Source organism: Phocaeicola abscessus CCUG 55929 (genome assembly GCF_000312445.1).
GTDB classification, from domain to species: Bacteria; Bacteroidota; Bacteroidia; order Bacteroidales; family Bacteroidaceae; genus Phocaeicola; species Phocaeicola abscessus.
In genome coordinates this window covers 77,371-135,041 of the sequence record NZ_HE997186.1, presented here as the reverse complement: position 1 = coordinate 135,041, position 57,671 = coordinate 77,371, and the positions used below count along the sequence as shown (strand labels likewise).

At 46.8% G+C, this 57,671-nt stretch carries 40 protein-coding genes (2 of these 40 only partly in view); 13 read left to right on the top strand and 27 right to left on the bottom strand.

Annotated features, from left to right (window positions below; genetic code table 11):
- Together BN102_RS09750 and BN102_RS09745 are read right to left on the bottom strand one after the other, a co-directional pair.
- Positions 1-225, bottom strand: partial view of a sugar phosphate nucleotidyltransferase gene (locus BN102_RS09750; protein WP_019208960.1) — the beginning only. 513 nt of this gene lie to the left of the window's left edge; 225 of the gene's 738 nt are visible here — the first part of the coding sequence; the start codon lies at positions 223-225; its stop codon lies beyond the left edge, outside the window.
- Between the two features lie 26 nt (positions 226-251).
- Positions 252-1,427: a galactokinase gene (locus tag BN102_RS09745; protein WP_021311167.1), complete on the bottom strand. Its 1,176-nt coding sequence runs from the start codon at positions 1,425-1,427 to the stop codon at positions 252-254.
- Between the two features lie 743 nt (positions 1,428-2,170).
- On the opposite strand from BN102_RS09745, the gene hisS reads away from it, so the two are divergent.
- From hisS to BN102_RS09715, 6 genes are all read left to right on the top strand, one after another.
- Positions 2,171-3,535 carry a histidine--tRNA ligase gene (gene hisS / locus BN102_RS09740; RefSeq protein ID WP_036787959.1) on the top strand — a complete coding sequence of 455 codons (1,365 nt, stop codon included), beginning with the start codon at positions 2,171-2,173 and terminating at the stop codon, positions 3,533-3,535.
- 120 nt (positions 3,536-3,655) lie between these two features.
- Positions 3,656-3,928 (top strand): co-chaperone GroES, encoded by a 273-nt coding sequence (locus BN102_RS09735; RefSeq protein WP_021311156.1) that lies wholly within the window; start codon positions 3,656-3,658, stop codon positions 3,926-3,928.
- A 31-nt stretch (positions 3,929-3,959) separates the two neighbouring features.
- Entirely contained in the window at positions 3,960-5,591 is a 1,632-nt protein-coding gene (groL, locus tag BN102_RS09730) for a chaperonin GroEL (protein ID WP_019208955.1), read from the top strand.
- Between the two features lie 188 nt (positions 5,592-5,779).
- The gene (locus BN102_RS09725; protein ID WP_019208954.1) at positions 5,780-7,720 is read left to right on the top strand and encodes an ABC-F family ATP-binding cassette domain-containing protein; all 1,941 of its coding nucleotides are present in this window, start codon (positions 5,780-5,782) and stop codon (positions 7,718-7,720) included.
- Between the two features lie 11 nt (positions 7,721-7,731).
- Positions 7,732-9,774, top strand: a complete 2,043-nt coding sequence (locus tag BN102_RS09720) for a M13 family metallopeptidase (protein WP_021311116.1) — start codon at positions 7,732-7,734, stop codon at positions 9,772-9,774.
- A 317-nt stretch (positions 9,775-10,091) separates the two neighbouring features.
- Entirely contained in the window at positions 10,092-14,279 is a 4,188-nt protein-coding gene (locus BN102_RS09715) for an acyl-CoA dehydratase activase-related protein (RefSeq protein WP_036787997.1), read from the top strand.
- Here BN102_RS09715 and BN102_RS09710 read toward each other — a convergent pair whose 3' ends face one another.
- The 7 genes from BN102_RS09710 to BN102_RS09680 all read right to left on the bottom strand — a co-directional run bounded on the left by BN102_RS09710 (position 14,280) and on the right by BN102_RS09680 (position 23,044).
- A complete protein-coding gene (locus tag BN102_RS09710) occupies positions 14,280-15,044 on the bottom strand; it encodes a lysophospholipid acyltransferase family protein (RefSeq protein WP_036787995.1) in 765 nt (254 codons plus the stop codon). It abuts the gene before it with no gap.
- A gap of 130 nt (positions 15,045-15,174) precedes the next feature.
- Entirely contained in the window at positions 15,175-16,338 is a 1,164-nt protein-coding gene (locus tag BN102_RS09705; RefSeq protein WP_021311095.1) for a metallophosphoesterase, read from the bottom strand.
- Between the two features lie 11 nt (positions 16,339-16,349).
- Entirely contained in the window at positions 16,350-17,234 is an 885-nt protein-coding gene (locus tag BN102_RS09700) for a vitamin B12 dependent-methionine synthase activation domain-containing protein (protein WP_019208949.1), read from the bottom strand.
- On the bottom strand, positions 17,231-18,571 hold the full coding sequence (locus tag BN102_RS09695) for a dihydroorotase (RefSeq protein ID WP_019208948.1): 1,341 nt from the start codon (positions 18,569-18,571) through the stop codon (positions 17,231-17,233). Before BN102_RS09695 ends, BN102_RS09700 begins: the two co-directional genes overlap by 4 nt.
- The gene (locus BN102_RS09690; protein ID WP_019208947.1) at positions 18,568-19,317 is read right to left on the bottom strand and encodes a polyprenol monophosphomannose synthase; all 750 of its coding nucleotides are present in this window, start codon (positions 19,315-19,317) and stop codon (positions 18,568-18,570) included. Before BN102_RS09690 ends, BN102_RS09695 begins: the two co-directional genes overlap by 4 nt.
- Positions 19,318-19,396: 79 nt before the next feature.
- On the bottom strand, positions 19,397-20,788 hold the full coding sequence (locus BN102_RS09685) for a S41 family peptidase (protein ID WP_019208946.1): 1,392 nt from the start codon (positions 20,786-20,788) through the stop codon (positions 19,397-19,399).
- A 42-nt stretch (positions 20,789-20,830) separates the two neighbouring features.
- Positions 20,831-23,044 (bottom strand): tetratricopeptide repeat protein, encoded by a 2,214-nt coding sequence (locus BN102_RS09680; protein ID WP_019208945.1) that lies wholly within the window; start codon positions 23,042-23,044, stop codon positions 20,831-20,833.
- 131 nt (positions 23,045-23,175) lie between these two features.
- Between BN102_RS09680 and mfd the strand changes: the two genes are divergently transcribed.
- From mfd to BN102_RS09640, 7 genes are all read left to right on the top strand, one after another.
- On the top strand, positions 23,176-26,550 hold the full coding sequence (mfd, locus tag BN102_RS09675; RefSeq protein WP_019208944.1) for a transcription-repair coupling factor: 3,375 nt from the start codon (positions 23,176-23,178) through the stop codon (positions 26,548-26,550).
- A 606-nt stretch (positions 26,551-27,156) separates the two neighbouring features.
- The gene (locus BN102_RS09665; protein WP_019208942.1) at positions 27,157-27,681 is read left to right on the top strand and encodes an RNA polymerase sigma-70 factor; all 525 of its coding nucleotides are present in this window, start codon (positions 27,157-27,159) and stop codon (positions 27,679-27,681) included.
- 33 nt (positions 27,682-27,714) lie between these two features.
- The gene (locus tag BN102_RS09660) at positions 27,715-28,890 is read left to right on the top strand and encodes a FecR family protein (RefSeq protein ID WP_198006559.1); all 1,176 of its coding nucleotides are present in this window, start codon (positions 27,715-27,717) and stop codon (positions 28,888-28,890) included.
- Between the two features lie 487 nt (positions 28,891-29,377).
- Positions 29,378-32,260, top strand: a complete 2,883-nt coding sequence (locus BN102_RS09655) for a SusC/RagA family TonB-linked outer membrane protein (protein ID WP_051007728.1) — start codon at positions 29,378-29,380, stop codon at positions 32,258-32,260.
- A gap of 32 nt (positions 32,261-32,292) precedes the next feature.
- Positions 32,293-33,900 carry a RagB/SusD family nutrient uptake outer membrane protein gene (locus BN102_RS09650; RefSeq protein WP_019208939.1) on the top strand — a complete coding sequence of 536 codons (1,608 nt, stop codon included), beginning with the start codon at positions 32,293-32,295 and terminating at the stop codon, positions 33,898-33,900.
- 148 nt (positions 33,901-34,048) lie between these two features.
- Positions 34,049-36,718, top strand: a complete 2,670-nt coding sequence (locus BN102_RS09645) for a hypothetical protein (protein ID WP_019208938.1) — start codon at positions 34,049-34,051, stop codon at positions 36,716-36,718.
- Positions 36,719-36,736: 18 nt separating this feature from the next.
- Entirely contained in the window at positions 36,737-38,551 is a 1,815-nt protein-coding gene (locus tag BN102_RS09640; protein ID WP_021311920.1) for a hypothetical protein, read from the top strand.
- 115 nt (positions 38,552-38,666) lie between these two features.
- Here the strand turns inward: BN102_RS09640 and BN102_RS09635 are convergent, their stop codons facing one another.
- From BN102_RS09635 to BN102_RS09550, 18 genes are all read right to left on the bottom strand, one after another.
- The gene (locus tag BN102_RS09635) at positions 38,667-40,328 is read right to left on the bottom strand and encodes a putative transporter (RefSeq protein WP_019208936.1); all 1,662 of its coding nucleotides are present in this window, start codon (positions 40,326-40,328) and stop codon (positions 38,667-38,669) included.
- A gap of 15 nt (positions 40,329-40,343) precedes the next feature.
- Complete coding sequence (nudC, locus tag BN102_RS09630) at positions 40,344-41,129, bottom strand: NAD(+) diphosphatase (protein ID WP_036787955.1); 786 nt, start codon at positions 41,127-41,129, stop codon at positions 40,344-40,346.
- 35 nt (positions 41,130-41,164) lie between these two features.
- The gene (locus BN102_RS09625; protein WP_019208934.1) at positions 41,165-41,431 is read right to left on the bottom strand and encodes a hypothetical protein; all 267 of its coding nucleotides are present in this window, start codon (positions 41,429-41,431) and stop codon (positions 41,165-41,167) included.
- Positions 41,432-41,435: 4 nt separating this feature from the next.
- Positions 41,436-42,380: a DnaJ C-terminal domain-containing protein gene (locus tag BN102_RS09620; RefSeq protein WP_019208933.1), complete on the bottom strand. Its 945-nt coding sequence runs from the start codon at positions 42,378-42,380 to the stop codon at positions 41,436-41,438.
- Positions 42,381-42,487: 107 nt separating this feature from the next.
- A complete protein-coding gene (locus tag BN102_RS09615) occupies positions 42,488-43,579 on the bottom strand; it encodes a GDP-L-fucose synthase family protein (protein ID WP_036787991.1) in 1,092 nt (363 codons plus the stop codon).
- 8 nt (positions 43,580-43,587) lie between these two features.
- Positions 43,588-44,679 (bottom strand): GDP-mannose 4,6-dehydratase, encoded by a 1,092-nt coding sequence (gmd, locus tag BN102_RS09610; RefSeq protein WP_019208931.1) that lies wholly within the window; start codon positions 44,677-44,679, stop codon positions 43,588-43,590.
- Positions 44,680-44,757: 78 nt separating this feature from the next.
- A complete protein-coding gene (locus BN102_RS09605) occupies positions 44,758-45,837 on the bottom strand; it encodes a nucleotidyltransferase domain-containing protein (RefSeq protein WP_019208930.1) in 1,080 nt (359 codons plus the stop codon).
- A gap of 56 nt (positions 45,838-45,893) precedes the next feature.
- A complete protein-coding gene (locus tag BN102_RS09600) occupies positions 45,894-46,694 on the bottom strand; it encodes a YjbH domain-containing protein (protein ID WP_390939801.1) in 801 nt (266 codons plus the stop codon).
- Positions 46,695-46,762: 68 nt separating this feature from the next.
- Positions 46,763-47,458, bottom strand: coding sequence for a sugar transferase (locus BN102_RS09595; protein WP_019208928.1), 696 nt, complete (start codon positions 47,456-47,458; stop codon positions 46,763-46,765).
- Between the two features lie 110 nt (positions 47,459-47,568).
- Positions 47,569-48,777: a polysaccharide biosynthesis protein gene (locus BN102_RS09590; RefSeq protein ID WP_021311923.1), complete on the bottom strand. Its 1,209-nt coding sequence runs from the start codon at positions 48,775-48,777 to the stop codon at positions 47,569-47,571.
- 4 nt (positions 48,778-48,781) lie between these two features.
- Complete coding sequence (locus BN102_RS09585; RefSeq protein ID WP_019208926.1) at positions 48,782-49,975, bottom strand: LegC family aminotransferase; 1,194 nt, start codon at positions 49,973-49,975, stop codon at positions 48,782-48,784.
- Between the two features lie 151 nt (positions 49,976-50,126).
- Positions 50,127-50,951, bottom strand: coding sequence for a glycosyltransferase (locus BN102_RS09580; protein ID WP_036787990.1), 825 nt, complete (start codon positions 50,949-50,951; stop codon positions 50,127-50,129).
- A gap of 25 nt (positions 50,952-50,976) precedes the next feature.
- Positions 50,977-52,089, bottom strand: a complete 1,113-nt coding sequence (locus BN102_RS09575) for a glycosyltransferase family 4 protein (RefSeq protein WP_019208924.1) — start codon at positions 52,087-52,089, stop codon at positions 50,977-50,979.
- A 38-nt stretch (positions 52,090-52,127) separates the two neighbouring features.
- On the bottom strand, positions 52,128-53,072 hold the full coding sequence (locus BN102_RS09570; RefSeq protein WP_019208923.1) for a glycosyltransferase family 2 protein: 945 nt from the start codon (positions 53,070-53,072) through the stop codon (positions 52,128-52,130).
- A gap of 2 nt (positions 53,073-53,074) precedes the next feature.
- Positions 53,075-54,259, bottom strand: a complete 1,185-nt coding sequence (locus BN102_RS09565; protein ID WP_156810972.1) for a glycosyltransferase family protein — start codon at positions 54,257-54,259, stop codon at positions 53,075-53,077.
- A gap of 11 nt (positions 54,260-54,270) precedes the next feature.
- Positions 54,271-55,497: an O-antigen ligase family protein gene (locus BN102_RS09560; RefSeq protein ID WP_156810971.1), complete on the bottom strand. Its 1,227-nt coding sequence runs from the start codon at positions 55,495-55,497 to the stop codon at positions 54,271-54,273.
- Between the two features lie 153 nt (positions 55,498-55,650).
- On the bottom strand, positions 55,651-56,802 hold the full coding sequence (gene wecB, locus BN102_RS09555; RefSeq protein WP_019208920.1) for a non-hydrolyzing UDP-N-acetylglucosamine 2-epimerase: 1,152 nt from the start codon (positions 56,800-56,802) through the stop codon (positions 55,651-55,653).
- 12 nt (positions 56,803-56,814) lie between these two features.
- On the bottom strand, positions 56,815-57,671 hold the 3' portion of the coding sequence (locus BN102_RS09550) for a nucleotide sugar dehydrogenase (protein WP_019208919.1). The gene runs 364 nt beyond the window's last position; the window shows 857 of its 1,221 coding nt (coding positions 365-1,221); its start codon lies beyond the right edge, outside the window — the gene reads right to left on this strand; its stop codon occupies positions 56,815-56,817.

Here is a 57,671-nt window from a genome sequence, read left to right as displayed (position 1 = left end):
GATTACCATCTTCTGCGGTTTCGTAGCAGCCCATTTCTCGAAAAAACGAGCGAATTTATGATTGGAGATAAGAACGTATTCGTCGATCACACCGGCCGTATCGATATCGTCGACGAGCCAGTCGAGAATGGTCTTTTCTCTTATCTTGAGCAAGGGTTTCGGGAAGTTTTCTGTAAGCGGATAAAGGCGTGTGGCGTATCCGGCTGCGAGTAGGAGGCATTTCATAGGTCTGGTAAATTAAGTTTAAAGAATTAAATAATCATACCATCTGCGCTTTCACATATATGTATGGAATATTTCCCTTTTAAGGCGGGGAATACGTTGAGATATTCGTGTGTGACCCGCTCTTTGATTTTTTCTTCGAAGGCGGGATCGATGAGCGCCATGCAACAACCTTTGAATCCGGCACCGGAAAAGCGACCGCCGTAGATGCCGTCTGTCGTGGTCATGATTTCGTAAAGCGTCTTTAGTTCCGGCGATCCTGTTTCCCAATTGTAGATGGATGATTTTCCGCTTTCGAAAGAAAGTTGTCCGTACTTGTCCAGATCGCCTTTCCGCCATGCCTCGGCACCCTGTTCCACTCGGTCGAATTCTGTATACCAGTGTGCTGCGCGTTTGGCCCAATTCGTCGGAAGGCGATTCCCGTATTGTTCGTAAACGTTGCGGGGAACCTCTCGGAGATTCGTTTCTCCGAACTTACCGTATTCCATTCCCGCATAGGCTTTAAGGGCATAGGCTGCCGACCGGCATTCGTCGATGCGCATATTGAATTTGCTGCCTGCTAAACTTCGTTCTATTCCCGAGAAAAAGATGGCGATTTTATAAGGTTTCATTGCGGGATGCGTGGGAATCAGTTCGTAGGAATCGTCCTGAGTATCGAGGTAGAGCAGCTGATTCTTTTGGGAATACAGTTCGCACGAGGGATCGAGTTTGCCGCAGCTCACCCCTACGTAGTTATTCTCAGCCGCCAACACGATTAGGATGATTTCGGCAGGTGTAAGGTGAATGTCGTTGACATTGCATAATGCCGATACGTAAGAGATAATCACCGCTGCAGAGGAAGAGAGCCCTCCGATAGGCAGGCCACCTTCGATGATGGCGCTCAGTCCTATATGCAACGAGTGATTCTTGGCCAAGGCAAGGGTGGCGCCCCGCAAATAGTCGGCCCAATCGTTTTGTTTTGTAGGAGGCGTTTCGGCGATATGCCACTGCGCCCGTTTTTCGAATTGGAGCGAGGTCAACTCTATGACACCGTTGTGTTTCGGCTTATATGCTACATGGATACCCTTGTCGATCGCTATTCCCGTAATTTTGCCTAAGTTGTGATCGGAGTGTGCGCCGATTGGGCAAATTCGGTAGGGGCAGAAAGATATTCCTGTGGCATCTTGTTTATACATTTCATGAAATTTCTCTTCGCAAAGCATCATATCCTGCTGAATTTAATTAAACGGAAGAAGGTTATGCATTGACAAAAATACAGCATTATTTTGAATATTCAAGTATATGGCAGAAAAGTAAATTTCAAACATTCCTATAGACCTTCGTTAGTGGACCAAGCGATAATCGACAAAAGATACAGGGAAAATTAACCTCCCCCAAAAACAACAACAAGAGTTTTACGAATAGAGATCCCGGTATTGTACTGATCGATTAATTCTTTATTCGGTATCACACTTCTACTTTATAGAAGCGAAAAATCGGCATTTTTATCTTTATTCTTCTTGTCTTTTAATATTTGTTATAAAGAATGTCCCTCAACGTATCCGGACATGTTCGGAATCCCGTATCGGGTTTATCTCTATTATGTTGCCATGTCAACTTATCCTTTTCGTGCGCTTGATATGTCAACAAAAAGACTTTTATCTTCATCGTTGAATTATCTTCCGGTCAGCCTTGCGGAGGGAACGGTCGGGTATTCTACCTCTTATACGTTCAGGGTAGGAGTGCAATTTCTGGGGCTGTTTTATGGAGTTGCCCTCTCTCTTTAAAAGTTGATGTCAGACATTAGGAAGGCTACTCATGTCAAGTCGGGAGCAAACACTCCAAGACCATGGATCACGAACAGTGGATTCTTCGAGCAAAGGAAGCAAATTTTCCAAACTAAAAACTAAAAAGTAGGTATATTTCGATTTTTTGTTATCTTTGCAGCACAATCATTATGGATTACAGTATGGGGACAAAACCGAGCATTCCGAAGGGGACGAGAGATTTCTCGCCGACGGAGATGGCGAAACGCAATTATATATTCAATACCATTCGCGACGTATTTTATCTGTTCGGATTTCAGCAAATCGAGACTCCGGCGATGGAGAACCTGTCTTCGTTGACGGGGAAATACGGGGAAGAAGGGGACAAACTGCTCTTCAAAGTTTTGGATTCGGGTAATTTCTTGAGCGACGTCACGGATGAGGAACTGCTGAAACGGGATCCGATCAAGCTCGGCAGACATATTTGCGAGAAAGGATTGCGCTATGATTTAACCGTTCCTTTCGCTCGGTACGTCGTCGTGCATCGGGAGGAAATCGATTTCCCGTTCAAACGATTTCAGATTCAGCCCGTTTGGCGTGCCGACCGGCCTCAAAAAGGGCGTTATCGAGAATTCTATCAATGTGATGCGGACATCGTGGGTAGCGATTCGCTGATGAATGAAATCGATCTGATTCAGATGATCGATACCGTATTTCGCAAATTCAAGGTCCGGGTCTGCATTAAAATCAATCATCGTAAGATCCTTTCGGGGATAGCGGAGATTATCGGCGAACCGGATAAGATGGTTGATATTACGGTAGCCATCGATAAGTTGGATAAGGTCGGTTTGGAGAACGTGAATGCCGAATTGGCGTCGAAAGGTATTTCCCCGAAGGCCATCGAACAGTTGCAGCCGATTATTCTTTTACGAGGGACAAACGGGGAGAAGTTCGAGAAGTTGAAAGAAGTGTTCGCCGAAAGCGAAACTGGAAGAAAAGGCCTTGGAGACTGTGAATTCCTTCTGAACGCAGTGGACGGATTGGATATTCAAAACCAAGTAGAGTTGGATTTGACGTTGGCTCGCGGATTGAACTATTATACGGGCACTATTTTCGAAGTAAAGGCGTTGGATGTAGAAATCGGTAGCGTCAGCGGCGGCGGACGCTATGACAATTTGACGGGCGTCTTTGGCATGCCCGGCATATCGGGCGTAGGTATCTCTTTCGGTGCAGACCGCATTTATGATGTATTGAATCAGCTGGATGCATATCCGAAGGAAACGGTCGATGGTACGCAAATCCTTTTTGTCAATTTCGGGGAGAAAGAAGCCGCTTATTGTTTGTCGGTACTGACAACACTTCGTCGTCGCGGTATTCGCGCTGAGCTTTACCCGGATGCCGCAAAGATAAAGAAACAAATGAGTTATGCCGACAGCAAGAAGATACCGTATGTGGTTATTGTCGGTGAAAATGAAATGAACGCAGGCAAGCTCACGGTAAAGAATATGATATCCGGCGAACAACGTTTGTTGACCTTGGATGAATGGTTGGGATATATCATGCAGTAAAAACCGAACAGAATTAGAATAAAAAAATATTTTTGTAAGACAGGCGGTTTGGCATACTTTTCGCTGAGTACTTTATGTCTTTTCAAAAAAGATAACGATATAAATTTTAAATAAAAAGTGATGAAGATTAAACCATTAGCAGACAGAGTTCTGATTCTTCCCGCAAAGGCGGAAGAGAAAACAGTAGGCGGTATCATTATTCCCGATACAGCAAAAGAAAAACCCTTGGAAGGGGAGGTAGTAGCCGTTGGAAACGGAACAAAAGACGAAGAGATGATCCTGAAGGTAGGCGACCAAGTGTTGTATGGAAAGTACGCAGGTACTGAAATAGAGTACGAAGGCGCAAAATATCTGATCATGCGTCAGAGTGACGTGGTGGCTGTTTTAGGATAATTTTATGGTGTAACTTATAAAATAAAAGAATATGGCTAAAGAATTGTTATTTGACATAGATGCTCGTGATCAATTGAAAAAGGGCGTAGATGTATTGGCTAATGCCGTAAAGGTGACACTCGGACCGAAAGGCCGTAATGTAGTATTGGAGAAAAAATTCGGTGCGCCGCAGATTTCGAAGGACGGGGTGACCGTGGCGAAAGAAATCGAATTGGCCGATCCTTTTCAGAATACAGGCGCTCAGTTGGTGAAATCGGTGGCTTCGAAAACCGGTGACGATGCCGGCGACGGCACGACGACCGCTACCGTTCTGGCTCAGGCTATCGTCGGAGAAGGACTAAAGAATGTAACGGCCGGTGCGAATCCGATGGATTTGAAACGCGGAATCGATAAAGCGGTGGCTAATGTCGTAGAAACGATTGGAAAGATGAGCGAACAGGTAGGCAATAACTACGAGAAAATCGAACAGGTGGCTACCGTCTCGGCGAATAACGATCCGGAAATAGGCAAATTGATTGCCGATGCGATGCGGAAGGTGTCTAAAGACGGTGTAATCACCATCGAAGAGGCGAAGGGTACCGATACCACTATCGGGTTGGTAGAGGGTATGCAGTTTGATCGCGGTTATCTGTCGCCCTATTTTGTTACTGATGCCGAGAAGATGGAATGTGTAATGGAGAATCCGTACATTCTGATCTACGATAAGAAGATTTCCAATTTGAAAGACTTGCTTCCTATCTTGGAACCGGCCGTGCAAAGCGGACGTCCGTTGCTGATCGTAGCGGAAGATGTGGATAGCGAAGCGTTGACCACTTTGGTAGTCAATCGGCTGCGTGCTCAACTGAAGATTTGTGCGGTGAAAGCTCCGGGCTTCGGCGATCGTCGTAAAGCTATGCTGGAGGATATCGCTATTCTGACAGGCGGTACGGTAATCAGCGAGGAGAAAGGCTTGAAGTTGGAGCAAGCTACCTTGGACATGTTAGGCTCTTGCGAGAAAGCTACCATCAACAAAGATACCACGACGTTGGTGAACGGTGGCGGCGATTCGAAGGACATCCACGACCGCGTCGCACAAATTAAGGCGGAGATGCAGAATACCACTTCTTCTTACGATAAGGAAAAACTTCAGGAACGGTTGGCCAAGTTGGCCGGCGGAGTAGCCGTCCTCTACGTAGGCGCTGCTTCTGAAGTCGAAATGAAAGAGAAGAAAGACCGTGTGGACGATGCCTTGTGCGCTACGCGCGCCGCATTGGAAGAAGGACTGGTTCCCGGCGGCGGTGTGACATACATCCGCGCCGCAGAAAAATTGGATGGACTGAAAGGGGAAAATGAGGATGAAACGACTGGTATCGAAATAATCAAACGTGCTATCGAAGAACCTCTTCGCCAGATCGTAGCCAATGCCGGAAAGGAAGGCGCGGTGGTCGTTCAAAAGGTTCGTGAAGGCAAAGACGATTTCGGGTACAACGCCCGGTTGGATAAATACGAGAACTTGCATGCAGCCGGCGTGGTCGATCCTGCTAAAGTAACTCGAGTGGCGTTGGAGAACGCGGCTTCTATCGCCGGGATGTTCTTGACGACAGAATGTGTCGTTGTCGAGAAGAAAGAAGAAAAACCGGAAATGCCGAATCCGGGTATGGGCGGCATGGGCGGTATGATGTAATCTTAACCCACATATTGATGAAACTCCTTGCAGGGATATCCTGTGAGGAGTTTTTTATATTTAAATGAAAGTTTTCTGAACGAAAGAATCGGTAGGCGACACAAACTTGTCGAAACGAATAAAACTCCGATAAAATTTGACATTCCTCCTGTCTTACACTATCTTTGTATCCGATTAATAGAGAAAGGATGATTTCCATTGACCATTTAAGGGTTGAATTCGGTGCAACTCCATTATTTTATGACGTATCGTACGTTATAAACGATTGTGACCGTATAGCACTGGTCGGGAAGAACGGGGCGGGAAAGTCGACGATGTTGAAGATCATTTCCGGTTTGCAGTCGCCCACTTCGGGTACACTTTCCGTTCCTAAGAAAACGACGATCGGCTATTTGCCTCAAATAATGAGTATAGCGGATGAGTTTACCGTGTTGGATGAAGCGAGACGAGCTTTCGATCATATAACGGAATTTCGGGAACGCATAGAACGAATGAATCGAGAATTGGCCGTTCGCACGGATTATGATTCGGAGGCATATCGTCGACTTATCGAACGTTTTACTGCCGAGACCGAACGCTATCGAATGCTCGACGGTGACAATTACCAGGCTACCGTGGAACGGACATTAGTTGGCTTAGGGTTCGAGCGGACGGATTTTTATCGTCCGACATCTGAGTTCTCCGGTGGATGGAGAATGCGTATCGAGCTGGCCAAGATCCTCTTGCGTCGTCCGGACGTATTGCTGTTGGATGAACCAACGAACCATCTGGACATAGAGAGTATTCAATGGTTGGAAGGTTTCCTGAAAAATTATCCCGGCGCATTGATGTTGGTGAGTCACGACCGCGCTTTTATCAATCATGTTACGAACCGCACGATTGAAATCGCTTGCGGGAGGATTTACGACTATAAAGTAAAGTACGATGAGTTTCTCGCGCTTCGTAAAGAACGTCGGGAACAGCAGCTTCGCGCCTATGAGAATCAACGAAAGGAAATGGAGGATATGAGAGAGTTCATCGAACGTTTTCGCTATAAGCCTACGAAAGCCATGCAGGTGCAAAGCCGGATCAAGCAATTGGAGAAGATCGTCCCGATAGAAATTGACGAAGAAGATACGTCGACCCTTCGTTTGAAGTTTCCGCCGTCTGTCCGCTCGGGAAATTTCCCGTTGATGGGGGAAGACGTGAGGAAAGCGTATGGAGATCATGTAGTCTTTCATAACGTGAATCTGACTATCAAGCGCGGAGAAAAGGTCGCTTTTGTAGGAAAGAACGGCGAAGGCAAGTCGACGTTGGTGAAATGTATCATGAATCAGATTCCTTATGAGGGGAAACTGATTATCGGACATAAGGTGCGGATAGGCTACTTCGCCCAGAACCAGGCTCGGTTACTCGACGAGGATCGGACGGTTTTCGATATCGTCGACGAGGTGGCGAAGGGAGAGATCCGACCGAAGATTCGGGATATCCTCGGGGCCTTTATGTTCGGCGGAGAAGCCTCGGACAAGAAAGTGAAGGTGCTTTCGGGAGGCGAACGAAGCCGACTGGCCATGATAAAGCTATTGCTCGAACCGGTCAACTTCCTTATTCTCGACGAACCTACAAACCATTTGGACATGCGTTCGAAGGAGGTATTGAAAGAGGCGATCCGCGATTTCGACGGAACGGCTGTTATCGTTTCACACGATCGCGATTTCCTCGATGAATTGGTAACGAAAGTCTATGAGTTTGGGGGGGGATTCGTGAAAGAACACCTCGGAGGAATCTATGAGTTTCTGCAAAGGAAACAGTTGGAGAACTTGAACGAGTTGCAGCCTTCGGCGTCAAGTATCCTTGTTGCGACTTCTTCGGAGACAAACCCGATCAGCGAGAGCAGGATTTCTTATGAGGCGATGAAAGAGCAGAATAAGCGGATAAAACGATTGGAGAAGCAGATCGACGACTGTGAAAAACAGATAGAAACGATAGAAATACGGATAAACGAGTTGGAAACAAAGATAGCTACTCCCGAAGGTGCAGCGAATGCGTCGTTTTACCTGCAACATCAGCAGCTGAAAGAACAATTGGATAAGACGGAAGACACGTGGGAGCAATATTCGATGGAATTAGAACGATTAATTAATCATTAAATGATAGAAGAATGAAAATGAGAAATTATTTATCCTTGGCTATGTTTGCAGTAGCGACATTGACCGGATGTGAAGGAAAAAAAGAAGCGACCCTTACTGCGGGTATCGATTTGGCGAATTTGGATACGATGGCGATCAGGGGCGACGACTTTTACCGGTACGCTTGCGGAGGGTGGATGAAGAATCATCCTCTCACGGACGAATATGCGTGCTTTGGCTCTTTTGACATATTGGCGGAAAATAATCGCAAACAAATCAAAGGACTGATTATGGAGCTTGCCTCGAAAGAGCAGACGCAGGGATCTGTAGCCCAGAAAATAGCGGATATCTATAATTTGGCAATGGATAGCGTACGCTTGAATAAAGAAGGCTTCGAACCGGTAAAAGCTGATATGGCTGAGATTGCTACATTGAAGGATAAAGCGGAGATTATCCCGATGATGACTAAACTGTTTCATAAAGGAGTGAACGCCTATTTCGGATTCTATATTGACGCCGATATGATGGACAGCCGGAATAATCTGTTTCAGATCAGTCAGGGAGGGTTGAGCTTGGGGGAAAAGGAGTATTACCTGGACGAAGACTCTGTGACTGTCGATATCCGAAACAAATTCAAGGAACATATCGTCAAGATGTTCCGCCTGGCCGGAGTCGATGAGGTTGCTGCACAGCGGAATATGGAGGCGGTCATGGAGATTGAAACACGTATTGCGAAAGCTTCTTTCAGTAACGTTCAGTTGCGCGATCCGGCTTCCAACTATCATAAGATGACCTTGGACGAGTTACGAAAAACCATTCCGGGTATCAATTGGGATGCTTTCCTGGAAGGCGTAGGCGTGAAAGACAAGATTCGCGAAGTCAGTGTCGGACAGCTTGAACCGATTCGGGAAGTCGCTGAGATTATTCATGAGGTGCCTGTCGAAAAGCAGATTGCCTATCTCCAATGGAATTTGATTGACGGTTCGGCGAAGGTTTTGAGCGATGACTTCTCAAAAGAAAATTTCGATTTCTATAGCCGGACGATGCGTGGCACGAAAGAGATGCAACCTCGTTGGAAACGTGCAGTGAACACGGTCAGCAGCGTGCTTGGCGAAGCTGTGGGCGAGATGTACGTTCAGAAATATTTCCCTGCCGAAGCGAAGGCACGTATGGTGCAATTGGTGAAAAACCTGCAGACGGCTCTTGCCGAACGTATCCAAGCTCAGGCATGGATGAGCGACACGACGAAAGCCAAGGCCATCGAAAAACTGAACACGTTCTATGTAAAAGTAGGCTATCCAGACAAGTGGCGAGATTATACTTCGTTGACCGTCGATAAGCATGATTCTTATTATGAGAACATGAAGCGGGCGACCGAGTTCTACATTAATTACATGTTGGACAAGGCCGGCAAGCCGGTCGATCGGGATGAATGGGGAATGACTCCGCAGACGGTCAATGCGTACTATAATCCTACTACCAACGAGATCTGTTTCCCTGCCGGTATCCTGCAGTATCCATTCTTTGACATGAACGCCGACGATGCATTCAATTACGGGGCTATCGGGGTCGTTATCGGGCATGAGATGACTCATGGCTTCGATGATCAGGGACGCCAGTTCGATAAGGATGGTAACTTTAAAGACTGGTGGACCCCGCAAGATGCGGAACGTTTTAAGGAGCGCGCACAAGTGATGTCCGATTTTTTCAGTCGTATCGAGGTATTGCCGGGTTTAAAAGGCAATGGCGCTTTGACCTTAGGCGAAAACCTGGCCGATCACGGTGGCTTGAACGTGGCTTTCCAGGCATTCCGGAATGCTACGAAAGATGCTCCTTTGAGTACTGTCGACGGATTTACTCCCGAGCAGCGTTTTTTCCTCGCCTATGCCGGCGTATGGGCACAGAATATTCGGGAAGGCGAGATTCGTGTCCGTACCAAGTCCGATCCTCATGCTTTGGGGAAATGGCGGGTGAATGGAGCTCTTCCTCATATTCAGGCTTGGTATGAAGCTTTCGATATTGCGGAGAACGATTCGATGTACGTGGCGCCCGATAAACGCGTGAATATTTGGTAATGTCGTCGATTAGACTTTTACCGACTCCGATAGGCAACGGTTGCATCGAAACGTTCGTTTCGGTGCAGCCGCTTGCACATATTGCAGAGCTCTAAGACAAAATTTAGACTTTGACAGACATTGTGCCTATATTTTCCGATACAAAAATTATGCTGAAAAACCGAACCCTTAGTTGGGAAAATAAACGGTCGATGCCCCGAGACTGTGAAAGTGAACGGCGGTTTGCATCATCTTAACAAAGGGAACATTTATGACGATTTATGTGACATGGTTTGTCGGAAATAATTAGTACTTTTGTTATGAAAAAAGAGAACAGCATGTCGGACTTTTATCGAATAGGAATAGACGTGGGTTCCACTACTGCCAAGATCGTCGTTTTGGATAATGACGATCGGATTGTTTATTCACGTTACGAAAGGCATCAGGCACAGGTCGACCGCCTCGTGTCGAGCTATTTCTCTGAAATAATCGAACAATTGGGAGATGCGGAGGTATCGCTCACCATTACGGGATCAGTGGGAATGGCGACTGCCTCTTCCTTGCAGGCGGCTTTCGTTCAGGAAGTAGTCGCCGCCACTACCTACGCCCGTAAGGTTTACCCAGAGGCCGAGGCTTTGATCGATATCGGCGGCGAGGATGCCAAAGTTGTTTTCTTTCATGGGAAGCATACGGAATTGAGGATGAACGGCAATTGTGCGGGCGGTACCGGCTCGTTTATTGACCAGATGTCGGTCTTAATGGGTATCGATATCGACGTAATGAATGCAGCTGCCCTACAGGCCTCACACGTTTATCGGATTGCTGCCCGTTGCGGCGTATTTTCCAAAACGGATATTCAGAATCTGATGAGCCGCAATGTTTCGCAGGCGGATATCGCCGCTTCTATCTTCCATGCGATCGCCGTACAAACGGTTGTTACACTGAGTCACGGCTGCCGGTTCGTTGCGCCCGTTTTGCTCTGCGGCGGCCCGCTGACCTTCCTGCCGGCTCTTCGGAAAGCTTTTGCCGATTACTTGGGACTGTCCGAAAAAGATTTCATCTCGCCGGAGAACGGCAATTTGATCCCCGCCGAAGGGTGTGCTTTGCGTAGCGGAGGTACGACGGTTCGGTTATCCGAGCTCTTACGTCGATTCTCCCGTACGCCCGTCATGATAGCCCAGGGCGGTTTGCCACCCTTGTTCAAGGACGAGGAGGAATATCGGGACTGGTTGCGTAAGAAATTGACTGTATCCCTGACGATCCGCCCTTTGCAGCAGGGGAAAGAACGAATAGTCATAGGAGTCGATTCCGGTTCGACGACCACGAAAATCATGGCTGTCCGCCCCAATGGCGAACCAGTCTTTACCTACTATTCGCAGAATTACGGCAATCCTATACAGGCTGTTCGCAAAGGGCTGAACGAATTGAAAGAGCAGGCTGTGCAGACCGATACGGAATTGGAGGTGGTGGGTACCTGCTCGACCGGTTACGGGGAGGAATTGATCAAGACGGCTTTTAATTTTGACCGCGGCATGATTGAGACAATGGCGCATTACCGCGCCGCAGCCGCTTTGAATCCGAAGGTATCGTTCATTCTCGATATCGGCGGGCAAGATATGAAGGCCATTTTCGTGAAGCATGGCGTGGTGGTGCGCATGGAATTGAACGAAGCCTGTTCTTCGGGATGCGGAACGTTTATCCAGACTTTCGCCACAAATCTGAATTACGAGATCGGAGATTTCGCCCGAATAGCCTGTACGGCCGCCCATCCTTGCGACTTGGGGACGCGTTGCACGGTCTTCATGAATTCGAAAGTCAAACAGGTTTTGCGGGAGGGAGCGACTGTGCCAGATATTTCCGCCGGTCTGGCTTATTCGGTGGTAAAGAACTGTTTATACAAGGTGCTGAAGCTGAAGAACGCGGAGGAGATGGGCGAACAAATCGTGGTTCAAGGCGGTACCATGCGGAACGATGCGGTGGTGCGCGCTTTCGAAATACTTTCGGGAAAGGAAGTAGTGCGTAGCGATATGCCGGAGCTGATGGGGGCATACGGTTGTGCGTTGCATGCAATCTCGACCCTGCACGAACCGATCTCCGTCGACATGTTGCTCGACGGTGCAACATACGAAACGAAGCAAATGCCATGCAGCGGTTGCGAGAATCGTTGCTTTGTGACGAGCTATCGTTTTCCGAACGGAAATAAGTTTTTCAGCGGGAATAAGTGCGAACGGGTTTTTAGTAACAAAGGAGATCGCTCGTGGACGGGGGCCAACATTTATCCGGAGAAGTATAGGCTGCTTTTCGATCGTCCTGTCGACGAGACGGCTAAGCGTACCGTCGGCATTCCCCGCATCTTGAATATGTACGAAGAGTATCCCTTCTGGCATCGTTTGTTTACGGATTGCGGATTTCGGGTGGTTTTGTCTGATCCTTCCACGTATGTGCGTTACGAGAAAGCGCTCTGTACGGTAATGAGCGACAATATTTGTTTCCCCGCCAAGTTAGTGCACAGCCACATTGAAGATTTGCAGCATAAAGGGGTAGAGCGTATCCTGATGCCCTACGTCGTTTTCGAACGGATGGACGATTGGCGGACGGTTAACAGCTTTAATTGTCCCATCGTTTCCGGGTATTCGGATGTCATCAAAAGTGTGGTCGACAGAGGCATTCCCATCGATAGTCCTGTCATTACGTTCGCCGACGAGGATCTGTTGTCGGTCCAGCTTACCGTTTATCTGAAGGGGATCGGCATATCCCGTCCAGTTATTCGTAGGGCATTGAAGGCGGCGCTGGAAGCACAGCGCGACTATGATCTTGCCGTTACCGAACGAGCGCAAAAGATACTTCGAGAAAGCAGGGACAAGCATGAAACCGCTATCGTACTTGTCGGTCGGCCTTACCATACCGATCCCCTGATTCAGCACAAGTTGAGCGAGATGATCGCCTCGTTAGGCATTCACATCCTCAGCGACGATATGGTTCGCGGTGATTACGACGTGGGTTCGGGCGAGACTTACCTGATCAAGCAGTGGGCGTACACGAATCGAATTCTCAAGGCGGCGCAGTGGACGGCGGAGCAGGACGGCCGGGTGCAGTTGGTCCAGATGACCTCATTCGGTTGTGGCCCCGACGCTTTCATTTTGGACGAAATCCGCGACATCATGAACCGTCATGGGAAGCCCTTCACCCTGTTGAAAATCGACGATGTGAGCAATACCGGTTCTTTGAAACTCCGCGTGCGTTCGCTCGTCGAGAGCCTGTCGTATTGCACGAAATACGAAAGCGTACGGCCGTTCCGTCAGACGAAGATTTATCAGAAAGAGGATCGACATCGGAAGATCCTCGCTCCGTATTTCACCGATTATCTGACTCCCATCTTGCCTTCGCTCATGTCGTTGGCCGGTTATGAGCTCGAGATTCTGCCGCAGAGCGATTCTCAGAGCGTCGCTTACGGCTTGCAGTACGCCAACAATGAAGTGTGTTATCCGGCTACGTTGATTGTCGGCGATATCATCAAGGCATTGAAGTCGGGAAAATACGACCCGAGGGAGGTAGTCGTAGCCATGAGCCAGACCGGCGGGCAATGCCGGGCTACCAATTATGCGGCACTGATCAAACGGGCGATGGTTTCCGCAGGATTTGCCGACGTGCCACTGATTACCTTGGGCGTCAGTACGAAGGGGGTGGATAATGAACAGGAAGGGTTCGATATTCCCTGGATCAGATATGCCAAGATCATTGTCAATGCCCTGTTCTATGCGGATACGATATCGAAGATGTATCATGCCACCGTCGTCAGAGAACGGCAGGAGGGCTTGGCCGGCGCATTGCGCGATCGGTATATCGAGGCGGCCAAGACGTGCATTCTCCGGAATGATTCGGACTCGTTGGTCAAGTTGATCGGCGAGGCGGCGATAATATTCGACGAGGCGGCGACTGACAAGGAATGTCCGAAAGTAGGCATTGTGGGAGAAATCTTCCTGAAGTTCAATTCGTTTGCTCACCAGCGCATAACCGCTTTCACGATCGATCGCGGTATCGAAGTGATTCCCCCTGTCCTGACACCGTTTTTCTTACAGGAGTTCGTCAATGTGGAGGCAAAGCGGCAGTTGCATCTGACGAAGAGTTACCTCCCTTCCGCTATCCTTCGAGGAGTCTATAAACTGATTTCTCTCCAGATCCACCGGATCAATAAGGCGGCTTCCTCGTTCCGCTTTTTCTCTCCTTTCGGCAATATCTATCGGGAGGCGGAAGGAGCGAAAGAAGTGGTGTCCTTGGCGGCGCAGTTCGGCGAGGGTTGGTTGCTTCCCGCCGAGATCGTTTCAATGATGCGCGAGGGAGTGAAAAACGTGATCAGTCTGCAACCTTTCGGATGCATAGCCAATCACATCGTGGCGAAAGGTATTGAGAACGCTTTGCGTAAGATCGATCCCGAGCTGAACTTTCTCTCGTTGGATTTCGATTCGGGTGTGAGCAACGTCAATGTTTCGAACCGGTTGTTGTTGTTTATCGACTCGATGGCCTGATTATTGGTCAGGGTTTTCCACCTCGCCGTGATATTCCTCCGGGAGGGATTTTTCTATCTCTTTATAAGACGTTTTCATCAGATAGGACAAGTTTTCCGAGCCTTTTCCTCGAGGATAGACGGGGCGGTGGATGATCAGTTCCAACGGATGCCAGCGAACGAATTTTGCCGTTCGTGGGAAGACGTTGAACGAACCGTTGATGGTAATGGGTACGACGGACAGTTGCAGTTCGTCGGCCAGCTGAAACGCCCCTTTTCGGAAGAATCCCATATGGCCGGTAAAGGTTCGCGAGCCTTCGGGGAAAACTACCAGCGAGGTACCTCCCCGCAGCACTTTTCGTGCATGGGCAATCGTCTCTTTCACCTTGCTCGGTCCGGATTTATCTACGAAGATATGCCCGGCAGCCTGGCAGGCGGCGCCGATGAAGGGCATCTTCCGCAGGCTTTTCTTCATCATCCATTTGAAATTTCTTCCGAGGAAACCGTAAATCAGAAAGATATCGAATGCGCCTTGATGGTTGGCGACGAAAACGTAGGAGGTGTTCCTCTCGACTTCCACAGGGCAGGAGACCCGGACCGGCAGCAGAAAGAGGTAGCAGCACCATCTCGACCAGATCCTCCCCGGATAATATCCCCAAAAGTGGGCGTTCCCCACGGTAGATCCGACGATAGTGGCCACGGCAGTGAGTAAGGTGAGCGCTAGCAGAAGCGGCGCAGCTATGCACAGTTGGTAAATGAGGTAAAACGAGCGTAAAACGATGTTCATAGGCTTGTGTCTTTCTTCTTTTTCGTCTGAACAAAGGTAGAAATAAACCTTGTAAAAAGAATCGAAGAAAGAATATTTTTGCGTTGAAGGTTTTTTACGGATCAACGAGTTCCGAATCATTCGATTTCGCTCAATCTTTTCGAAGCGTAATAACCGTGATCTCCGGCCAGGCCCCGATGCGCAACGGAAACATGACATATCCTAAGCCGATGTTCACGAATAAAGCCTGATTCCCTTCCCGATAGAGCCCGTTATGTTCCGGATAGACAAACATGATGGGGCAGAAGCCGAAGAGGCTGAACTGCATTTCGTGAGTATGCCCAGAAAGGGTGAGCTGCACGTCCGTTTCGGGGAGGATGTTTCTCCGCCAATGGGTGGGGTCGTGGCTCAATAGGACGGTGAACACTCCCTTGCATTCGTCGCTCAGTGCTTGGGAAAGGTCTCCGCGATCGGGAAAAGGCGGATTGCCGCTGTTTTCGACGCCGGCGATCACGATGCTGTCCTGTCCGCGATGCAGCATGACGTGATCGTTGATGAGCAGGTGCCATCCCATGTGGTTCTGCTTGTTGATCAGGCTACTCAGGTTGGCGTTGCGGGCTTCTTCCGACTGCCAATGCACATAGGGTGAGTAGTCGTGATTCCCTAACACGGAGTATACGCCGTCTTTCGTCTTCAGTCGGCTCAATGCAGGTACGAACTCGTCTAATTCCGTTGCCATGTTGTTGATCATGTCTCCGGTGAAAACGGCCAAGTCGGCCTGTTGGGCATTGCAGATGTCGATTGCTTTCTGCAGAGCCTTTGTATTCCCCGTCCAGCTGCCCGAATGGATGTCCGACAACTGGAGGATGCGGTATCCGTCGAATGCCGGCGGAAGGTCTTCGTAGGCGATGGTTACTTCGCGTACTTTAAAGTGTTGCTTCCCTTCCGTCGCTCCGTAAATTAGGGCTCCCAACGCGTAGAGAGCGGCGGCGCAGGCGATGTATTCGCTTGTTCGGCACTTCCGTTTGATCAGACGGACAGGGCTCAGTATCAGTGAGAAAATGGTGAAGACAGCTTGCGGGAATGCGAAGAGCAGGAAGACGAGGATGTAAGAACTCAACCGTTGCATACTCGAAGGGTGAAAATCGTGCGAAAGTCCGACGATCAGCATCCCCACCAGCAGAAGGACGGTCGGGATCCAATAGACCGTTCGCATCCATCGAAGGGATAAGCGGCGTACGAAGCGGCGGTAGATATACCAATCGGGCAATAGTAATAAGAGGAGAAGAAAAAGTAGGGTTCTGATTAATACCATCGTCGTTTTTATTAGAGGTTGTTCGCTAAGAATTTCTCGATCTGTTCAAGGGGAAGGCTTCGGCGCCGGGCGTAATCGGCCAGTTGGTCGGTTCCTATTTTCCCTACGGCGAAGTAGTGAGCGGCCGGATGCGAAAGCATCAGGCCGCTCACCGAGGCATGCGGTTGCATCATACCGTTTTCCGTCAGTCGGATGCCGATTTGTTTCAAGTCTATTAGCCGATCGAGTATGAAGTTGACCGATATATCGGGAAGCGAGGGATAACCTACGGCCGGGCGGATACCTTGATAGTTTCCCTCGAGCAGTTCCTTTGTGCAAAGGTGCTCCTCGGGGGCATATCCCCAGATCGATCTTCTGACTTCCGCATGGAGTCGTTCGGCGGTCGCCTCCGCCAATCTGTCGGACAAGGTTTGCACCAATAGTCGTCGGTAGTCGTCCGTCTGATACATCTCTTCCATTTCCGCATCCACTGTCGTGGCGAATAGGCCGACCTGGTCTTTTATGCCGGAGGAGAGCGGACGGACGAAATCGCTTAGACAGCGATAGGCGTTCTCCTCGTCGTCGGATGTTTGTTGGCGGAGCAAGGGGAGGTGCGTCTCGTCGAGTATTAAATCGTCCCCGTCGGCGTTCGCATCTGCCAGGAGGAAGAGGGCGTGCGTGCGGAAGTCGGTGTCCAAGCGGCTCAGCATCCGTTTCGCTTCCCGGTGGAGTCGCATGGCTTCGGCCGCTTTCGATGCGTCTTCACGGGAGAACGTATGCAACCATGCCGTGCGGCATGCGTCGCAGTCGTGCGCTTCGACGATACTTGCGAATTTCGGCTGGAATCCCCATGCATGGAAGAAGTAGATCCAATTGATGTAGTCGCCAACGTCGCGTATATGATAATGTTTAATCATCGTTCGAACCTTAATGCTTCTCCTCGGAAGTTTTCGTCTACCGTATTTCCGTCGTATACCGGGTATCCGTTGACGAAGGTCTTCAGGATCTTGGTGTGGAAAGTTTGTCCTTCCAGGGGGCTCCATCGGCATTTGCTCAGGATGTCTCGGCTTTCCACCGTCCAACTCCTGTTCGGATCGACCAGGACCAAATCGGCTTTGTAACCTTTGCGGACGAACCCCCTTCCTTTTATTTGATAGAGGAGGGCGGGGGCGTGGCACATCTTCCGAACGACTTGTTCCACAGACAATACTCCTTGTTTGGCTAACTCCAACAGGGCGACCAGCGAGAACTGGATGGTCGGCATTCCCGAGACCGCTTTCAAGGCTCCTCCTCGTTTCTCTTCCAACAGGTGAGGGGCATGGTCGGTGCCTATCGTATCGATCCGATTCGTGCGGAGCGCTTTCCGTAAGGCTTCTCTGTCCGCTTCCGTCTTAATGGCCGGGTTGCATTTGATGCGCGTCCCCAAGCTGGCATAATCTTTATCGCAGAAATAAAGGTGGGCCACGGTCGTCTCAGCTGTGATACGTTTTTCATTCACGGGTTTATCTTCGAAGAGGTTCAACTCTCTCGCTGTGCTAACGTGCAGGATGTGCAACCTGCTCCCGTATTCTTCAGCCAATTTCACCGCTAAGGCGGAAGAGCGATAGCAGGCTTCTTCGCTGCGAATGAGCGGATGGTATCCGATGGCGGGATCGTCTCCGTAATTTGAGCGGAAACGTTCCGTATTCGCCTCGACGATAGCTTGTTCTTCGCAATGAGCGGCAATAAGTATCGGTGAGAGGTCGAATACCTTCCGCAGCGTCTCCGTCCGGTTGACGAGCATATCGCCCGTGCTGGCTCCCATGAATAATTTTACGCCGCAAACCCGTCGTTCGTTTAATTGTGGGAGTAAGTCGGCATTCGTGTTGGTGGCACCGAAATAGAACGAGTAATTGACGATGCTCTTTCGGGCGGCGTCGGCGAATTTATGCTCCAAGGCTTCGACAGTCGTCGTCTGCGGATTCGTGTTGGGCATATCCATAAACGAGGTGACGCCTCCGGCGGCGGCGGCGGCGCTCTCCGTATGCATATCCGCTTTGTGCGTGAGTCCGGGATCCCGGAAGTGTACGTGTTCGTCGATGACGCCGGGCAGCAGATACCCTCCTTTGGCATCTATCTCCTCGTCGATGGGGGATGCAGGTTTTTCCTTTTCCGAAAGAATTTCGGCAATGAGATCGTTTTCGATCACGACGCCGCCTTTCTCTATGCGATCTTCGTTGACAATCTGCGCATGTCGAATCCATGTCCGTTTCATGCTGTTTTCTTTTGGGGATACGAGTGGAATAAACTGTGGATTTTCAATTGGATGACGCCGAAGAACGCTTCGCCGAAGATGCTACTGTTCATTTTAGAGGTGCCTAATCGACGATTGACGAAGACGACAGGGACTTCTGCAATCTTGAATCCGCATTGGTATGCGGTGAATTTCATTTCGATCTGAAATGCATATCCTTTGAAGCGGATTTTGTCTAAACGGATCGTTTCCAGTACTTCGCGCCGATAACAGATGAAGCCGGCCGTCGTATCGTGAATAGGCAGGCCGGTAATCAGTCGCACATACTTCGAGGCGAAATAAGACATCAACACCCGCCCCATCGGCCAGTTGACCACATTGACTCCACTGACATAACGCGAACCGACGGCTGCATCGTAACCCTCCTCGGCACATTTTTCGTAAAGTCGGGGCAAGTCGTCCGGATTGTGGCTGAAGTCGGCATCCATTTCGAAGATAAAATTGTATCGGTGTGCGATAGCCCATTCGAATCCTGCGATATAAGCCGTTCCCAAGCCTAATTTCCCTTTTCGTTCGATCAGGAAGAGTTGTTTGGGAAATTCGTTTTGCAGGCGGCGTACGATCTCTGCAGTTCCGTCCGGCGAATGATCTTCTATCACTAAGATATGGAAAGACTTTTTTAATCCAAAGACGGTTCGGATGATGTGTTCTATATTTTCTCTTTCGTTATAGGTCGGAATAATCACTATACTGTCAGATGTTTCCATAAATCAATCCGTTTGTTCATGACAAAAGTAGCGAAATAAATCGGATTGCCCTATTATTTCCTTCTAATTTTGTTAGTCTTTATCGGAGAATGAGGGCGGGTTTTTTCCGTCTGTTCAGCGAGGTCTGTAAAACTTTCGAACGGCTGTCGGCATGCGTCGTTTCTGTGTCGCTTATCTGGCCGGTCGTAATAAGCGAGAGGGCGTTCTTTAATAAGTATTCGCGCGTATCGCCGAGCGGATAAAGAGGAGTGACTATTTTCCGTTCGTTCAATTCGTAATTCGGACCGATGCCGTTCGTGTAATCTGCCTTTCCTTCCGAGTTTAAAATATAGGCGGTGACAGGCCAGACAATAAAATGATGCTTGTCGTCTTCATAGGCTTGCATGCCTACGGGTTTCCCGAACGTCGTTTCGCCTAATACCACGATATGGTCTTCGCCGAAATAAGGTTTCAGGCAATTGATCACCGCTTCCGAAGCCGAGGCGGTGTACGTGGAGGTCAACAGGTACAGTTTGCTTAGATTCAGATTGGCAGAGGCGTATTGGGGATCGAACGAAATGGTTTCGTCTTTCATATTTCCCGTCTCGTTATATTTTAATGTACAGAATGTTTTCCCCAGAGCGGAAGAGGGGACTAACAGGCTGCCCAGTTGCTGAGCGCAACTCAGGAATCCTCCGGAATTATAGCGGAGGTCGAGGATGAAAGCGTCCGGTGTTGCGGCCTTGAAGCGGGTAAACAGCTGCAACATCTGTTTTTCGTATTCCGTATCGCCGGCTAAGTCGCGAGGCCCTGTGCTGAACTCGTTATAGACCATGTAGGCTATCTTCCGATTATCGAGAGTATAGACGGAATCCAAGTAGAACGGATTGAGTTCGACGAAGCGGGATGGCCCGATGGCAAGGGTATCGCGAGGCGACCAGACCTGAACGTTCTCTTCTGCATATTTCATCACTACTCGTACAAAAGTAGTGGCGTCGCCGTTGATTAAGTCTGAGTAATTGTTCACGGTCAGCGTTTTCCCTCCTACTGCCGTGATCCAGTCGCCGCGTTCTACGCCGGCTTCCGAAGCGGGGGAATGCGGCATTACATACAGTACTCTTGCCATTATATGGGAGGTCGTTCCTAAGGGGTCGGTCAATACTTCGAATTCGAAACCGTACCCCGACAGTCGGTTTATGTTGATCCGCGTGTTCACGGTATCTTTCCATTCGATGTACGAGAAATGGTCTCCCTTGCCATCCAAGGCACCGGCGTATACCCGCAAGGCCAGATAGTCGTTCGGATTTTTAAAATAATCCGCTTCGGTGACTTTCCCCAGGTTGTCATTCCAAAGATAATATTTTTCTAATATTTCGTCGATCCACCGATCTGCGGAAGTAAGGGCGTTGTATTCCCCTGTCCGGTCTTCGCCGCAGGCTGCCAGTGCGAAGAGGATACTTATGAGCGATAGCAGTGGGAATGATCTGTTCATTTTCGGATATCTTTTCGGCAAAGCTACGAATTTTCTTTTGAACTACAATAATTCGTCGGGCAGGATATCGATCTTTTCCGCACTCAAGCCCTGTGCGCGGAGGTATGGTCTGTCGTCTCGATAATGGGTGAGGAAGTCTTCCCAGTTGTCGCACAGATTGACTGCGTTTTTATAACAGGCGATCGCTTTCTCCGTCTGCTTTTGTACTTGGTAAACGTGTCCGGCGTTTATCCAGTCTTGCATGGCGGGATCGGGTTCCGATAGAAGCATTTCGTAATACTTTTGCGCCTGGTCGTATTTCCCGACGACGAAGGAGCACCATCCGATCGCCCTTCTCGCTTCATCGGACTTTTGCGATAAGTATTCCACTTTGAAGAAACAGGTCAGTGCTTCTTCATAATGCTGCATCATCGTCAGGCAGCGGCCGACCTCCATCGTCAACTTTAAGTCGTCAGGTTTGAACGTTTCTATTTGTTTATAGTATTCATAAGCTTCGTGGTAGCGTCTTTCTTTCATCAGACAGCGGGCTATATGTCTTAACGTCCATACATCGCCCGATTGCAACAATTCAGATTTTTTGTACCAATCGATGGCGGAGGCGTATTGTTTTTGTCGTTCTTGGGTATACCCTATCTTCTGATAATATTCGGAGTTGTTTTTCTCTTTATCTGCTAAGAACTTAAAAATCTCGGATGCTTCTTCTATGTATTCGTTTTGTAGGAGGTAGTCGCCGATTTCCTTCATTTCTTTCGTGCCTCTCAAGGCGTTCTGCAAATCGTTGGCGCACCATAATTGGCATCCGCTTTGAAAAATATCGATATTTTCGCTCCGACGCTCCCATAGTTTAAAGAAACGGTATAAATCGTGAATGTATTGTCGACTGATTTGTTTTGCATTTAATTTTACGTTCAATTGTGTTTTTAACTGTGCTTGTTCCTCTTCGCTCAAAGCTTCTGCGTTTTCTCTGAGTTGAGCGATCATCATTTTGCGGACAGCGTTAGGGGCTGTTAGCAGACTAAAACAGAGCGAATATTTATCGGAATTGCAGAACATGTCCGATCCTAATAACATGTTGATCAGCGAGAATTCTTCATTTTCGTTCATAGCGGTCAGTGGGGCGAGTTCTTTATAGTGCCGGTCGAAAGGATAGAACCAATGCGACATTTTTTTAAAGAACGGGTAATGCTTGAATTGGGCGAAAGAACCCATATACACGTCAGCGCCGGCCAATTGCAGTTCGCTCATCGCCCGCAACTCGTCGGTCAGGCCGGATTCATGCATTCGTTTTTCCCAATCCGGATTGAAATTCTCGTCGTCATCGTTTTCTTCGAATCCGATATGTCCGCTTCTGCCGACGTTTTTCATCATTCCGGGGATGATATCCTCTTTCATTTTCTTGTCTATTTTGGCGGTTTCGCGAGTCAGGAGAAGTTGCATTTGTATCGTAAATAGGTTTTGGATGAAGGGCTCGTTGTCTTTTAGTTCGTCCAGGGCGAGTTTCGCTTGTGGGTACCGTGTGATTCGCCAGTCGTATAGGATAGAAATGAATCCCATGCCCACCAGCGCCCGTTGGTTGATCATCATGTCCTTGTGTCGATAGGCTTTCACGAGGAACATGTATTTCCGAATGTCGAAAAGTTTGAGAGCGGCCATGGTTACGGCGCTTATCAGCACGCAAAGGTCGTTGACGGGTATGAGTGTCGAGCGGAGCATCGAGTACATGGAGGCTTCGGTTTCTTCGTTCCAGGGGGAGGATACCCACACTTTGTCAAAGAGTTCGGACAAGGCGTCTTCGTGTCTTTGCTGGATGAGTTCGATCTCCTTTTCCCGTTTCGTGTCACCTGTATCGCGTAGCGGAGTCTCAGCCATCTCTTCTGCACAGCTCTCCAAAATCAGTTGTATTTCCCCGTAACTGAGGGAGGGTTGTGCCTCGTAGTGTCGTTTGGTGCGGAAATAAAGTCGGTCGGGATGGGCGACAGCCGCTTTCTCTATGCACGCCCAGTCCGTCAGTTCGTAGCTCTTTCGAATCATTTTGTCGTACATCTCCTTGAAGTTCGGATCTTTCATTCCTTTCCGGGCGTAGTCGAGCATGAGGTTGTAGGACGTTTGCAATTCTTCTACTTCGCTACGAAGTTTCCAATTTCGAGTAGATGAAGTCATGGCTTGAATCTGCACGATGGCTTCTTTTAAGCGATGTTCATCGATTAAAAGAAGGATACGTTCTTCTTCCGGGCCATATAAGTTGGTATCTAACATGTGTATTTTTTATGAGAGGAGGACAAAATATGTGCCAATAGCGTGTTACAAAGGTATCCAATTTTTCAAATACTTCCTAAGAAACGCTAAAGGAATCGGATAAATGTGTACATTTGTGCGGTTTTTAAGTCATGGATATTTCGGAAATTCAGCATTTATATGCCAGCCATCCGAATCGAAAGAGGCTGGTTTCGTTCTTGGAAGATGATTCGGTCAGAACCATTTTTTTGGGGGGATTGCGCGCGTCGTCCGCCGGTTTATTTTTTTCCTCCCTCATTCAAGCAAGCGACAGCTCGTTTGTGTTCGTATTAAACGATTTGGAGTCGGCCGGTTATTTTTATCACGATTTGGTACAGATAAACGGCGAGGAAGATATTCTCTTTTTCCCTTCGTCTTATCGCCGTGCCGTCCGGTACGGTCAAAAGGATGCAGCTCACGAGATACTCCGGGTGGAAGTGCTGAATCGATTGCAATCGAGGGGTAGGCTCGCCGTGGTCACCTATCCTGAAGCTTTGGCGGAAAAAGTGATCTCTCCAACGGCGATGCGCGCCCGTACGATGACGTTGGAAGTCGGACAGCATGTCGATGTGGAGGTTTTGGAGAAAGAATTGTCCGACTTCGGATTCGACTTGACGGACTATGTTTACGAACCGGGACAATATGCCGTACGGGGAAGCATCGTCGACATTTTTTCCTATGCTTCGGAATATCCTTTCCGCATCGATTTTTTCGGCAATGAAATAGATAGCATGCGTACTTTTGAGGTCGATACGCAATTGTCGAAGGAAAAGAAGAGCGCGGTTTCGATCATTCCTTCATCGACCCGAGAAGAGCTTTCGTCGGGCGTGTCGTTCCTGCATTTTATTCCCGAGCATACGATCATCGGTCTGAAAGACCTGCCATGGGTTCGGGAACGTATTCAGGCTGTCCACGACGACGCGATTTCGACACAAGCTCTGCAGGCTTATGAAGGGGATAAGAGAGAGTTGCTCAATATGCGCGAAAGGCTGATCGATAGCGCTGATTTCTCTAACGCCTTATCGGGTTTCAAGTGCATGGAGTTCGGAAATAAACCTGCCTATTCTCCTCAGAGGACGCTGACCTTCGACATTACTCCGCAACCCGTTTATCACAAGAATTTCGACCTGGTAAGCAGTTCGTTGACGGATTATCTTCGAAAAGGCTATACCGTTTACATCTGCTCGGACAGTCGGAAGCAGCCTGTTCGGCTGAAAGCTATTTTCGACGAACGGGGCGACGAGATCCTGTTTACTTCCGTGAATAAGACTTTGCACGAAGGCTTTTCGGATCATCACCTAAAGTGTTGCATCTTCACCGATCATCAGTTGTTCGATCGTTTTCACAAGTACAGTTTGAAGAGCGATAAGGTTCGCAGCGGGAAAGTTGCACTTACGCTGAAAGAGTTGAATGAATTCGAATGGGGGGATTACCTCGTGCACATCGATCACGGTATCGGTCGTTTCGGCGGTTTGGTTCGTATTCCGAACGGAAACGCCACTCAAGAAGTCATCAAACTGCTTTATCAGCATGACGACGTGGTGTTCGTCTCCATTCATAATCTGCATAAGATATCGAAATACAAGGGAAGAGAAGGGGAGACGCCTCGTTTGAGCAAATTGGGTACCGGTGCTTGGGAGAAGATGAAAGATCGGACCAAAGCTAAGATTAAGGATATTGCGCGCGATCTGATCAAGCTCTATGCACGGCGCCGGCAAGAGAAGGGTTTTCGGTTTTCGCCGGACAGCTATTTGCAGCAGGAGCTGGAAGCCGGCTTCATCTATGAAGATACGCCCGATCAGCTGAAAGCCACTCAGCAGGTGAAGGCGGACATGGAAAGCGATCGCCCGATGGACCGCTTGATTTGCGGCGATGTCGGCTTCGGCAAGACGGAAGTCGCTATCCGGGCGGCTTTCAAAGCGGTGACAGACAATAAGCAGGTAGCGGTGTTAGTGCCGACGACTGTTTTGGCTTATCAGCATTATCATACTTTTTTCGATCGCCTGAAAGATTTTCCCTGCAAAGTGGATTATCTGACCAGGGCCCGCTCTGCCAGCGATGCGGCGCGAATCAAGCGAGAATTGGCGGAGGGGAAGATTGATGTGGTAATCGGTACCCACAAGCTGATCGGCAAAACGGTGGCATTTAAAGATTTGGGATTGCTGATTATCGATGAGGAACAGAAGTTCGGAGTCGGTGTGAAGGAAAAGCTCCGGCAGCTGAAAGTCAATGTCGATACGCTTACCATGACGGCCACCCCGATCCCCCGAACCTTGCAGTTCTCCTTGATGGGCGCGCGCGACCTGTCGGTGATTCAAACGCCTCCTCCCAATCGCTATCCTATTCAGACGGAGGTGCTTCCCTTCAACGAAGAGGCGATTGTCGAGGCTATCAACTTCGAAATGAGCAGAAACGGACAAATCTTCTTCGTGAGCAATCGTATTGAGAAGTTGGCCGACTTGCAGGCCATGATTCTGCGAAATATCCCGGATTGTCGGGTAGCCGTCGGCCACGGGCAAATGAATCCCGAAAAGTTGGAAGAGGTGATAACGAGTTTCGTGAACGACGATTACGATGTCTTGTTGTCTACCTCCATCGTGGAAAACGGGATCGATATCCCGAATGCGAATACGATGATCATCCATAACGCCCAGCATTTCGGGTTGAGCGATTTGCACCAGCTGCGCGGGCGGGTGGGGCGAAGCAATAAGAAGGCCTTTTGTTTCCTGTTGACGCCGCCTGCGGAAACGCTCACCTCGGAGGCGCGACGTCGGTTGGAGGCGATCGAGAACTTCAGCGATTTGGGAAGCGGAATCCATTTGGCAATGCAGGATTTGGATATTCGGGGCGCAGGCAATCTGTTGGGAGCGGAGCAGAGCGGTTTTATCGCCGATTTGGGGTACGAAACCTATCAGAAGATTCTCAACGAAGCCGTTCAGGAACTGAAGGAAGACGAATTCGCAGAGCTGTTTGCCGATCGGGATAAAAAAGTAGGAGCGAAGATCGCCGAAAATAAGTGGGTAGACGATTGCCAGATCGAGAGCGATTTGGAATTGCTTTTCCCCGAGCAGTACGTCCCGAGCAGCAGCGAGCGAATGTTGCTCTACCGGGAGCTCGACGGGTTGGAGCAGGATGAAGAAGTCGAAGCCTTTCAATCGCGTCTGGAGGATCGTTTCGGGAAGATTCCCCGAGAGGGAGCCGAGTTGTTGCTCGTGGTGCCGTTGCGCAGAACAGCCAAGTCGTTGGGCGTAGAACGGATTTTCCTGAAGGCTTCACAGATGACTCTTTTCCTGGTTTCCAACCCGGACAGTCCCTATTACCGAAGCGCAGCTTTCGGAAAGATCGTCGCCTACATCGGAAAATATCCGCACGCTTGCAGCCTCCGCGAGAAGAATGGAAAACGCAGTCTGTTGATCCGAGATGTCACGACGGTGGAAAGAGCGGTCGGTATCCTGAAAGAAATAGAAAGCCTGCAGGAGGTGCGATAAACCGAAATTTGACGTCCCCCAACGTGTCCGGATACGTCCCATAACGTGTCTGGATACGTTCTCTAACGTATCTGGATACGTCCCGAACCCCGCCGGCGAGGTTATTTATCCCGTCGGATAGGTTGTACAACCTATCCGGACACGTCCGGGACGTCAAATTCGAGGTTATCCAACGTATCCGGCGAGGTCCGGAACGTCAAATTTGAGGTTATCCAACGTATCCGACGAGGTCCGGGACGTCAAATTTTAGGTTGCCCAACGTATCCGTCGGGATTCGGGACGTCGACGGACAGGTCGTACGACGTATCCGTCGGGATCTTTTGCCCCGTCGGTTCTATTTTCGACCTCAACGGCACGGTTCGGAACCCGGTTTGCCGTGCGTATGCTGTCGCTTCCACCGATTTTCCACGAACTTTTAGCCGATGGTTCGTCGCCTGCTAAAACAGAGGAGCGTAAAGCGTAACGGATCGATTTTAATCTGTATTTTTGTAACCGATGGTCGCCTTGGTACCGACCGATTCGTACGAGAAAGTTAGAATATGTTAAATCCTTGTCCTGGATAATACTTTTCACGCGTTTAAGCGTTATATAGAAAAAAAGAGTTGGATGAGCTGTTCCGAAGACATCGTGTTATTGCAGATCAGAGCCGGAAGTGAACATGCGTTCAGAAAGCTGTTCCAGCAGTATAGCGAGCGATTTTACTTGTGGGCTTTCAAACTTACGCAAAATTCGTACGCGGCGGAGGATATCGTGCAGGAATTTTTCGTCAGATTTTGGGAACGGCGGGAAGAGCTCACCTTTACTCCCTCCTTTTCTGCATATGCTTTTCGCGCCATCTATCATGCTTCGTTGAATTACCTGCGCGATGCCGAACATTTCGTTTACGGGTGCGAGCTGACGCTGGATCTGGCCGATACGAGCAATGTGACCGATTCGGATGTGAAAGAATTGAACAGACTTTTATTGAAAGCGATCAATGATTTGCCGGAGCGTTGTAAGAAAGTGTTCGTGATGGCGACCTTGGAAAAGAAAAAATACACCGAAGTAGCCGATCTCTTGGGCATATCGGTCAACACGGTGAAGGTTCAGGTCTCGAAAGCGTATCATTTGTTGCGGAAAGGAATAGGTTAATCGATCTAATTAGGTAAAAAGATGTTGAAATCGATGAAAAACGATAGAGCCGGGTGGAATGTGGTTTTCAAGGCGTTGATAGGAGAAATGCGAGAAGACGATGCCCGTTTTCGATCATGGATGGACAGCAGTGATGACAATAAGAAGCTGTATGCTCAGTTGACAGGGAAAAAGCGAATCAAAAACACGGGTTACGACAAACGGAAATGCTGGGATAATATTTCCGATATCTTGGGTTTCGGACCCCGGAGACGCTTTTCCTTTCTCCCCTTTCGACGGGTTCGTAAGTTGGTTGCCTGTCTGGTGACAGTGCTTTCAGTTTCAATAGGTATCGGGGTTTGGGTTCGGGAGCGTCCGAAAGTCGATGACTCTCTGGAAATATCGCAGACAGAGAAAAAGGATGCTTTTGAGCCGGGAACCAAGAAAGCTTACTTACAATTCTCGGAAGGGGAGATCATCGATTTGGGCGAGCCTTTCAAAAAGGAGAACGAGGATGGAACCGTAATCTCGAACGATGCTAACGGCGTCGTTTCGTTTCAAAAAGAAGAGCGGAAAAACAAGAAGGTGGTGCAGCAAACCATCTATGTGCCTAAAGGCGGGGAATATCAATTGCAGTTGGTCGATGGAACCAACGTTTTCCTGAATTCGAAAACGCAACTCTTGTTCCCCGGCTATTTTGAGGGGGAAAAGAGAGAAGTGGAACTGTTGAGCGGAGAGGCTTATTTCGACGTGAAGAAGGAGGCGAAACCTTTTGTGGTAAAAACGCGCGATATGGAGATAGAGGTCTTGGGTACCACCTTCAACGTCAATGCTTATACCGACAATACCTCGACCCATACCACGTTGGTTCGAGGAAAGGTGAGGATTCGTTTGCCCGATAAGCCGATAGTGTATGTGCTCTCCCCCTCCGATGATTTTTCAATGGACAGGGTTTTGAATCGGATTTCCGTCCGAAAAGTCGATACGCGTCTTTACACCGCCTGGGTCAAAGGTGAATTCATTTTTCGGAATCGACGGTTGGATGATATTTTCGTGCAATTATCCCGTTGGTATGATTGTAAAATAGAATACGTGAATCCCGCTATCAAATCCATGCGCTTTACCGGAAGTGCGGAGAAAGCGCGCACCCTCGATTACTTGTTGAATCAAATACAGGCCGTCACCGATGTGAAATACAGAAGAGAAGGAGAAAAAATCGTTTTGTACTGACCGAAAAGCCGTCCGAAATGAAGCCCTCGGACAAGGGAGTACGTTTGGACAAGCGCCGACTATAAATAACCGTAATCAATAACCATTTATCTAAAAAAGTATGAAAAAAACGAGAGCCAACCAAAGGGCGAGGTATGATGGGCATGCTCGCAAACTCGTTCGAGTCATGAAGCTGTGCATGCTGTTTTTCTTGATCGGAACGAGTATCGGGTGGGGAAATCCTTCCTGCGCGCAACGAATACCTTTGAATTTAAACCTTCAGGATGTAACCCTGGAGCGTGTCTTCGATGCGATTCGCAGTCAGAGCGAATTCGAGTTTTTCTATAACGATGATCAGGTGAATACCGCGATTAGGACCAGCATCAAGGTAAAGAATGCGAACCTCGAGGACGTGCTGGATAAAATCCTGCCCGAATCATACGAGTATAAGGTTTCTGACCGCTATGTACTGATCAGCAGACGCAAGGACGAACGGAAGTTCGAACGGATGTTCCCCGATCAGACGCACAGGCTATCGGGCAGGGTCGTCGACTCGAAAGGAGAGCCCATCATCGGCGCCAATATTGTCGAAGTAGGAACAACCAACGGCACGGTGACGGACGTGAACGGCCACTTCACGCTGAACGTGGGAAGCAATGCCACGATACGGGTCTCATATATCGGCTGTATCGCACAAGACCTTCCGATCGAAGGGAAATCGAATGTCGAGATCACCTTGCAGGAAGATACACAGGTATTGGGCGAGGTCGTGGCGATCGGGTACGGCACCATGAAGAAGAGCGACTTGACCGGATCGGTAGCTTCCGTCTCTCGAAAACAATTCTCGGATCAACCGGTCAAACGAGTGGAAGATATTTTGCTGGGGCGCACCCCGGGCGTAGAAGTCACCACGTTGAGCGGCATGCCTTCGGGCGGGATCAAGGTGCGTGTGCGCGGAACGACCTCTATCAATAAGAGCAGCGAGCCGTTGTATGTCATCGACGGTATCGTCAGCTCGAGCGGGCTCGAGGGGATCAACCCGGCGGATATCCAGTCGGTCGAAGTCTTGAAAGATGCCTCTGCTACGGCCATTTACGGATCGCGCGGGGCGAACGGCGTGGTGTTGGTAACCACCCGGAGAGGGGTGGAAGGCAGCAGTCAGATCGAGATCGATGTCTCTACCAGCATTTCGAATATCGTCAAGAAATACGATGTCATGAATGCGTACGAATATGCCACCGCCCTGAATGATATCTGGGGATCGTCGACTATTCCGGCGGCCGATCTGCAAGCCTATAAAGATGGAACGAAAGGAATCGACTGGCAGGATCTCATGACCAGAACGGGAGTAGGACAGGATTATAAGTTCAGTTTTTCCGGAGGAAATGCGAAAAACAAGTATCTTCTTTCGGCGAATATCTTGAATTGGGATGCCATTACGATCACGACCAATTTCAAGCGATATAATCTCCGAGCCAATATCGATTCGGAGATCAAGCCCTGGCTCACCCTTTCTGCCAATCTCAGCGGGTCGAGGGTACGTATGCATAACGGTTGGGTCGACCTGATGAACACCATCAATTATTCTCCCACCATGGAGATGAAAGACGAAAAGACCGGTATCTACAATAACGACCCGTACAATTCGGTAGATCCCAATCCTTACGGAGGAAGAATGGTGAATTACGACGATAGTTACCGCAATTACTTCCATGCCAGCGGTACCTTGCTGTTCAAGATTGTAGAGGGGCTTACCTTTTCTCTGCAGGGCGGTTACAACTATTACCATAACCCATATTACAGCTTTACTTCCAAATTGGCCCGTCCCGGGCAGATCAACGGGATGTCCAATAGCAGTTCGGAGGGGTGGTATTGGCAAAATACCAACAACTTGACTTATGCCAAAACTTTTGGGAAACATGCCCTCACGGCGACAGCCGTATGGGAATTGAGTCAGAACAGGGATAGCTGGATGAATATCAGCGGTTCGAACCTAAGCAATGAAATCGTGGGCTACTGGAACGTTAAAAATGCTGCCACCCGAGACGAAGGGAACGGCTATTCCGAAGAAGCCATCGCCTCGGGGATCGCTCGCATAATGTACAATTATGCGGGACGCTATTTCCTCACGGGAACATTCCGGGCCGACGGCTCTTCCAAATTTCAAGGAGGCAACAAATGGGGGTATTTCCCCTCCGGTGCTTTCGCATGGGACGTCGCCAAAGAGAATTTCATGAAGCGTCAGAATCTTTTCCAACAGATGAAGTTCCGCACCAGTTTCGGCATCACTGGTAATCAGGCCATCGACCGTTACAGTACCTTGGGGATGTTGTCCAGTACTTCGTACAGTTGGGGAACTACTACCGATTACACCGCTTATTGGGGGAATTCTTTCGCCACTCCGGATTTGAAATGGGAGAGAACCTACCAGTATGATGTCGGATTGGATTTCAGCGTATGGAACAACAAACTGAATTTTACATTGGATTGGTTCTTAAAACAGTCGAAGGGATTGCTCTTCCAGAAAAGAGTGCCCATGTATAATGGGGGGGGCACCTTTTGGGTGAATCAGGGAGAGATAGAAAACAGCGGTATCGAATTCTCCATAAATGCTTACCCGCTCAGCGAAAGTGCAGGGTTGGTATGGGAAACCGCTTTGAACGGCTCCTACCTGAAAAACAAGATCGTAGATCTTGCCGGCAACGAGTTTATTTTGGATGCGAATTTCAGCAATTACGGAGGAGCTATGCAGATCATGAAAGTGGGTTATCCCTACGGCTCTTATTATCTCTATCGTTGGAAAGGGTTCGACGAAAAGGGCGCCAACCTTTACCAAAGCGCCGATGGGAGTCTGACCACAAGTCCGACGGCCGACGATCAGGTCGTCATGGGGCAGTGTACCCCCAAATGGACGTTCGGTTGGAACAACCGGATTACGTGGAAGAACTGGACGGTGAATATCTTCGTCAATGCGGCTACCGGTTTCGAGCGGTTGAATTTAACCCGCTACGCCTTGGCTTCGATGACGGGGATGTATCGGTTCATCTCGCTGCGCGACGCCTATTTCAAAGGTTGGGACAAAGTGACGAACAAAGGGGACGCCCTATTCCCCAGCCATACGAATTCCGAAACGAAGTATTACGGCAATTCGGATTTCTGGTTGGAAGACGCTTCGTTCATCAAACTGCGAAACGTCAGCATCGCCTACACCATCCCCCGACGACTGTTGAAATTTGCCGATATGCAACTCTCCGTCAGCGGACAGAACCTGTTTACCCTGACCAAATACAAGGGGATGGATCCGGAGGTATATAATTCATATAATGGGTTGGACTACGGAGCCTACCCCATACCGCGCACTTTTACCTTTGGGGCGAAGATTACCTTTTAACGATCAGGATATTTAACAAAAAAGAAGAGAATATGAAAACGAAATCCGATACTTTTTACCTGCTGTTGCTTATCCTGGTAGGATGGGGAATGGCATCCTGCGAAAGTTTCCTTTCGGAAGATCCGAAGGGACAGTTGGCTACGGAAAACTTTTTTACCAATCAGAGCGATTTGGAAGCCTCTTTAAATGCTCTTTACCGGGTAGTGGCGGATGCACAGCATGCCAACCATTACAACGGCACGAACTTCTTGGTGGGCGACGATATTTCCACGCATCCCGCCAGCAACAAACAGCCGCTTCGGGAACACGATCAGTTCGCCGTCTCGGACAATAATGCCTGGATGCCTTATTTATGGGAACAGCGTTATAGGATAGTGAAGGCCGCTAACTTTGTAATCAATAATGCGGCAAGAACCCCCGGAGTCGATGAAAAACTGATTAAGTCCGCTGTCGGACAGGCATCGTTCTGGCGTGCTTTCGCCTATTTCTATCTGGTTACGACCTGGGGACCGGTACCGGTCATGCTGGAAGAGAAAATCGATTACGGGGCGGAGTTATGGTCGGAAGAAAAAGTGTACGAATTGATCGTGAACGATTTGAAAGTGGCCGAAACCGATTGTCCGGAAAACTATACCGAGGAACCTTATACCCGAAACGGTGTCAATATTGCCGTGAACAAGGGAGCGGCGAAGGCGGCCTTGTCCTATGTCTATATGGCGATGGCCGGATGGCCCTTGAATAAGGGTACGCAGTATTACGAGATGGCTGCAGCCAAAGCCAAAGAAGTGATCGACGGCGTGGAAAACGGAACTTACCGTTACGCACTTTTAGACCAGTATTGGAAAGTCTATTCCTGGGAATACAACGACAAGAATCCGGAAGTATTGGTAGGGGTTTATTACAATATGGATCGACAGAAAAATATGTCGGTCGTCACCGATTTCTTACAGGATATGAAACAAGCCGGGTGGGGCGATACGAACGGGGAAATCAAATTCTGGAAAGAATTCCCCGAAGGGCCGCGCAAGGAGGCCACTTATTTCCCGAAGATCATGCTCAGCGACGGGAAACTGTACGATTGGTGGTACGATACCGATCCACCATCGAGAGCAGTGGTGGCACCCTGTTTTAACAAGTCGACCGAAGGTGCCGAACGAGGCACGGAATTCGATTATGCCGATCCGAGAGCCATTCCTTATTCGGGCGAAAAACAGCATCAGGTCATTCGCCTGGCCGAGGTTTATTGTTGGTATGCCGAAGCTGTAGGCAGATCCGGAAAGACGGATGCGAAAGCTGTCGAAGTGCTGAATAAGGTACGGAACAGGGCCGACGGAAAAGAGTCTAATATCTATTCCATGAGTATGACTCCCGAGGAGTTGGCCGAAGCTGCCTATAATGAGCATGGATGGGAAATAGCAGGCTATTATTGGTCGGGGTTTGCACCCCGAGCGCGCGATATGTTCCGGATGTTCCGTTACAAGCAGCATTTCGAATACCGAAAAGAAAACCCGCCGATCGAAGTCGCCCCCGGCATCTTCCGAAAAGAGGCCGTTCCGGTAACGGGGGCGTGGGACGATAAAAAAATGTATGTGCCGTATCCCTTCGAGGATGCCTCGTTGAATAAAAACTTAAAACATTAGGGTAGCATGTGGGAGCGGGGAGGGAAGTTTGTAGGAGTCGATAACTTGGAGAACTGCTTCCCTCGTTGTACCGAAATTTTCATTTCGGCACAGTCCCTTGAAACGAGAACGGATTAAAACATTCTTATCAAAAATAAAAACAGGTCGTATGTTTTCGCGTAAAATCATTTTTCCTTTCATCTTTTTCGTGTGCTCGAAGGTCTTGCTCACGGCACAAAATCTTTCCGGTTTTCGAGCCGATATCCCCCCGAACGAGCCGGTCTTTACGATTGTCGACAACAGGCAATTCAACGGTTATACTAATTACTGGCACAACGATTATACTCGATGGCACCGCTACGGCAACCTTTTTAAAGTGGCGGTGACCGACATCGTACCTTCCGTCTTGCAGAGCAAGGTGGATGCCGCCATGGATATGGGACTCCCCGGTTTGCTGTTGCAGGAAGGGTTCGTTTCCCGTTTATGGGCGAATCCATATCAGACGATGAAAAATCCCTCCATGGCCGAACTGGAAGAGGCCGTCGGACAGGGAAATCTGCTGGTGCTCGTCGATCCTTCGACAGAGGTCGGGCGGGAGCTGAACCGGAGGGCGCAGCCTGTTTTCGCCTGGGCGGAGGGCTTGCAGAGCTACCAATTCAAAACGGCTGACTTTAATAGGACGAAAGCCTTTTATTTGGTCGACGGAAACCGATACCTCTTCGTCATTTCGTCTTCTTCGCAGGGCGACATCAACCGGTTGCAAGCACTGATCGAGCATACCGAAACCCTCCTTCGCCGATACCGGCTTTGCAAAGGCTGGTTCGGCGCGAAAACCTTGCTGAAAAGCGTCACGTGTACGCCGGGACATCCGTTGGAAATCATGGGTATCGGCATGAACGAAGGCAATTCGTGGTTTATCTTCGACGGATACATGGATTTTTTGATACAAAAAGAGTTGGAGAATTGGGTGGATGAAGTGAAGTTGCCCGTGGTGGCCGACGTCGGTTTTTCTCCTATTTACGGATGTAGGGATTACGAGGGGCTCCAGGTGCAGGATATGGCTACTCCGCAGGCGTGGATCGATTACGCGCATCAAAAGGGCGGGTATGCCTTCCGTTCCGTGTGGGATCCCGCCAGCGATGCCTATCGGTTCGACGGTTACTTGACCAACGAGGGGAACAAGGTACAGATAGACGAGGAAAACATCCCTTTTGTCCACAATTCGACCGGACATCTGAACGAAAACCTCACCTCCTCCACGATGCTGTTTATCGAAAGGGAGAAGCCGCTCACCAAACAGGTCATTTGGCAGGCTATTATGGACCGTCGGGAGGTAGCCGTGTCGGAGGGAGGCCGGATGATGGGGCCGGCGGCATTTCGGAATGCGTTGCAATTGCTTTACTTGGATAAAATCTACCTGGAAGACGTTTTTAACGATCGGATCGACATCCGTGCGCGAGTGGACGGATACGATTTGACGGTGACACTGAGAAATCTCTCTCCCGAAAATATCTCGGGAAAAATAGAGGTCGCCGCTGCTCCCGGTCTAAGCTCGGCACAGGCATCCTCGGGCGAGATCGGATTAGCCGGAAACGAAGTCAAACAGCTGAAAATACCCTTGACTCCCGTTGTGGAAACCATGGGTAGGACAAATCCCATTGCAGTACGTTTCCGTTGGAACGGCAGAGAGAAATCCACCGTGACCCTGCTCGATTTGCCCCCCGTCGTATCCGTGCATCGTTTGCTATATGCACATGCCCCGGAGGTGGAGTTTCCCGTAACCCTCCATAATTTCTCGACTAAGCGTTCGTTTCCGGTAAGCGTGTCGGTCTATAAAAATGGCGACGACCGGAGTGAAATTTGGCGGCAGACGAAGCAGTGTGATGCCGCTGCGGCTTCTTATCGGAAAATGGATTTCCGACTGCCGCTGAAGCCCGGCAATTATACCGTGAAGGTGACCGCCTTGGGGGCGACCTCCGAAAGTCGGTTGGGCGTAGGTCGACCTGTCGGTAAGCCTTATGCGTACGCATTGGATTTGGATAGTGACGGGATCGACGAATACCGGATGGAAAACGATTCCGTGCAGATTACTCTCTTGCGGACGGGTGCTCGGGTGATCGAATATCGGGTAAAGAGCAGAAACGACAATGTACTCTTTAAAAGTTGGCCGAAAAAGACGGTCAGCCACCGAAGGCCCTACCGCATGCGGGGGTATTACCCGTACGGGGGATTCGAAGATTTCCTCGGACAGGCGAGTATGGAAACACACCAGGTGTACGATGCTCGGATCGTGAAAAAGGAGGGAGACTGGGTGCGGGTGGAAATGGAGACCGATTATTACGGAAACCGTCTTAAAAAGATATTCACCTTGTACGGGAATTCCCCGCTGCTCGAGGTACGTTTCGAACTGAATTTCAGTAATCCGGAAGCCAATGTCATCGGTCCGCAACCCATTCTGGAATTGGGAAAGACGCACGGCACCGAAGATCTCTTCGTCGTCCCCGCCGAAGGTGGGTGGAAAGAATACCGCATGCGACCGGAAAAATCCTACGGACAGGCGATTCACCTCCAAGAGGGGTGGAATGCTGGTTATGACACGATTGAAGATATCTCTTTCGTCGGTGCCTTTCCCGTCGATCAACCGCTGTTCCTGCATATGTGGATGAATCATCCCAGCAATTCGGACGCTCCCCATTACTATGTCGAATTTCAACCCTGGACCCCCATTGTACAGAAAACCACCATGTATTTCACCTATTACCTGTGGGGCAGCGGCGGTTCATGGAGAAATGCGGTCGAGGAGCTGAGAAGGCGAAATCTGATATCTATAAAAAAATAAACGTAAAAAATGTAAGATATGTCTAAAATGTATGTCTGTTTAATAGTGATGTGCTGTGGGTTCTTGAGATTGGCGAGCATTCATGCGAAGAGCGATGTGCCGTCGTTGCGGATTGCGCATGTCGAGTTGGGATGTCCGGTTCCGGCCATACCCTTTTATCATTTCAAAGCCGCTTTGGAATTGCCCGAACCGTCGATCATCGAAGTCCATGTATCGGTAAACGGGAAGGAGTTGCGATTCGTCAACGTATATAAAGACGATGTGTCGACCGATCTTTCCAAACCCAATTTCATCAACCGTCCCCCTTCGGGATATGCCCTTTCTCATGACAATACCCTCTACACAACACCCTTTATCACGGGGTGGTTGAAGTGGCAGCCAGGCGCGAAGTACGACGTTAAAATCTCCGTACGGCTGAAGAAGTCGGCCAAGCCGTCGACCGACGACCGGTGGATCGCTGCTTCCGCCGTCTTGGTCGCTTCCAGAGAGGTGGAAGTATTCGATCCGGCTTGGAAGCAGTACAAATCGGTCGTCCTCACGGAGACAGCGGGGATCGATCGGAAACACGAACCGGTGGAGGTCTTGCTCCCGTTCTATCCCGATGAAGTCGACGATTTGAAACGGGAGTTGCGCGTGGTGGCTGTAAATCCCGAAGATTACAGCCTGTCGGAAGTGACGAGTCAGGTCTTCGACATTCAAAAATATTCCGTAGCGGACGATTTGTCGCCGACCTCCGAAGGAATGCCCCTCCGGACGATTCCGCTTTGGATGCCGACCGTCACGTGTAAATTGGCTTTTCTGGCCGATGTGCCGGCCCTGTCGAGTCGGGTCTTTCTGATTTATTACCACAACGAGAAGGCGATGGCGAAAACCTATCGTTCCGATTTGCAGGTGCAGGGCGAGCTTCCCGGTTTGGTGATCGACAACCGCTGTATGAATGCCGTCCTTCATCCCAATTCTGGACATTTGGATCAGCTTACCCTGAAAAGTCGGCCGGAGCAGCCTTTGTATCACCGTATGGAGACTAACGGTGCTATCCACTGGAATCCGGGAATTTACGTGCCTCCTCGCCCGTGGACGCATACGGCCGATTGGAAACACGATCAACGCATGCACGCTATTTCGGGCCCCGTATTGGCTACCGCCGAATTTTGGGGTGCTTTGCGTGGAATGCCCGAAGTGGATGCCTCCGTGCGCTACGACTTTTATCCGGAAGTACCGTATTTCGTCAGTACCACCAGCATGCGCATTAACAAAACGGTGCAATGTCTCGCGTTGCGGAATGCGGAAATATGCCTTAAGCGCGAGTTGATGACGCATGCCGCATGGTACGATATCGTGAAGGGGGAAGTCGTTACCTACCAGGTGGCTGACATGCCCGATCTGACCGATCTGAAAATGGAAGCCGACGTTCCATGGATCACCTTTTACAACGACAAGACGGGAATCGGTTTTGCCGGTATCAATCTGGGGTATGCCAATACGGGTTTGGAATACCGGGATCGGCTGCTGAATCCCTATTGCTACATTACCGGTGGTCCGTGGATCTATTGGGCGCGCGCCTTGTCGTTGAGTTTCCTCGCCTCCAACATGCAGCAGGTGATTCCAGCTATGAAAGGGAGCATGTTTACCGAAAAATGGGCCTACCTCGTTTATGAAACGGATAAGGGCCGGCCTTACGAACCGGTGTTCGAGTGGGAGAAACGATTGAAAAACCCGCTGCGACTCCAATTGGTGGAAGAAGTGGACGAACGGGTGTCGAAGTCACTTATCGAAGTGTTTATGGATGAAGGTAAGAGCGGATGGGAAGAACGGGAAACCGGAAAACATTGACTCGCCCGTCCAACTTCGCCTCCGAATTTTCCTGCTGCTGTATCAAAATAGGAGTTTACGGGAGCGGGGATCTGTGAGCACTCTTCAGGGCTCAGGACAGGATCGTTGTAATTTCTTAGGCGAAGATCATGACCAACAGTTGGGCGATGATGACGCGGGCGAACATGGAAAGAGGATAAACCGTGGCGTAGCTTACCGCAGGGCTGTCGCTGGGAATAATGTCATGGGCATATCCCAGCGCCATAGGGTTGGCCATACCTCCGCACAGCATCCCGCATGTGTTTCCGAAGTCTATTCGACTTATTCGTAAGGAAACGATGCCCATTATGACGACCGGAAGGACGGTTATAAGGAAACCGGCTCCTATCCAGATCGCTCCTTCCGGTCGGATAACGGTCTCGAAGAAGTGAGCGCCCGAATCTAATCCCAAGCATGCCAAATAGAGGGCAATGCCTAAGCCGCGTAACATGAGGTTGGCGCTGCGGGTGGTATAAGTAATCAGATGGAAGCGCGGGCCGAAGCGTCCGATAAGTATGCCCACGACGATAGGGCCGCCTGCCAAACCTAACTTCACTGGCTGACTGATACCCGGGATGGCTACGGGGATGGTGCCTATTATTAATCCGAGTATGATGCCGATAAAAACGATGGCCAAGTTAGGATCTTTCAACGGACGGACTTTGTTTCCTAATACTTTTTCGACATTTTCGACGGCTTGTCGTTCGCCCACTACGGTCAATCGGTCGCCTAATTGCAGAATCAATCCCGGAGTGGCCAACAACTGGATCCCGCTTCGCATCACGCGGGTGATATTGATATCGTAATTGTTGCGCAGCTTCAGTGTGCCGAGCTTCTTCCCGTTGATTTCCGGTTTGCTGATCACGATATGCTTAGAGATCAGTTGGCTGTCGATCGCGTTCCAGTCAATGTCCTTTTTGTTCCAATTCTCCGTCTCTTCCATTCCGAAAGTCAATGTCAGGTTCGAAATATCTTCCGGCGTAGTGACGACCAGCAAACGGTCGTCGCATTCCAATTTCATATCCGAGTGAGGTATTGTGACTTTTCCGTTACGCCAGAGCCGGGAGATGACAAAGTGTCGTCCGCTGATCTGCGCCACTTCTTTGATGCTCTTGTCGAAGACGGCCGGATTGTGCACGCGGAAGGTGGCGATGAAGGTTTCGTTTTGCTCTTCCTGATCCATCGACGCTATATCGACAGGGCGGACAAATAATTTGCGGATCACGATCATGGCCAGGATCACGCCTATCACGCCTAAGGGATAGCTCACTGCACAGCTCAACGCAGCATTGACGCTATCCATATTCATCTGTGCCAACGTTTGTTGAGCGGCGCCTAAGGCAGGCGTATTCGTGGTGGCGCCGCAAAGGATGCCTACCATCTCGCTCATGGGGATGTGGATAAGGTAGCTCAATGCGATGGCAAGGGCGGTTCCTAAGAAGACGAGGCTTATGCTCAACATGTTCAACCTCAAGCCTCCTTTCTTGAAAGAGGAGAAGAAGCCCGGCCCTACCTGCAATCCCAACTCGTATACGAAAAGAACTAACCCGAAATCTTCCGCATAAACCAGCATTTGGCGGTCGATAGAAAGGCCAAAGTGCCCCATCAGGATACCCATGAAGAAGACGAAAGTTACGCCGAGCGATACGCCGTAGACTTTTATCTTCCCCAGATACAATCCGCCGGCAATGATGATGGACAGGATGACAATCGCCTGTAGCGGAGTATGTTCGACAAATAGACTATTGAACCATTCCATGTTTTTGTTTATCCGTTAACCCTCCAACCAATTGTCGATCAGTTTCCTTGCTAAACTCAATTTTTGGGGAATCGCCGGCAATTGATCCCGATTGAACCAGCCGCCCTTGCTCAATTCCGTGTTTTGCAGCATCAATTCGCCGCTGTCGTATTCTGCCGTATAGCCTATCATGATACCGCTCGGATAAGGCCAGGTTTGACTGCCGAAGTATTTCAGATTCTTGATTCTTAACCGCGTTTCTTCCATCACTTCGCGGTATACGCATTCCTCCAAACTTTCGCCCGGTTCCAAAAATCCCGCAATCAGGCCATAATAATCGCTTTTAAAGTTACGGGCGTGGACCAACAGGATCTGATCCTCGCGGGTGATGCGGACGATCATCGCCGGCGAAATGACAGGATAGAACTCTTGCCGGCAAACGGGGCATTTTTTACCGATGGGCGAGATTTGATGCGTCGGCTCTCCGCAATGCGGACAATACTGTGTATTTGCATCCCAGTTGAGGATTTGCGAGGCTTTTCCCGCCCATTTGTAAGCTCTCAGCGGCAAGAGATCGTAGGTCGCACGCAGTCCCTCCATGATTCGTTGCGGCGCCTCCGCCCCGTTGACGGGTGTATAGACGTTATATGTTCTGCACTCGTAATCGTTCCATATCCCGATGGTTTGGACGGTCGAACCTGCTGGCACGGGCACAGGAGGCGCACTCGTGCATGGAACATAGTATTTCCCGTCGTGCAATTCCAATAAAAGACGGTCTTTATAGAAGACAAACCAATAACTTTTTCCCGCATCCATTCTCATTCGATTTTACTGCAAAATTATGAAATGTATTTCATTCATAAAGAAGGAATGTAAGATAATCGACTCGTCGGGAGGGTATGATTTGTACGAATTCGGGGCAGCGAAAGCATCCGTTCGTTCGGAGTAACGGTCGGTGAAACCTTGTTGACTATGGTTTCACTTCCACAACGCGTGTCGGAGAGTACCAGTCGTTGGATTCTTTCCGTTATGGTGTAAAGAGCCTCCAAACCGAAGCGGCTGCGCCAAAACGTTCGTTTCGACACAGCCGTTGCCTGTTCTTTACTTTTTCCTTTTTCTTTCATCGGATCAACTGTTTGTCGAACGAAGTTTTTCGAACAGTGTGCGTTGTTCGGGTGTCAACGTTTTCGGCAGTTCTACCCGATAAGTCACGATGAGGTTTCCGTTGCCTGTCCCTTTGTAGATCGGGAATCCTTGTCCTTTCAATCGGACTTTCTGACCGGGTTGTGTCCCCGGTTGAACTTTCAACTGAACAGCGCCGTTCAGGGTAGGGACGGTCACTTCGCCGCCTAAGACTGCCGTCGTCAACGGAATAACAACCGACGTATACAGGTCATCGCCTTGCCGTTTAAATACCGGGTCGTCGGGAATGACGAAGGTGATGTACAAGTCGCCATCCGCACCTCCGTTTACTCCTTTGCCGCCGTGTCCGCGCAATTTGATCACCTGCCCGTTCGCCATGCCTGCAGGAATAGTAATGCGGATTTGTTCTCCGTTCACATTCAATATTTGTTTATGAGTGGTCGCAGCTTCTTTCAGGCTCATGTACAGTTCCGCCTGATAATCCTGTCCTTTCCGACCCCTTCTCGCGGTCGTCTTTGTCCTGTCGCCGCCGAAGAGCTGTTCGAAGAAGTCGGAGAATCCGTCGTTACCGAAATGAATGCCTTCGAACGGATTCTCTCCGTTCGACGTCTCATACCAATATGTGCCGCCCTCCGTACCGAAGGGCTGCCCGCCACCTCCGAACCCGGCGTCTCTTCGGGTACGTTGCTTTTCGAATTCGTCGGCATGTTTCCATTCTTCTCCGTATTTGTCGTACTTGGTCCGTTTCTGCGGATCGCTCAACACTTCATGGGCTTCGTTCACCGCTTGGAATTTTTCCTTCGCCGAAGGATCGTTCGGATTCAAGTCCGGATGATACTTCCTCGCCAAGGTACGATAAGCTTTCTTTATTTCCTCCGGTGTAGCGTTTTGTGCTACGCCCAATACTTTATAATAATCTATATAAGCCACTTTGTCATCCTCCTTTCACTTTCTCTATTTTTTGAAAGACGGTAATAAAATAGCAAGAAACATACCAGTGGGGATCAGGTAAGAAAACCTCTCTCTTCCTGTTAGCTTCAATGATTGATATAGATTCCTTGTTTGTACCATTTGTATAATTTGTGAATACCTTCGTCGATTTTGATCCGGTGATGCCATCCCAAGTTATGCAGTTTTGTTACATTCGTCAGCTTACGTGGTGTTCCATCCGGTTTTGATGTATCCCAATGGAGCTCACCTTTAAAGTCTATTTCTTTAATAATTTTTTCTGCCACTTCCCTGATAGATATTTCTTCTCCTGTCCCAATATTAATATGACAATTACGGATCTCTTTGTCTCCAGGTAGATAGGTATCTTTAAAATCTACATTCAACAATATATATACGCTTGCATCTGCCATTTCTTCACTCCATAGAAACTCACGCATAGGTTTTCCTGTTCCCCATAGCGTAACGAGTTGTGGAGTAATGCCGAATTTTGCTAACTTAGATAGAATTTCCTCATTTGTATTGTTCCCATTCACTTTTTCAACAGGACGTAAATTAAGGTCTTTTCGTACCGCTTCCCAGTCGTTCTCATTCAGACACTTTGCCAAGTATATTTTTCTAATCATAGCTGGAAGAACATGGCTATTCTCCAAATGGAAGTTATCATTAGGTCCGTAGAGATTAGTAGGCATTACAGCTATATAATTACAGCCGTACTGGATGTTAAAGCTCTCGCACATTTTTAATCCGGCAATTTTTGCAATGGCATATGGTTCATTGGTATATTCTAATTCAGAGGTCAACAAAACTTCCTCTTTCATGGGTTGTTCTGCCGTGCGGGGATAGATGCATGTACTCCCTAAGAATAACAGTTTTTTTACATTATGATGAAAACTTTCTCCAATCACGTTCTGTTGAATCTGTAAGTTCTGAAAAATAAAATCTGCTCGATAATTTAGATTTGCCATAATTCCACCGACATGGGCAGCTGCTAATACTACAGCATCCGGTCGTTCTTCATCAAAGAACTTCTTTACAGCAACAGAATCAAGGAGATCTAATTCTTTATGACTACGTCCCACAAGGTTTTCATAACCTCTGTTTTTTAGGTTATTCCAAATAGCAGAACCTACCAATCCATGATGTCCTGCCACGAATATTTTATTTTCCTTTGATAGAATCATGGTAATTAATTATTCACATTAAATGAAGTATTTAGATATAGCTTCCGTACGAATTTTTTATCATGTTCAATCATTATTTTAATCAGTTCCTCAAAACTTGTTTTTCGAGGGTTCCATCCTAATGTCTTTTTTGCCTTTGATGGATCGCCAAGCAACTGATCCACTTCACTTGGCCGGAAGTATTTCGGATCAACTTCTACTAATACCTTGCCTGTATCTTTATCGATCCCTCGTTCATGCAAGCCTTCCCCTTTCCATTCCAATTCGATACCTACGTGGTGGAATGCCAATGTACAGAATTCGCGTACTGTATGATATTCTCCTGTAGCAATAACGAAATCATCCGGTTTCGATTGTTGAAGGATCAACCACATACATTCTACATAATCTTTTGCATATCCCCAGTCGCGTAATGAGTTCAAGTTACCCAAATATAACTTGTCTTGATGGCCGGCAGCAATGCGGCAAGCTGCCAATGTAATTTTACGTGTAACAAAAGTCTCGCCTCGGCGTTCGCTTTCATGATTAAAGAGAATGCCGTTGCAACAGAACATATTATAGCTTTCACGATAGTTGCGAATAATCCAAAATCCATATAGTTTTGCTACTCCGTACGGTGAGCGAGGGTAAAAAGGTGTGGTTTCTTTTTGAGGTACCTCTTGTACTTCTCCGTATAGTTCGGAAGTAGAAGCTTGATAGATACGGCAAGTTTTATCTAAACCACAGATACGTACAGCTTCTAACAAACGTAAAACACCAATCGCATCGGTGTCTGCCGTATATTCCGGCACGTCGAATGATACCTTTACATGGCTCTGAGCCGCTAAGTTGTAGATTTCGGTCGGTTTTACTTCTCCGATAATACGGATCAGTGAAGAAGAATCTGTCATATCCGCCCAATGCAAATTTATCAGACGTGCTTTTTTCATGTCTCGTACCCATTCATCAAGATAGAGGTGTTCGATACGTCCTGTATTGAAAGATGATGAACGGCGTAGCATGCCGTGTACTTCATAACCTTTTTCTATTAAGAGTTCAGCGAGATATGATCCATCTTGACCGGTAATTCCTGTAATAAGAGCAATTTTCTTTTTCATAATATGTATATTTGTATTAGTTGTAAAGATAGGAATAAATGGGATAGAAAATTAATTATAGATTTTATTTAATGCTGATCATTGCTTGCAAAAGAACCATTTGATCATCTTCGGAACTTTAAGCAAGACTTCGGCAGGAGCTAACGAGATAAACCTTATCGACTGCCTGGCTGCAATAACTCCTGTTTCGAGGCTGTGCAGCAATCCCAACCTCGGGACATGTCGTGTCTCCTGCCCGAAGTTACCCATCCGGAATATATTGTATAAGATTTTTTTACCACTTTTTTTGTCTTTCTTTGTAAGCTTTAAGGGGAATTCTTCCTCAGACAATCCTACATAATCGATCAGGATGCCCCCTAATGCCTTGTATGCATATTTTATCCCTAGTCTTCCTAAATCACGGCTCAGTTTTTCTCGATCTATCTCCTTGTCGTGCCTATGCAGGAACAAAGCCCAATCGCAGAACTGACGCAAGCCGATTCCTGAAGAGATGAGATGAAAAAATATATGAATAAACAGGTAAATGGCATTGAGGTTAGGAGAGAGGGTAGGGATCTCCGTGTTTCCGATTGTTACGGTATATGGATCGCCTTCTAACTCTTTCTCTATAAGCTTATCCCAGTATTTTTGATGGGGGGTGAAAGAAAAATCGACCAATCTGGAATGCAGCTCATACCGAATGCCGTTCAGTTCATATTCCTGATGCTTTGCTGAGGATTGTTGAGGGGTTATTCCATAGTTTTTCTGCAAAACATCCATCAATTTCTTTCGAGACGGTTCATCCCCATAAAAGTCGATATCTCCAGATTGTCGTAAGAGCGGATCAGGGTATAGGGAAGCTACGGTTTGTCCTTTTACTACGATAGCGCGAATCTGCTCTTTGCTCAGTAGCTTGACGAAGTTCTCTAACTCTTGGTTCATCAAGAGGTTTATCCGTTTTATTTGAGTAAGGGTAGCGATTAATTTCATAGTAAGCGTATCGTTTTTTACCGTGTTCATATAGAGCAGGTAATCGGTAAAAAGGCCGAGAAGAGCTTGTTTCTTGGCGATTTTAAGCAGCTCGTTCACATCTTTCTCGGGGATGATAGGTCTTGGCTCCCCTTTGGGAAATAATACACCCTGTAAAAACCGGAGGAATTTATCTTCTTGTTCTGTCATGATAACGATTAACCTCAATAAATATCTTTAAGTTTTATTGTTCTTATCGATAATATTCATTTCCATGTTTTCCATTCGTTCTTGCCGAGCAGATTCACTTTGAATGCGATGCCCCCGGAAAAGTATTTACCCTTCTGCATTTCGGCAAGGAGGTTAAAGTGGTCGTGCCATAGCGAATAGATCGCACCGAAGTTGATCGTCTTGGCATCGTATTCGAGAATCACATTTAAGTCTTTGCACATATCCGGTTTGAAGTTCACGCCTATGGCAGGGCCGTTCAGTGGATAATCCGTTCTGCGATTATACAGATAGGCAAGATGTACGCCGAGATTGCCATAGGGAATATCAAAATGTTTAGTAGCAGCGATGTACCAGCAATTAAAATAGCCGTTCTTTTTTCCTGAAACTTTACTCTTAATATAATTGCCGTCTCCCGAACCTGTTGTCGGGTCACTGATGCCTAATACGATGCTTGGCAGATATGGCCAGAATTCGCCTTCCCGAACAGCTTGTATCCTGGCAGCAAAATGCCGGTCTTGGTTTACGAATTTATCCCATGTCTGTTTGGGCCAGTAAGATGATCCTGGAATACCTTTCAACAGTGTGCAGATATAGGAAATCTCAATTCGTTTAAGGAATGTAATGTTGGCAAAGTAATTATAGGAATTATAATACCATATTTGATTATTGGGTAAATTCTTCTTATTTAAGAAGTTCCCTCCGATCATTACCGTTCCGTCTTCCTGCATTTCTGCATTAGGCATGTGTAACAATCCGGTGACACCGTTAGTTAGTTGAGCATTACAATAAGTAATACCCCATATTGACATGTATAATATTAATAAGATTCTTTTCAATGGGTAATGAATTTATTTCTCAAATAATTTCAAAATCTCCTGGATATACCGCAATGAATAACCGATGTCTATTCAATTTTTTCATTGAATCTTTTTACTGCCAAATTAAAATCTTTCTTCTGCAGAGTTGGGAATATTTTGTATACAAGGTTACTCTTTGGGAAAATTACACCCCAGACAGTTAAAAAGATAATCATAAAGTCGACCCACAGAGAGCGGTTCTTGTAATACCAAATTTCAAGATTGCCTTTATGCGGATGTATTTCTTCGTAGGTAAACTTTACTGGATCTTTGGCAAGCGAAATATAATACTCTTCATCTCTGAATATCACGCTACCAATACCGCTTAAGCCAGGTTTCATCTTGGAGATGCACGCCTTCACTTCATCGGAGTATTCATCGTAACTTTTTTTGACCATTGGTCTCGGTCCTATGATGGACATATTACCGATCAAGATATTTATTAACTGAGGTAATTCGTTGAGTTTGGTTTTTCTAAGAAATTTACCTACCGGCAAGACTCTCGGATCATTTCTTGTGGTTATTGTACCAGTGCCGATGTTTGGTGAATTCTTTATCATCGTGACGAACTTCCATACGTTGAAAGGTTTGCCGCCACGACCTATTCTTTCCTGAAAATAAAATACATAATGTTCGCCTGTCAACAACAGAAGTATTGCTATCGGTATCAGTAACCATGACAGACATATTAAGGCAATGAGCGCTAACAGAAAATCACACAGTCTTTTAACTGCTTTATACATGTCGATTTAATTAGGATTTATGAATAATGTTTTATGATGGGAATATGCCGGTGTTTTACAGAATTCTTTCCATATTCTATTTTATAATTTGTAAAAACGTTACTTTATTTTTACATTTTCTGGTCAAGATTTTTGCCTTTTTCTTCGTGCTCGAAGTTGGGGATAAATTCTTTTAATAAAGTGACAATCTCTGCCTTTTGGAAATCTTTCTTGGCAAATAATGTCGTCATCTTCTTAAAGAAATTGTCTATTTCACTCATCGGTCTGCAAGGATATTCTTCTATGATACCTAATGCGTTGAATCTTTCCATATTTAGTTTCTCACCTTTGACGTAAAACTCTTCGAAACCTTTCTCTCCCGTGGTGTCTGAAGTAAAATAATAAACCGGATAGGTATCTGTATTTACAGACATCTCGGCAGCAAACTCTCTCGCTTCTTCTTCACTCCGGCAATATTTGATCTGATAGCCCAACGTTGTTAAGAACTTGTCGCAGATAGAAGAAAATGTCATCATCTGTTTCTCGTCGAGTTTGGGGAAAAAGACTTCGCCGCTATGTCCCAACATGCAAGCCAACATACATATCTGACCGCTTTCATCGGGAGAGACAAAATATCTCTTTACATCAGTAGGCGAAGATATCGGCTGATGTTTCATTAATCTTTCAATGAATCCTGCCAGGAGAGAGCCATTGGAAAATGCCACATTGGCAAAACGCGCTGTAGTAATAGGAAATTTCTTGCTGTAAGCCATAATCATTTCTTCCATGACTTTCTTACTGCACCCCATGATGCTTACCGGGTTAGCAGCCTTATCGGTACTAACGCAGAAAAAATGTGTTGGCGGAAACTCGATTAATAAATCCATAAGTTTTCTTGCCTTAATGACGTTGTTCTCTATCAATGCTTCAACGCTATATGGGTCTTTTTCGCTTCTGACATGTTTATGTGCAGAGAAGTTTGCTACAATGTCAAAGCCGCCTTCTTTTCTGAGAATTTTTTCAAAAATAGGGTCAGCATAGTTCAGAGGGTAGGTGCGATAATCTTCAGGAATATACATCCCGAAGGTACTTCTCAGTGTACGTGTAAGTTCAGTTAGGTAATTTTCACTGATATCTACAACAACTAAAGTCTTCGGCTTAAAAGGCAAAATGGCTCTGATATATGAAGAACCAATTGTTCCGCCTCCACCAATGACTAATACTTTTTTATCTTCTATCTCTTTGGTTAATTGTTCTCGGTTTTTATCTATATCGCTTTGGAACATTGAGCCTTTACGACCGGTGATGTTTTCTTCTATAAAAATATTTACGTTAAACATATTCTTAGAAATTATTATATTTACCTTCCTTGATATTCTTGTAATAATCTTTGATGATCGCCGTACTTGGTATGTTGACAACTCTATCTTCAAGCCATTGCGAGTTACTCAAGTCGCCACACTGACAACCTTTATACATGTCGAGTTTGTTATTCAATATCCATATAGGTCTTGTCATCACTCCGTTATCGTTTGTATAGGTAAGGAATTTATCTCTCTCTTCTCTGTCTTTTAAGACTATTGCATTGAGCCAATAGTTACTTCTGCAGTCTTTGGGTTCAGTAAAGAATCTAACATCAGTCTTTGCAAAGAAAGCCTTATACTTTTCTGTTAATTCTCTTTTGATAAGAATAAATTTTTCACAGTTTTCTATCTGAGCTAATCCCAGTGCTGCAGCAAGGTTTGTCAGCCTGTAGTTATATGCGGTATAATCATGGTTATATTCCCAGCGGTGAGGGATTTTGGCTGTCGTTGTGATATGTTTGGCCAGTCTTGCCAGTTTTTCGTTTGGTGTAAGTATCATACCGCCACCGCCTGTAGTGATGACCTTGTTTCCGTTGAAACTCATTGCGCTAACTTTTCCGAATAATCCCGTATGCTTGCCTTTATACAGGGAACCGATACTTTCTGCAGCATCTTCCACCAAAGGAATATTCCACTTTTCACAGATACCTGCTATATCTTCGATCAAGCAAGGATGTCCGAAAGTATGCATCGGCACTACAGCAGCAAAGCGTCTTCCTGTTCGGGTATTATAGGTATATCCGTCAATATCTTTTCTGGCATTTTCTTTTAAGAAGGCATCTAATTTCTCCGGGCTCATTCCCATTGTTTCTTTATCGACATCGATATAGACCGGATGTGCTCCGGTATAAGTTATGGCATTGCTGGTTGCAATGAAAGAAACCGGCTGCGTGATGACTTCTTCGTCTCTTTTTACACCTGCAAGCAATAAACAGATATGCAAGGCCGAAGTACCGTTAACAGCTGCTATGGCGTATTTGCTGCCAGTATATTGGGTTATGGCTTTTTCAAATTTGCCTACATATTCTCCTACGCTTGATACGAAATTACTATTCATTGCATCCAGCAAGTATTTCCTCTCATTGCCGATAAAACGAGGATCATGAAGGATGATAAATCCTTCTTTATCCTCAAAGGTCTCTCGCACGAAAGACACGAAATCCGAACAGTTCATATTATAATTATATTTGATTATTTGTAAAAAAAATAACCGGTTTGTTTGACATTCTGATCTTTATGAGAATGGAGACGATTAACGGAAACTGACAGAGGTGCATCCGGTATCGAAAAAATAAAATCTTGTTGAAGAGTTATTTTGAAACATTCTATCGGAAGATTTTATAGGCGATTTTTTTCACCCATACAGGGGAAGCAAGCATGACAAACATGCAGTAGGCGAAAAAGGTTGCGCCGAGGCCATAGCCCAATTCCTTGTTTATCATTTTCCGATCCTCGAGTTGCTTTTTTGCAAAAGTCCATCCATTGCGTCTTTTCTTAAATAGCGAGTGACTCATCCTGAAGAGAAGCACTACTTCGGGGAGATTCGCATGTCTGGTACCATGCTTCATCCCGTCGTACCATAGCATCGTGTCCTGGTTTTGACGATATTCGGGACGATATTTTCGCCCAACTTTATCAAAGAAACTTTTTCTGAACATTACAGCAGGGTGGGCGTGAGGATTTCTTTTTGAAAAAAAACGCCTGCATTCTTCAGGTCCTGCAGGGTATACGATTGTCTTATGAAGACTTTGTCCACTTTCATCAATTTCCTTTATCGCCCCTCCGACTACATCAATATCCGGATGTTCTGTTAAAAAGGAAAGCTGCTTCTTTAATCTTTCGGGAACAGCCATATCGTCCGCATCCATCCGAGCGATATAGTTGTAATTATTGGAGAAACATAAATCAAGCAAATCATTCAAAACACATGCAAGTCCCCTGTTCCTTTCAAATGCTACGATATCTATAAAAGGATTTCCTGCATAATCATCTATGGCCGATTGCAATTCTGATGCTATCGGTCCATCGATTCCAATAAAGACATGGAAGTTACGGTATGTCTGCAACAATATACTGTCTATGGATTTGTGAAACCATTCGGGATTGTCCTTCTTATAAACTGGAAGAAGAACGGCTATAGTATCTTCCATATAGTAGATTATCTTGATTTTTTTGTTATTCGTGTGCAATTCCAAGGGAATCCAGGAAAGACGAGGTACTCTCTTTAGGATTAAATTTGGATAATTGAACCGGAATCTTTTTTATTAAAGCATCATACTCGGTTAGAATCGCTCTGAAACCGTCGGCAATTGCCCTTTTGTCGTAGGGATCTACTTTGATACCGGCATTGCCGACTACCTCCGGAAGACTCGTAAGATTGGAGACAAGGGCCGGTTTATTATAACTGAAACCTTCAATCGGAGGAATTCCAAAACCTTCACAAAGAGATAGAAGGACAACACATTTGCAATGTGCCAATAAGTGGTTTACAATATCGGAACTTTGGTAACCAAGATATTCAATATTTGGTTTTCCTTCCATGGAGGTAAGGATTTTTTCTCCTTTTTGTGATAGTTTACCCACAATAAACAATCTAAAATCATCTTGAGTGTTGAATAAATTAAACCCTTCAACCATACCAATAACGTTTTTACTTGGTTGAATACTACCTATGAATAAGAAAAACGGTTTATCTATACTAATTTCTTTTCCCCAATAATTTTTAATTTCGTCTACAGGCACGACATTATCGTGAGGCTTCTTCTCAATAAAGTTATACGTTATTTTTATTTTCTCTTCAGGGACTTCCAAATGATTGACTATTTCATTTTTACTGTATTCAGAAACAGTAAGAACTATGTCGCATCTCTTTACATAAACCTTGGTAACAACTTTCAGATACATTCTCTGTAACCAGCCATAACGTTCTTTATTTGTAATAAAGTATACATCGTGAAGGGTAAAGACTTTCCGTGCACGGACAAACAATGGCATTGATGTGCAATAGCTATAAAAGACATCGCTTTTCTTCAAATACAGATAGAATAGCGTCTGTTCGAAAAGGACCCGTTTCCAACGGGCTTTCAATACGGGCACATTGATATATTCTACATCTAAATTGTCGGGAAATCCAATGTATGATTCTGATATTTGAGGCTGTTTATAGATAATAAAATGAGTATTATATATACGAAACTTTTTCAACTCTTTGAATATTCTCGTTATATATTGAAAAGCTCCTGTTCCTTTTTCTTCGCCGAGAGCGATCAAATTTAGTGCAACAATCATATTTTTGTGTTTTATACTATAAAACTTTGTCGAACTCTTTAATGGGGCAAACGTTCAAGAATCCGATATAATTTCTGGGCAAGTTTCAACGACGAAATTTCGGCAATCTTAATCAGCAATCTCATCGGTTTGGAAATGGTGACATTTTTCCAATTGACTCTTTCTCTCAAAGCCTCTTTAAATTGTTCTTCAGAGATGGCGGGATGTTTGATCATCCCGGTTAATTTGTCTGCTTTTACCTGTTCTACAAGATAATCCTTCTTGTATTGACGAAGAAGTTCAGTAACTTCCTGTTGGTATGCATTAAATAATGAAAGCCATTTAGGGTTCTCATTGCCGGTATACGAGCCGGAATTTTGCACATAGTGATAATAGGCCCTATGAATGTAAGAAACCTTGTTTACGCCATCCATCAATAGCTTGATATTAAAAAGCTTGTCCTCGCAGTAGTTTACTCCTTTCTGAAAGGTGATAGAGTTATTTCTGTAACAAGATGTTTTTATCATCTTGTTCCATAAACTTCCGTGAAGTCTATGGAACAGTTCGTCGACGATTTCCTCCGGTCGATATGACGATGGCTTCTGAGATATATACCGACTCTTCGAAGAATAATTTACGAAATAGTCGCATATCACCATATCCGCCTTCTCCTCTACCGCTTTGGAATACAATTCTTCCAACATACTTTTCTCAACCCAGTCATCTGGATCTGCATGGATCATGTACACACCGCTCGCTTTCTCGATTCCGGCCTGTCTTGCGGAAGCGGTCCCTCCATTAGGTTTGTGTATACATACGATTCTGCTGTCGGAACGGGCATACCTGTTGCATATCGATCCGGAGTCGTCGGTACTTCCGTCGTCGACTAAAATGATTTCGATATTCCTCATCGTCTGCCCGAGTAGACTTCGCAGACATTTATTTATCGTACCAGAAGCATTGAATACGGGTACTATGACGGAAACGAGCGGATGGCTGGACATATCTATTCTGATTCGTTTAGTAATTTCTGGGCAATAGTGCGAGGCGAAAACGCTTTATCAGGGAGGTACTCGATTTTCATTTTTTCTACCGCCTCGTTCAACCGGGAGAAGATCTCTTTCTCCTCGTTTTTTATCAACATGCAGCGAGGCCCCAACTCTTTCAAGAAACTGGCGATCTCGTCCTCCATATTGTTGACCAGACAGAGTACCAGGGATGAAGTCCCCAAGTAATCGTATAGCTTCCCGGGTATTTGTGTTGAACCATCTTTGTTCGAGATATATAGTAGGGCATTCGATTTGCTGTAGATATTCCCTAACTCAGATACATCCACGCTATGATGGAAATTAACATATATAGAACGAAATTCCTGTCTGGTAGCATTATCTACCTCCCCGTATACATTTATCATTATTTTAGGAGAACGTCCGTCCTCTTTTTTATTATATGCTTCAATCGCTTTTAACAATGGTGACAGATTCCGTCCGTAAACAGAACGAAGCGCACCGGTATACGCGATGTGTATTTCGATTTCGTTTTTAGGAACACTGTAAGTAAAATCTTTAAAGTACGATCTCGGTATAAATCCTATTTTATCAGCTATATTAGTATATCTGGTTTTCATTGCATTGCAGGTCGGAAGAGAGATGTACACCACCTTGTCGGCTTCAGACAAGAATGCTTTCTCATAGTGTCTTATTCTGATTTTGTCCAACAAATTTGAATTCAAATCGTCGAACCAAGGATCTCCCCAGATTTGGATCCATTTCAAGTACGGCCGAGTTTTTTTTATCTTTCTTCCGACGAAGTGGGAAATCTTGCCGTCGGAAGAAGAAATCAATAGGTCGTATTCCTTCAATAAGGCAACATTCACCTTGTTCGGCCATTTATAATAGGCATCCGGAAAATGTAATATTTTCATCATCCGTGAATAAATTTCTCCAAGTACCGTCTTTACTTGGTTGTTAACCAGTTTTTTTACCCCTGAACGAAGAGAAAGATTGAACAACTCCGTGTATATGATGTGCCCGAAGTTCAAATCCGGCGAAGTACTCGTTTCCGATTGCCTTACGGTCAACACATCGACCTGATGCCCCAATTCCGTCAATCCTTTAACCATGGCGTTGTTGCGGATAGCAGCAGAACTGTTTCTTATCGTGTAGAAATTAGATATGTAAAGTATTTTCACAATCAGTTATTTTAAAAAGATTTCGACTGTTTAGCATCGTGAATGCTGTGAGAATGTCTTATAAGATACAGGCAATAGCCAAATGAACAGAAGAGATAGCCACAAGTCAAGTATGTGTGGGACAACATTAAATGCAAAGGACCCATAATCAGCAGGAAGACAAGACAGGTACGCTCTCCTTCATTTTTCGCGTTTTTCCATCCCAATACATAAAGGATAAGCATCAGAATAATATAAATGGAACCGAAGAGGATACCGAAATCCAACCAGAAATCGAGGAGAAGATTATGAGTATATGGAGCGGTAGAAAAAGAAGAAATCCCTCTGATCCCATAACCGAAAATACCGCCATCCAAGATTCTTTGAATGGTTTCGCCATATAAGGCATTCCGACCTGCAGAATAAGTCAATTCATCCGTTGCTATTTTTTCGATAATCCGTACGCTCATCCCCATATCAGAGGATAATCGGTATAGGAAAAATAAAATATAATCCAAATATATGAAGACGATGACTACTAAGGCCAGTAACAGAATAAGGATAAGGAATTTATTTTTGCTCTTCTTTTCAAAAAACAAATAATATAGAATGAAGAGTGAAGAGAGAAGAAGTGGTCCTCTTGTACCGAAAGTAAATAGAACGAAGAATCCGCCGATACTCATGCATACGTTCAACAGATTCATCTTTCTCAGTGTCATCCATATTACCAATAGTAAATGCGGAAGTATTCCGTAAGCAGCAGCCATATTGTCGTTTACTGCATCTTCTCCAAAACTGCCGCTATAGTTCGAAGCCTGGACGAATACGAGATAGTAGCCAGCCATCGCAAAGATAGTAAGCAAGGATAACAGATAAAAAGACTTTTCATAGCATTTTTCTTCAAGAATAATCCCCAAGAAGAAACAAGGTAATGCCATAAAGATGAATACCGGGATGTATTTCAGTAAACTTTCGGTATTGTCCGGGAAAAACAGGAAGGTCGATGTATAGATAATTAGGCCAAAAAGGAAGAAAAGCAAATCTACTTTTCGAACCTTTCGCAAAATCTGAGGAAGTGATAGCAGTGTAAAGAAGACGATTAATACCGGATAAATATAAGGAGCGATAAGCTTTATACCAGGCAGGTGCAGGCATATCCCTCTAAAAAAGCCAAATAGCTGGTATGACCAGATCAGACAGAACAGAATAAACGTTGAGTCTATTCTATACCAATTGATAGTTGGGATTCTTATCCGCATACACCGTATATGATATTCGTTAAAGACCGTTACAATAGTTGATAATCAATTATTTTTTGTCTGTCCTGTTTCTAAAAGTGTTTTTAAGGGCAATTTCGTTGTAATGCTGTCAGGATTGTAAGATTCTATAATTACTTATTTTTTATTTTCCGATTAGAAGAATTTTCTGACGATTCTCTCGCATGCTTTTCCGTCTCCGTAAGGGTTCACGGCTTTACTCATTTTTTCGTATGCTTTTTTGTCATCAAGCAACAAGGATACTTCACTTACAATTTTGTTGTAGTCTGTCCCAACAAGTTTAACGGTTCCGGCGGCAACAGCTTCGGGACGTTCAGTGGTGTCTCTCATCACTAAGACAGGTTTACCGAGCCCCGGTGCTTCTTCCTGAACACCACCGCTATCTGTCAGTACCAGAGTGGATTTTTCCATCAAATAGACAAAACTTAAGTATTCCAGTGGTTCGATGAAGAACATATTCCCCAAGTTAGTAGGATCCTTTCCAAAGACCTTATGAATAGGTTTGCGGACATTGGGATTCAGATGCATGGGATATACGAAGTCAACGTCGGGATATTTCTCATTCAAATCCTTGATGGCATTGCATATATTGATGAATCCCTTTCCAAAGTTCTCCCGACGATGACCTGTTATTAAAACTAACTTTTTGCCATTTGCCAAACGGTTAACCTCATAGCCTGCATTCTTTAGAATATTTTCTAACTCTTTGTCCAAATCCTTGTTTCCTTTAATACGTTTTACAACCCAATAAAGAGCGTCGATAACCGTATTGCCGGTAACAGTTATCTTACTGTCGTCGACATTCTCTTTTAACAGGTTTTTACGACTCAAGGGGGTAGGAGCGAAGTTATAAGTTGCAATGCGACTTGTAATCTGGCGATTCATCTCCTCAGGCCAAGGGCTATATATATGATATGTCCGCAAGCCGGCTTCAATATGTGCTACGGGGATTTGTTGATAGAATGCGGCTAAAGCTGCTACAGTGGAAGTTGTTGTATCGCCATGGACGAAAACGATATCTGGCCTTTCCTTTAGGAAGACATCCCGCATTCCAAGAAGAACCTTTGAAGTAATCTCATATAGGTCTTGTCCTTGCTTCATTATATTCAAATCGTAATCGGGTTTAATGTCAAAGATATGTAGAACCTGATCCAGCATTTCACGATGTTGTCCGGTTACGCAAATGATAACATCAAAGTCGTTCGGGTATTTTTGGAACTCTTTTATTAAAGGAGCAACCTTAATTGCTTCAGGACGTGTACCGAAGACAAGCATTACTTTCTTCATGGTTTCCAATTTTTATAAATGATAAACTCCGGGCAGATTAATGACATTGTGGCAATCAAGTACGATCTTTCCTCGCAATTTATCTATGTTTTCGATGATTTCTTTATGCTTGACCATGATGACAACCAGGTCAATATCATTTAGGAATGTGTCCAAGTCATGGAATTGATTTTCAACTATATTCTTTGGGATGAACGGATCGTAGACTTTCAGCGGACATGCCAGATGGCGTTCTTGAGCTTCGAACAGCTGGAGGGTTGGACTCTCTCGGCAATCGTCGACATTTTCCTTGTACGTCAGGCCGTAAAGGCCCACCCTGCGATTGTCGGAAATCCGGTTTTCTTTCATAATTTCGTAAATCCGGTTGAGGACGAATGTCGGCTGGCTATCATTCGTCTTCATCGACTCGTCGATGACTTTCGCCAGGCTCGGATAATCCCCGACTAAAAACCACGGATCCACCGAGATGCAATGTCCGCCCACGCCCGGTCCCGGCTGGAGGATATTAACTCTGGGATGCATATTACAAATTTTGATAATCTCATAGACATCCATATTGTCATGGTGACAAATTCGGCAGAGCTCATTGGCAAATGCTATATTTACCGCACGGAAAGTATTCTCGACAACTTTAGTCATTTCAGCCGTCTTAATACTTGTGACGACGATTTCGCCCTGGCAGAAAGAACTGTAATATTTCTTGACTTTCTCTCCGATAACAGGATCGTCCGCTCCAATTGTCCTGTTGTTATGGAGAAGTTCATAAACCATATTCCCCGGGATGATACGTTCCGGGGCATGGGCCAGATATAGGTCTTTCCCTATTACAACCCCATTTCTTTCAATTTCAGGGCGGATATGCTTATCAA

Bases quoted from the DNA above. Each gene is read 5' to 3' on its own strand.
- BN102_RS09745 (WP_021311167.1), bottom strand. From the start codon at position 1,427: ATGATGCTTTGCGAAGAGAAATTTCATGAAATGTATAAACAAGATGCC.
- hisS (WP_036787959.1), top strand. From the start codon at position 2,171: ATGGGGACAAAACCGAGCATTCCGAAGGGGACGAGAGATTTCTCGCCG.
- BN102_RS09735 (WP_021311156.1), top strand. From the start codon at position 3,656: ATGAAGATTAAACCATTAGCAGACAGAGTTCTGATTCTTCCCGCAAAG.
- groL (WP_019208955.1), top strand. From the start codon at position 3,960: ATGGCTAAAGAATTGTTATTTGACATAGATGCTCGTGATCAATTGAAA.
- BN102_RS09725 (WP_019208954.1), top strand. From the start codon at position 5,780: ATGATTTCCATTGACCATTTAAGGGTTGAATTCGGTGCAACTCCATTA.
- BN102_RS09720 (WP_021311116.1), top strand. From the start codon at position 7,732: ATGAAAATGAGAAATTATTTATCCTTGGCTATGTTTGCAGTAGCGACA.
- BN102_RS09715 (WP_036787997.1), top strand. From the start codon at position 10,092: ATGTCGGACTTTTATCGAATAGGAATAGACGTGGGTTCCACTACTGCC.
- BN102_RS09710 (WP_036787995.1), bottom strand. From the start codon at position 15,044: ATGAACATCGTTTTACGCTCGTTTTACCTCATTTACCAACTGTGCATA.
- BN102_RS09705 (WP_021311095.1), bottom strand. From the start codon at position 16,338: ATGGTATTAATCAGAACCCTACTTTTTCTTCTCCTCTTATTACTATTG.
- BN102_RS09700 (WP_019208949.1), bottom strand. From the start codon at position 17,234: ATGATTAAACATTATCATATACGCGACGTTGGCGACTACATCAATTGG.
- BN102_RS09695 (WP_019208948.1), bottom strand. From the start codon at position 18,571: ATGAAACGGACATGGATTCGACATGCGCAGATTGTCAACGAAGATCGC.
- BN102_RS09690 (WP_019208947.1), bottom strand. From the start codon at position 19,317: ATGGAAACATCTGACAGTATAGTGATTATTCCGACCTATAACGAAAGA.
- BN102_RS09685 (WP_019208946.1), bottom strand. From the start codon at position 20,788: ATGAACAGATCATTCCCACTGCTATCGCTCATAAGTATCCTCTTCGCA.
- BN102_RS09680 (WP_019208945.1), bottom strand. From the start codon at position 23,044: ATGTTAGATACCAACTTATATGGCCCGGAAGAAGAACGTATCCTTCTT.
- mfd (WP_019208944.1), top strand. From the start codon at position 23,176: ATGGATATTTCGGAAATTCAGCATTTATATGCCAGCCATCCGAATCGA.
- BN102_RS09665 (WP_019208942.1), top strand. From the start codon at position 27,157: ATGAGCTGTTCCGAAGACATCGTGTTATTGCAGATCAGAGCCGGAAGT.
- BN102_RS09660 (WP_198006559.1), top strand. From the start codon at position 27,715: ATGAAAAACGATAGAGCCGGGTGGAATGTGGTTTTCAAGGCGTTGATA.
- BN102_RS09655 (WP_051007728.1), top strand. From the start codon at position 29,378: ATGTTCCCCGATCAGACGCACAGGCTATCGGGCAGGGTCGTCGACTCG.
- BN102_RS09650 (WP_019208939.1), top strand. From the start codon at position 32,293: ATGAAAACGAAATCCGATACTTTTTACCTGCTGTTGCTTATCCTGGTA.
- BN102_RS09645 (WP_019208938.1), top strand. From the start codon at position 34,049: ATGTTTTCGCGTAAAATCATTTTTCCTTTCATCTTTTTCGTGTGCTCG.
- BN102_RS09640 (WP_021311920.1), top strand. From the start codon at position 36,737: ATGTCTAAAATGTATGTCTGTTTAATAGTGATGTGCTGTGGGTTCTTG.
- BN102_RS09635 (WP_019208936.1), bottom strand. From the start codon at position 40,328: ATGGAATGGTTCAATAGTCTATTTGTCGAACATACTCCGCTACAGGCG.
- nudC (WP_036787955.1), bottom strand. From the start codon at position 41,129: ATGAGAATGGATGCGGGAAAAAGTTATTGGTTTGTCTTCTATAAAGAC.
- BN102_RS09625 (WP_019208934.1), bottom strand. From the start codon at position 41,431: ATGAAAGAAAAAGGAAAAAGTAAAGAACAGGCAACGGCTGTGTCGAAA.
- gmd (WP_019208931.1), bottom strand. From the start codon at position 44,679: ATGAAAAAGAAAATTGCTCTTATTACAGGAATTACCGGTCAAGATGGA.
- BN102_RS09605 (WP_019208930.1), bottom strand. From the start codon at position 45,837: ATGACAGAACAAGAAGATAAATTCCTCCGGTTTTTACAGGGTGTATTA.
- BN102_RS09595 (WP_019208928.1), bottom strand. From the start codon at position 47,458: ATGTATAAAGCAGTTAAAAGACTGTGTGATTTTCTGTTAGCGCTCATT.
- BN102_RS09590 (WP_021311923.1), bottom strand. From the start codon at position 48,777: ATGTTTAACGTAAATATTTTTATAGAAGAAAACATCACCGGTCGTAAA.
- BN102_RS09585 (WP_019208926.1), bottom strand. From the start codon at position 49,975: ATGAACTGTTCGGATTTCGTGTCTTTCGTGCGAGAGACCTTTGAGGAT.
- BN102_RS09580 (WP_036787990.1), bottom strand. From the start codon at position 50,951: ATGGAAGATACTATAGCCGTTCTTCTTCCAGTTTATAAGAAGGACAAT.
- BN102_RS09575 (WP_019208924.1), bottom strand. From the start codon at position 52,089: ATGATTGTTGCACTAAATTTGATCGCTCTCGGCGAAGAAAAAGGAACA.
- BN102_RS09570 (WP_019208923.1), bottom strand. From the start codon at position 53,072: ATGTCCAGCCATCCGCTCGTTTCCGTCATAGTACCCGTATTCAATGCT.
- BN102_RS09560 (WP_156810971.1), bottom strand. From the start codon at position 55,497: ATGCGGATAAGAATCCCAACTATCAATTGGTATAGAATAGACTCAACG.
- wecB (WP_019208920.1), bottom strand. From the start codon at position 56,802: ATGAAGAAAGTAATGCTTGTCTTCGGTACACGTCCTGAAGCAATTAAG.